This window comes from Enterobacter cloacae complex sp. 2022EL-00788 (assembly GCF_026627565.1).
In the GTDB taxonomy this organism is placed as follows: Bacteria; Pseudomonadota; Gammaproteobacteria; order Enterobacterales; family Enterobacteriaceae; genus Enterobacter; species Enterobacter pasteurii.
The window spans coordinates 224,815-281,213 of record NZ_JAPNMC010000002.1 but is presented as its reverse complement, the minus strand read 5'-3'; the positions used below and the strand labels follow the sequence as shown (position 1 = coordinate 281,213).

Here is a 56,399-nt window from a genome sequence, read left to right as displayed (position 1 = left end):
CCTGACGCGCGGGCTTATCCGATACCGTGCTTTCGCTGAACACCGCCGGGATGCGGTGTTTTTTCACCAGATCGATAACCTTGCGCACCTGCTGGGGCGTGCCCTGCCGATCGGCGTTGATCGGCCAAAGGTAAAGCTCCTTCAGGCCCAGATCGCGCGCCAGATAGGAGAAGGCGCCTTCGCTGGTCACCATCCAGCGCTTGTCTTCGGGGATCTCCGCCACCTGCTTGCGCAGCGGCTCAAGGGTAGCGACGATCTTCTGCTTGTAGGCTTCAGCGTTGCGCTGATAGGTCTGCGCATTCGCCGGATCGTACTTCACCAGCGCGTCGCGGATGTTATCGACGTAAATCAGGGCGTTGTCGGGAGACATCCACGCGTGCGGGTTGGGCTTGCCGTTATAGGGCCCTTCGCTGATCCCCATCGGCGTAATGCCTTTGGTGACAATCACCTCCGGTACGCCGTTCAGGTGCTGATAAAAGCGCTGGAACCACAGCTCCAGGTTCATGCCGTTCGCCAGGATCAGCTGCGCCTTCTGCGCGCGTTTGATATCGCCCGGCGTGGGCTGATACTCGTGAATTTCCGCGCCCGGCTTGGTGATAGAGGTCACTTCCGCGGCGTCACCCGCCACGTTTTTCGCCATATCCGCGATGACGGTAAAGGTGGTGATAACCCGGAACTTTTCGGCCGCCAGCGCGCCGGTGGTGGTCGCGGTCATAAGCAGCGCGCCGAGTAACAGACGCTTCAATCCTTGCCGTGGGTGCATCGCAGAAGTCTCCTGATATGGTTAAATTCAAAGCAAAATTAGCCCGTGCTATAAGGTATAGCACAGGCTATATTTAAATGAAAATGGTTATCATTAAAGTTGTGTCAATGAAGGGTCAGGAGAAATACTGGACGGAAGAGGCCAAACTGCGCCTGAAGGCGCTTCGCTTATCAGGCCCGCGATAAGCTGAATTTGCAGGCCGGGTGAGGCATCGCCGCCGCCCGGCATGAGGGCGACGGCAAATGCCTCTGTACATCACTCAAACATCCGGGAACATCACGCTATTCCCCGGCGCTTCCCGGTGCAGATGGATAAAGTTCAGGTGTCGTTCATACTGGTCCAGAATGTCCGTAATCACCTGCTCCTTGCTGTAGTCCATCAAATCATTCCCCTGGCTGCCTTCCAGCAGGAAGGTCTCCAGCCGGTAGTAGGTCGATTTGCCGCTGCGCGCGCGGTAGGTAAACCCGGGCACGGAATACTGCTGCGGCCAGATCTGATAGACAAAGTTCTGCTCGTCGCCCATGTGCACCAGCAGATCCAGGTGCCCAAGGGTCTCGCCCTCTTCCGGCGGCAGGTTTTTCAGCTCGACGTAGGCACCGCGCAGGCGCAGCTCCTGGGCTACTTCCTCCATCGCCGGGAAGCAGACCGTCTCCATCATCTGGCTGGTATAGCGCGTGCCGGGATAATTCATCAGGCGCGACAGGCGTTTCTTCCAGCTCAGACGGTCCTGGGCGCCCATCGGACGCGGCGCGGTGTCGCGGCTGGCGCTTTCGCGGCGGTAATCTTCCACCTTGAGCGATTTATACAGCCCGGCCATCACGAAGAAGATGACGAAGCTGAACGGCAGCCCCATGATCACCGTGGTGTTCTGCAGCGCCGAGATCCCGTTGGTCATCAGCATGCCGAGCGTCAGCAGGCCGATGGCAACGGACCAGAAGATGCGCAGCCAGTTTGGGGCGTCGCTGTTAATATCCTTCAGCTTCGAGGTGAAGTTGCCCAGCACCAGCGCGCCGGAATCCGCCGAGGTGACGTAGAACAGTAGCCCGGTAATGGTCGCCACGGAGGCACTAAAGGTAAACGCCGGATACTGCGCCAGCAGGCTGTAGAAGCCGCGCTCCGGGTGCACCATCGCTTCCTGCGCGAAGGTCGCATTGCCGTGGATGATCTCGTGCAGCGCGCTGTTGCCGAACACCGACAGCCACAGCAGCGTAAAGGTGAACGGGATAATCAGCGTGCCCATCACGAACTGGCGAATGGTGCGCCCGCGCGAAATACGCGCCAGGAACAGGCCAACAAACGGCGACCACGCCACCCACCACGCCCAGAAGAACAGCGTCCAGTTGTTCATCCACTCCACCGGGCGGTCAAAGGCGAAGCTGTTCAGCGTCATGCCCATAAAGCGGTTCACGTAGTCCCCCACGTTCAGCACTAAGGCATTGAGCAGGAAAGAGGTGTCGCCCATAAACAGCACAAACAGGATCAGCCCAAGCGCCAGCGCCACGTTCAGCTCGGAGAGCACGCGAATGCCTTTATCCACGCCCGACGTCACTGAAATGGTGGCGATAATGACGGAGAGCGCAATCAGCGCCGCCTTTGCCGCCATCGAATCCGGGATATTAAACAGCACGCTCAGCCCGTAGTTGAGCTGCACCACGCCAATCCCGAGCGTGGTGGCGATACCGAAGATGGTGCCGATCACCGCCGCGATATCCACGCTGTGACCAATCGGGCCATTGATCTTTTTACCGAAAATCGGGTACAGGGCGGAGCGAATGGTAAGCGGCAAATTATAACGATAGCTAAAGTATCCGAGCGCCATGCCCATCAGGGCGTACATCGACCAGCCGGTTAAGCCGTAGTGGAACAGCGTCCAGACCATTGCCTGGCGCGCGGCCTCCATCGTCTGCCCTGCCCCTTCCGGCGGCTGCATATACTGCGTGACCGGCTCCGCCACGGAGAAGAACATCAGGTCGATGCCGATACCGGCGGCAAACAGCATCGCCGCCCAGCTCAGCAGGCTGAACTCGGGCTTGGACTGCTCTGGCCCGAGCTTCACCGAGCCGAAGCGCGAGCAGGCTATGCAGACCACGAAGACAATATAGAGCGTCGCCGCCAGAAGGTAGTACCAGCCGAAGGTCTTCGACACCCAGTTCAGGGTGCGGCCAATCCACTCGGCAGAAAAATCGCTAAAGAAGATCGTCGTCAGGGAAAACAACAAAATCAGCCCGGCGGAAGTGTAAAAAACAACCGGATTGATTTTGTCTTTTTCTCTGTCTTGTGAAAGGTCTGTCATCCAGTATCCCCACTGTTTTTGTAACCATTAAAATCCAAAATCGCAACAATTAAGACACATTTTATATTGAACGTCCAATCAAAAACCGCTTTAATGTATTACCAACGCTGATGAATGGAGTGGCAAAAATGCCCAAAGTGGGGATGCAGCCGATCCGGCGCAGGCAGCTAATCGACGCCACGCTGGAAGCAATTAATGAAGTGGGAATGCATGACGCAACCATCGCGCAGATCGCCCGTCGGGCGGGCGTTTCCACGGGGATCATCAGTCATTACTTCAAAGATAAAAACGGCCTGCTGGAAGCGACCATGCGCGACATCACCGGCCAGCTGCGCGATGCGGTTTTAAGCCGCTTACGCGCCCTGCCCAACGGCAGCGCAGAGCAGCGATTACAGGCGATTGTTGGCGGCAATTTTGATGAAACCCAGGTGAGCGGCGCGGCGATGAAGGCCTGGCTGGCCTTCTGGGCGAGCAGCATGCATCAGCCGATGCTCTACCGCCTGCAGCAGGTCAGCAGCCGCCGGCTGCTCTCAAATCTGGTGTACGAATTCCGCCGGGAGCTGCCGCGTGAACAGGCTGAGGAGGCGGGCTACGGGCTGGCCGCCCTCATCGACGGGCTATGGCTGCGCGCGGCGTTAAGCGGCAAACCGCTGGACAAAACCCTGGCGCAATCGCTCACCAGCCACTTTATCAGCCAGCATTTACCGACCGAATAACCGAGGAGAAATTATGTCCCGAATGGCAGAACAGCAGCTTTATATAAATGGTGGTTATGTATCCGCCACCAGCGGTCGCACCTTCGAGACCATTAACCCGGCTAACGGTGAAGTTCTGGCGACCGTGCAGGCCGCCGGGCGCGAAGACGTCGACCGCGCCGTGGAAAGCGCGACGCGCGGGCAAAAAATCTGGGCGGCGATGACCGCCATGGAGCGCTCTCGCATCCTGCGTCGCGCCGTCGATATCCTGCGCGAGCGCAACGACGAGCTGGCAAAGCTTGAAACCCTCGACACCGGTAAAGCGTATTCGGAAACCTCGACCGTTGATATCGTCACCGGCGCGGACGTGCTGGAGTACTACGCAGGGCTGATCCCGGCGCTGGAAGGCAGCCAAATCCCGCTGCGCGACACCTCGTTCGTGTACACCCGCCGCGAGCCGCTGGGCGTGGTGGCGGGCATCGGCGCGTGGAACTACCCGATCCAGATCGCCCTGTGGAAATCCGCGCCGGCGCTGGCGGCGGGCAACGCCATGATCTTCAAGCCGAGCGAGGTCACCCCGCTCACCGCGCTTAAGCTTGCCGAGATCTACACCGAAGCGGGCCTGCCGGACGGCGTGTTTAACGTCCTGCCGGGCGTGGGCGCGGAAACCGGCCAGTTCCTGACCGAACATCCGGGGATTGCCAAAGTTTCCTTCACCGGCGGCGTCGCCAGCGGCAAAAAGGTGATGGCCAACTCGGCGGCCTCGTCCCTGAAAGAGGTAACGATGGAGCTCGGCGGCAAATCCCCGCTGATTGTGTTTGACGACGCGGATCTGGATCTCGCGGCAGACATCGCCATGATGGCCAATTTCTTCAGCTCCGGCCAGGTGTGCACCAACGGCACCCGCGTGTTCGTGCCCGAGAAATATAAGGCCGCGTTTGAGCAGAAAATCGCTGAGCGCATGGGCCGCATCCGCGCGGGCGATCTGTTCGATGAAAACACCAACTTTGGCCCGATGGTCAGCTTCCATCACCGCGACAGCGTGATGCGCTACATCGCCAAAGGCAAAGAGGAAGGCGCGCGCGTGCTTTGCGGCGGCGACGTGCTGAAGGGCGACGGCTTTGACAACGGCGCGTGGGTCGCCCCGACCGTTTTCACCGACTGCACCGACGAGATGACCATCGTGCGCGAAGAGATCTTCGGCCCGGTGATGTCTATCCTCACCTACGCGTCCGATGAAGAAGCCATTCGCCGCGCCAACGACACCGACTACGGCCTGGCGGCGGGCATCGTCACTGCCGATCTGAACCGCGCGCACGGCGCCATTCATCAGCTCGAAGCGGGCATCTGCTGGATCAACACCTGGGGCGAATCCGCCGCGGAGATGCCGGTCGGCGGCTACAAGCACTCCGGCATTGGCCGCGAGAACGGCGTCATGACGCTTCAGAGCTACACCCAGGTGAAGTCCATCCAGGTTGAGATGGGTAAATTCCAGTCCATATTTTAACCGGGAGGTTTATTTGCAATTTGACTACATCATTATCGGGGCCGGCTCCGCCGGCAACGTACTGGCAACACGACTGACTGAAGATCCGAACACCACCGTTCTGCTGCTGGAGGCAGGCGGGCCGGATTATCGCTTTGACTTCCGCACCCAGATGCCCGCCGCGCTGGCGTTCCCGCTTCAGGGCAAGCGCTACAACTGGGCCTATGAAACCGAGCCTGAGCCGCATATGAACAACCGCCGCATGGAGTGCGGACGCGGAAAAGGGCTGGGCGGCTCCTCGCTGATCAACGGCATGTGCTACGTGCGCGGCAACGCGATGGATCTGGACAACTGGGCTAAAGAGCCGGGCCTGGAGCACTGGAGCTACCTCAACTGCCTGCCCTACTACCGCAAGGCAGAGACGCGCGACGTGGGCCCGAACGACTACCACGGGGGCGACGGTCCGGTGAGCGTCACTACCTCTAAACCGGGCGTAAACCCGCTGTTCGAAGCGATGGTGGAAGCGGGCGTGCAGGCGGGTTATCCGCGCACCGACGATCTGAACGGCTACCAGCAGGAAGGCTTCGGCCCGATGGACCGCACGGTCACGCCTCAGGGCCGACGCGCCAGCACCGCGCGCGGCTATCTTGACCAGGCGAAACCGCGCCCGAACCTGACCATCCGCACCCACGCCATGACCGATCGCATTCTTTTTGACGGCAAGCGCGCGGTGGGCGTCGAGTGGCTGGAGGGCGAAAGCACCATCCCGTCCAACGCGACGGCGAAAAAAGAGGTGCTGCTGTGCGCCGGCGCCATTGCCTCTCCGCAGATCCTCCAGCGTTCCGGCGTGGGTAACGCCGAACTGCTTAAGCAGTTTGATATCCCGCTGGTGCATGATTTACCCGGCGTGGGCGAAAACCTGCAGGATCACCTGGAGATGTACCTTCAGTATGAATGTAAAGAGCCGGTCTCCCTCTACCCTGCCCTGCAGTGGTGGAACCAGCCGAAGATTGGCGCGGAGTGGCTGTTTGGCGGCACCGGGGTGGGTGCGAGCAACCACTTCGAAGCGGGCGGGTTTATCCGCAGCCGCGAGGAGTTCGAGTGGCCGAACATTCAGTACCACTTCCTGCCGGTGGCGATTAACTACAACGGCTCAAACGCGGTGAAGGAGCACGGCTTCCAGTGCCACGTCGGCTCCATGCGCTCGCCGAGCCGCGGGCACGTGCGCATCACGTCGCGCGATCCGCACCAGCATCCGGCGATCCTGTTCAACTATATGTCCCACGAGCAGGACTGGCAGGAGTTCCGCGACGCGATCCGCATCACCCGCGAAATCATGCACCAGCCCGCGCTGGACAAGTTCCGCGGTCGCGAAATCAGCCCGGGCATCGACTGCCAGACGGATGAACAGCTGGACGAGTTTGTGCGTAATCACGCCGAAACCGCTTTCCACCCGTGCGGCACCTGCAGGATGGGTTACGACGAGATGGCGGTGGTCGACGGCGAAGGCCGCGTTCACGGGCTGGAGGGACTACGCGTGGTGGATGCGTCGATTATGCCGCAGATTATTACCGGCAACCTGAACGCCACTACCATCATGATTGGTGAGAAGATTGCCGACGCGATCCGCGGGCGCGAGCCGCTGGCGAAGAGTACGGCGGCGTATTATGTGGCGAACGGCGCGCCGGTAAGACGCTGAGTGGTTCACCCTCTCCCCAAAGGGTTGAGGGATCCCCATAAAATAATGCCTGCACGGAGGACCCCCTCTCCCTTGAGGGAGAGGGCTGGGGTGAGGGGGAACATATGGCTGTTGAGGTAATTCCGTTCACTTTATGTTCCTTGCTACTCTGTAACGGCATGACTTGTGAACGTGCCAGGGCGCCGCTGTAAGTTATTCATTTTCCTGAAGCAACATTCATCGCTTCCGGTAAAAAATTACTGGGAACTCCTCAGCCCCAAAGAGAGAGGGGACAGATCTTATCCTTCCGGCATTGCGGAGGAGTGGTGAGAGGAAATTTTCCACGCTTTTCCGTCCCACGCATAGGTGAAGGTATAGCGTGCCGTCACTGACGATTTATCGGCGAAGGTAAAGGTATACGTACCCGTATCAATGGCTTTATTGCAGCCCAGACGAATGGTGCGGGTATCTATTTTGCCGAACGGCTTCTTCTTCAGAAAATCCTGGAAGTAATCCACGCGCTCCTGGTCGGTCAGCCGGACCTGATTCGAAATTGTCGGCAGCAGAACCGCATCACTCAGGTAATTCTCCGCAACCTTATGGGCATCCCCCGTCTGAAGCGAGGCATTCCATTTATCAAAGAGCGCTTCAATTTGCTGATTATCAGCTTTTACGCAGTCGGGCGCGGTCGCGGCAAAAGCAGAAGACGAGGCAAGGCCGAGAAGTACAGTAAGAGAGACTAACTTTTTCATAAACCATTTTCCTTATGTGGTTTTGTTCCTGTGAAGCGCACTATCCCGATTATCCCGCTGCGTGACAATATCCATTACTTATTATTACGATTTTTACAAAATGACGATAAATGGCGGATATTTCTACTGCCGCGTTAACCCGCTTCAATAAAAACACATTAAAAACATGAAGTTAAATTGTAATGCAATATTCATGAGCGCTTACAGGCTGAATTATTTTGTTACCGTTAATTTCAACAAACAACAAATGTTGAAAATACAACTTTTTGTTTAAGCAATATCATTGCCTCCTACTCGCCAGGCGCTATTGAGAGGATCGCACTATGCTGAACAGTAAGTTATGTCTGAACGTCTCCCTTATTATCCTGAGCCTGCTACTCAGCGGCTGCGTAATCGGGGAACATCACTCAACCGAGCACCATCGTTCGGATCATCATCCCTGGCACCATGAATCCTCCCGCGCGCACGGCTGGCATGATTTTCATGGCCATCATGGCCATCACGGACGCCATTAATCCCCCCGGCAGGCACGTACGGTTTCAGGCGGTGTTTTATAATGAATGACTCCCGTACGTGGTTCGTCCTGTAATGAGAATGAAGACAACCGCATGACAACTTTTCGCGTCAGAGACATTTTTATCCTGGGTTTTCTTAACTTCGCGCTGTTTGTCGGGGCGGGTAACATCATTTTCCCCCCCTTAATCGGCTTACAGGCGGGAACCTCAATCTGGTATGCCGCAACGGGATTTTTGATTACGGGTGTCGGATTGCCGGTTCTTACCGCGATTGCCATGGCGAAAGCAGGCGGATCGCTTTCGGCCATCACCAGCCCAACGGGGCGCCTCTGCAGTCTGGCACTGACCGTTACCTGTTATCTCTGTATCGGGCCGATCTTCGCTATTCCACGTACCGCCACCGTCTCGTACGAACTGGCATTGCAGCATTATCATTTGAGTAAAAGCGGGTTGGCCCTGTGGAGCGTTCTCTTCTTCAGCCTGGTGATTCTGGTATCGCTTTCTCCAGGACGCCTTCTCGATACCGTAGGGAAGTTTTTATCCCCCCTGAAAATCATCGCCCTGCTGGTACTGACGTTCACAGCCATACTCGTCCCGGCAGGCGCTCCGATGCCGCCGCAGGGGCTATACGCCACTTCGCCCTTTTCTCAGGGCATCACCAATGGCTATCTGACGATGGATACGCTGGCAGCTCTGGTCTTTGGTTTGGTAATTGTCAGAGCCATCCAGTCCCGAGGCGTCACCTCTCCCGGCCTTATCACCCGATACGCCTTGTATTCCGGGCTGATTGCAGGCGTGGGGCTGATGGTGGTCTATGCAGGCTTGTTCCGTCTTGGGCTGAGCAGCAGCGGGCTGACTGAAGGCGCAACAAATGGAGCCCAGGTGCTCAGCGCCTATGTGCATTACAGCTATGGACCTGCCGGAGACCTGTTTCTGGGCGTGCTGATGACCCTTGCCTGCCTGGTCACGGCTATCGGGCTGACGTCTGCCTGTGGTGCCTGGTTCAGCGATCGCACCCGCTTCAGCTATCGAACCTGTATCTGGTTTTTTTCCATCGCCTCCATGCTGATATCCAATATCGGGCTGACTCAGCTAATCGCCTTATCTGTACCGATTTTGACGGCGATTTATCCGGTATTTATCGTGCTTATTCTGACCTTTTTCTTACGGGCATTATTCCGCTCTGCAAGGCTGGTGATTGTGCCTGCGGCATTTGTCACCTTTCTTTTTGGTCTGGCAGACGCGCTTAACGCCGTGGGGGGACCATTGTGGCTGAACGCGCTGTGCAGCAGGATGCCGCTTCACGGTCAGGGGCTAGCCTGGCTGCTGCCTGCCGCTGGCACACTTTCGTTAACGTTCGTTATTGACCGTATACGGCATAAACAACAAGCCTGTTAACAGGACATTGAGGAATCGAGATGTTTGAAGATAATCAAAAAAAACTCTATATCATTGTTAACCGCACGCAGGATCCGGCACTGCTTCTGAATGCCACCGCCCATCTGGCCGCCGGGATCATGCGAAAGGCGGATGACGTGCTCTTTCATGATTACCCAAACGATGAAAGTCATCTGAATGCTTACCTTAGCCATTATCCGGTTGTCATCCTACAGGCAAAAAACAGCAATCAGCTTAAGACAGCGGCGCTGAAGTGTCAGGAAGCGGGGATAATGCTTAACTTCTTTACCACCACGATGCTGGGTAAGTCCTCTGAAGCCCAGATCCAGGCAACCAAAGCCGCCTCCCTGGAAGAGCTGGAGTTTGTGGCCATTGCGCTTTATGGGGATGCAGAAACAATTGCGCCCATCACAAAAAAATTCTCCGTGTTTCGGCAGGCCTGATACCTTTTCCGCATCATATCTTCTTCCCCCCTCCCCACCGTCACGCTGTGAATCGGCATTTTGCGCACCTGACAGGGTGCGCTGGCTCACACAAAATTAAACATTGAGTTTAAATTACAACTTAATGTTGATAGAATTTTCTTACCCGATTGGATAAACCGGAGTAATGTGAAGCAGGCACCTGAATGAATAGCTACGTTTTTCTTTTATTATCAATAGTATGTGAAGTTATTGCGACAACTGCATTAAAATTATCCGACAGTTTTACTCGTTTATGGCCTTCCCTTATAACCGTGATTTTCTATATTGCGGCGTTCTGGTCGTTAACCATACCGATGAGAACAATACCCACGGGAATTATCTATGCGATATGGTCAGGAGCCGGAATCGTGCTGATTAGCCTTGCGGGATGGATTATATATGGCCAAAAGCTGGATATAGCTGCCGTGGCAGGAATGGCTCTTATTATTGCCGGCGTGGTGGTGATAAATCTGTTTTCGAAAACGGCAGGACACTGAAGAGTTGCTCTATCGCTTCAGATTTCAAGTCACCGGTACAATTTATGATCAAAAATCTTTTAATCTGTTTCGCTGTGTTTCTCGTTCTCCTGCTAACGCTTGAAATTCTTTATATCGAAAAGCGTCATGTTAATTTTTTTCGTGATGGGGTAAGAAACGTTGAGGAAGTGCTGTCTCTCTGGGATGTGCATTAGCCGCGCTACCGCACGGTATTTGAATATTTATCTTCCGACATCAACAACGTGCAGATGAATTTGTGAAAATTTCAACGTTAAGTTTTATTAATGTAAATTAGTGCCGATATATTTGACAGAAGATTTATTAGATGCATATCAGCGTTAGCCCGATGGATAGGCAATAACTATTATGTACTCTTACCGGAGGTAGCTAAACTGCTTTCAAAGAGTATATCATTTGTTAAAAAGGTAAATGAGTGGAAACAACAAAATTATGGATTTCGTTAGGGACTATTGTCAGCCCTATTACTGGAACGTTTTTCACTAAAATAGTTACACAACATAATCATAAATATCTGCTCTGGTATAAGGGCGACTATCTTATCAAACCGGGTGATAAAATTAAGGTTAGTAACAACGGTTTTGTCGTTTCCGGGCAATTGCGCTCGGTGAACATTATCCAGATTGATAAATATAGTCCGACCCTCTGGCGGGTAATGCACAATATGTCCAGCTGCCCCGGGGACAGAGAACCGGAAAATCCTTATTGTACGTCAACAACCCGATGTATTTTCAAGTCTTGCCCTCACGGCAAAACGCGCCATGCCCTGCAAAACCGTTGAAAATACGATCGCCTGAGCCTCTTCCACCAGAGGCTTTATTATAAAATGAATGCTCATCTGCTGACGCAGGGTGCAATTACCCGGCCAAGCTCTTCATTGGTCTGCTTTGACCCCGAGATAAGCGTAATATCCAGAAAGTTGGCCCCTGTGGTATGCGTCATATCAACCTGGGCAATCAGCCGGTTCCCCTCAGAGATATCAAAAAAGTTAGGCGTGTCCCGCTCGGGGAAGATGTACTCCACCTCGTAGCCTTCGGCGCCGAGCGCGCTTCGCATACAGTGATATCGTCCGTCCAGACCGGGATGCGATGAAACGGTAAAAGGTTTATAGGTGGTCGCATCGCCAAAAGGACGCACCAGCTGGCATGCCGTGAGGAGCGTTACGGCCACAATCACAGTTAAAAATTTCATTTTATCCTTTGAGCATTAAGCAGTTACGGTCAATTCAACCGGTTGGTTCGGCATAAAATGTACCCGCACACGCCACCTTTATCAACTTTTTGTTGATAATTAAACACTATCGATATACTTTAACGCTACCAGGACTCTCGCTTGCGGCAAAAGGCCGGGTAAGGAAAGTAGCGAGGATTTAAACAGGACATCTGACCATGCAGAACATACAGGAACAACGATGAAATCAGATTACGCAAAACAGATTGAACTGATTTCCGGGCCGCTGGAAGCGGCAATGGAAGCTCTTGCAGGTACGCTGTCGGCGAACCAGGAGATAGTCCTGCACAACCTCACCACGCCCGATCGGTCCGTAATAAAGATTGTCAACGGGCACGTCAGCGGCAGAAAAGCGGGTGACAATCTTTTATCCGGTCCTGAAAAAGACAAAGGATTTGCCCTGTTGCTTAAAAAAAGCGAGGACAGCACCCCGGTAACGGTAAAAAATTATAAAACCGTCACGGCGTCCGGACGGACCCTCAACAGCGCCTCGACAATTTACTATAGTGAGGAAGGGGTACCGCTGATGGCCTTTTGCATCAATATCGATACCTCGCCTTACGATCAAATGCGCAAGTGCCTCGACGCTATAACGGGCGGCCCACTTCCCGATTCAGACCCGCAGGATATGAACCTGGGGGGCATCATCGAGCAGTCAATCCAGGAAATCATCGATAAACATTCGGTCCCGGGCAAAAAGGTACAGAAAGCGCAGCGGCTTAAAATAGTCGCTGAAATGCACGCTAAAGGCATTTTCAAAATGCGGGGTGGCGTCCAGCACGCGGCGCAGGCCCTGGGCGTGACCCGCTATACGGTTTATAACGATCTTGAGGTGATGGGTGAAAAATAACAGTCCCCGGCGCATCCCGTTTTACCAGGTAGACGCCTTCTCTGACGGCCCCTTTACGGGGAATCCCGCGGCCGTCTGCCTGCTGGACGCCTGGCCGGAGGAGCTTGTTCTCCAGCGCATCGCTACCGAAAACAACCTTTCCGAGACCGCGTTTGTGGTTCCACAGGATGACGGCTTCGCGCTTCGCTGGTTCACCCCCGCGGTAGAGGTGGATCTCTGCGGCCATGCGACGCTTGCCGCCGCGAGCGTTCTCTTTAGCCGTGACGACGCCTGCAACAGCGTGCGTTTCTTCACCCGCAGCGGCGAGCTGACCGTGACCTCGCACGATGGGCAATACACGCTCGATTTCCCCCAGGCGATCCCGTCCCGGATTACCGCCCCGGAAGGGTTGTTTAAGGCGCTTGGGCTGGAGGAAAACGCCGGTGAAACCTGGCTGGCGTCCGATCTTATTGTCGTTATCGACGATGAGGACAGGCTGGATGCCCTGAAGCCGGATTTTTCCGCACTGGAAAAGTTTAACGCGCGCGGTGTGGTGGTCACTGCCGCCTCACGCACCTTCGATTTTCGCTCACGCTGGTTCGGCCCTCAGGTGGGGGTAAATGAAGATCCGGTGACGGGTTCGGCTCACACCTTTCTGGCACCGCTGTGGAGTGAAAAACTCTCGAAGAAGAGGTTACGCGCGCAACAGGGCGGAAGCCGTAAAGGCGAACTGATTTGCCACGTTAAGGATAACGGGCGTATCGAACTCTCGGGCAAAGCGTGCCTGATGATTGAAGGAACCTTTATTCTGTAAGCACACGGATGTGAAGCCTAAACGCGGGTGAAACAGTTCAGTCGAGCGGCTGTTCCGCATTTTTACACCAGTAAACACGCTTATATTTTATTTAACAGTGTGAGATTTATTTAATGACGTTAACGAAAAGCGCTGCTGCCCTGCTGGCTGCAGTATCCATTGAAGTTATCGCCACAACCATATTATCGTTATCAAACAGTTTTCAGCGCCCCGTAGTGGGGTTATCTGCGGTAATAAGCTACGGCGTAAGTTATTATTTTTTATCGATTGCATTACGCCGGATTCATATCGGCGTGGCCTATGCCATCTGGTCAGCGGTCGGTTTATTCAGCATTACCGCTATACAATACCGCTGCTTTGACTATGCGGTGTCCCAGAGGGCATGGGTGGGCCTGGGGATGGTCATCGCGGGAACCATTATTCTGAACCTGGCGATCAAGCAAAACAAATAACACTGCAATTAAAAATGTATATTATTCTGAACTGCCTTTTCTGGCTGATTATTTCCGTCACGATGGAAGTCACCGGCACGCTATTACTCCCGGAGACCAGACATTTTAAAAATATTCCATTAACCATTCACTGCATGGCTTGCTACGCTATTTCTTTTTATTCTCTGTCAATGCTTATGGGATATATTTCACCTGTCGTCGCCTATTCCGTCTGGGCGGGGCTGGGGATTGTGATGATAACCGTGATGAGCGGCATTTTTTATCAATTAAAAAGCAGCATTCTGGAAAAGATCGGGATTGGCTGCATCGTGACCGGGCTGGCGATCGTCGCCTTTTAACAGGAGAAACGGCATGACGACGGAGATGCTTTCACTGCGCGTGGTTCAGCTTCGTGACGCCTACCTTCAGGCAAAACCTTTCGTCTCGGCGCATCGGGCCGTGAGCGTAACCCGGGTTTATAAAGACAATCCGGGAATGAACAACAGCCTGCTCAGGGCGCTGGCCTTTCAGCGTGCCTGTGAGACTGCGCCGCTGCATGTGGCGCAGAATGAGCTTATCGTCAGCCATCCTGCTGGCGGCGCACGCGGGGGAGAAGTTTCGCCAGAAATCAGCTGGCGCTGGCTGGCGGAAGAGCTGGAGACCCTTCCCACGCGGGCGCAGGATCCCTATCAGATTGATGAGGAAACAAAGCGTCTGCTTCGCGAAGAGGTATTCCCCTACTGGCAGGGGCGCTCCCTTGATGAAATGGCGCAAACGCGGCTCAAGACCCACGGGCTGTGGGAGTGGTGTCATGACGACGGCATCTGCGACGTCACGATCAAAACCCAAAACGGCGGCGGCGATTCCTGTCCGGGTTATGACACTATCTTGCTGACCAGAGGGATAAAGGGGATCCGCGAGGAGGCGGCATCGCGGCTTCTCGCGCTCGATCCCGCTACGCCCGAGGGCTGTGATGCCTTCAATTTTTACACCGCCATTCTGCACACCTGCGACGGCGTGGTGACCTATGCCCGGCGTTATGCGCACTTTCTGAATGCGCTTGCGGAAAAGGAAGGCGATCCGCTGCGTCGCGATGAGCTGCTGCATCTGGCCGGGATATGCCGCCGGGTGCCGGAGCAGCCGCCGCAGCATTTCCACGATGCGCTGCAGGCTATCTGGTTCGTACACTCCCTGTTTATGCTGGAAGAGAACCAGACCGGCATATCCCTCGGCCGCGTCGATCAGTACCTCTGGCCGCTGCTGGCGCGCGATCTGAACGACGGCACGCTCAATCTTCAGCAGGCTGAGGAACTCCTCTGCTGCTGGCTGATAAAAATGGCCGAAACCCTGTGGATTTGCAGCGAATCGACGGCAATGTATTTTGCTGGCTACCAGCCGTTTATCAACCTCGTGGTTGGCGGCCAGAAGCGCGAAGGTGGCGATGCGACCAACCCGCTCACGCTGGCGATCATGGATTGTTCAGCGCGTTTAAAAATCTACCAGCCGGGTTTAGCGGTACGTATACATAACCAGTCCCCTCAGCCGTTTTTGCGCAAAGTGGTCGACGTGGTACGCAGCGGCATGGGTTTTCCGGCCTGCCATTTCGACGATGCGCATATCCGGATGATGCTGCACAAAGGGTTTAGCTATGAAGATGCCCGGGACTACTGCCTGATGGGCTGCGTCGAGCCGCAAAAATCAGGGAAAATGTACCAGTGGACGTCGGTAGGCTATACCACCTTTACCGCGGCTATCGAGCTGACTCTGCATAACGGCCAAAACCAAAACGGGAAGCCGTGCGGCCCCGCCACGGGCGACGTGTCCCGGTTCAGTCGTTATGAGGACGTTGAATCCGCGGTTCGGGCCCAGCTCTCCGCTATCGTCAGAAACGCCGCGCAGGCGACGCTTATCGTCCAGAAGCTGCATGCAGAGCATGCCAGAAAACCGCTGATGTCATGCTTTATTGAAGGGTGTATCGCCACAGCAAAGGACGTCACTCAGGGAGGCGCACGCCTCAACGCAGGGCCAGGCCTCATCTGGACCGGGCTTGCCGACTGCGTAAATTCGCTAATGGCCATCAAAACGCTGGTTTTCGACACCGCCCGCTTCACGCTGCGGCAGCTCGTGGAGGCGCTCGACCACAATTTTGTCGGCTATGACGACATACTGACCGCCTGCCAGCGAGCGCCGAAATATGGCAACGATATTCGTGAGGTGGATGAAATCGCCCGCGAGCTGGTGCGTTTTCTCGAGCAGGAGCACCGCCGCTACCGGATGCTGTATGCGCCGTTTGCGTTTGGCACGCTCTCTATTTCAAACAACACCCCGTTCGGGCTTATCACCGGCGCGCTGCCCTCTGGCCGGCTGGCGGGTAAACCACTGGCCGATGGCATCAGCCCGGCCCAGCAAACGGATTACCTCGGCCCGACTGCCATCATCAACTCCGTGAGCCGGATCAACGTCGAGGAGATGGATATTGGCATGGTGCATAACATCAAGCTCATGTACGGGATGCTGGAGACGCCCGAAGGCCAGAACAGCCTGATCCACCTGCTGCGCACGGCGAGCATTCTGGGCAATGCCCAGCTCCAGTTCAGCTACGTGGACGACGAGACGTTGAGAAAGGCGCAAAAGCACCCCGCAGACTATCGCAACCTGATGATCCGGGTGGCGGGCTATAGCGCCTTTTTCGTTGAATTAAGTAAAGAGGTCCAGGATGAGATCATCAGCAGAACCACGCAGCGGCACTTCTGAACAGACGTACGGCTGGATCTCAAACATTCAGCGGTTTTCGTTACATGACGGGCCGGGCATCCGCAGCATTATCTTCTTAAAAGGCTGCCGGATGCGCTGCGCCTGGTGCGCTAACCCGGAAGGGCAAACCACCGGCCGGGATGTTTTCTTCCATGCCGACCGCTGCTTGCATTGTGGCAAATGTGCCGACCTGTGCCCAACGAGGCTGCACGGCATGGACCACAACGTGCATGTTCTTGAACGCGACCGCAGATGCGCGGGCTGTCGGTTATGCGAAGCGCGCTGTCCTGCCGCCGCGCTCAATATTGTCGGCGAGCATGTTAGCGCGGATACCGCCTTTGAAAGGGTCATGGCTGATGAAGTCTGGTTCCGCCAGTCCGGAGGCGGCGTCACGCTCAGCGGCGGCGAGGTGGCGATGCAGCCTGAATTTGCGCGCGTTTTAGTTGAGCGGCTCAAAGCGGAGGACATTCACACCGCAATTGAAACCGCGGGCTACGCTTCCTGGCACGCTATTCATCAGGCAACGTCGGGCTGCGATCTGATCCTGTACGATTTAAAAAGCGCGGAGGATGCGCTGCACGTCCGTTATACCGGCGTCAGCAATAAGACGATTGTGCGCAATCTTGCGCGGCTATTACAGGGCGGGCAACAGATTATTATCCGTATTCCCGTGATCCCCTATTTTAACGATGCCCCGGATCGGGCCGATAAATTACTGTCGCTGATCTCCGCGCTAACTAAGGGAAGAGAAAACTTTCAGGGGGTGGAATTACTCCCCTATCACCGTTTCGGTACGGGTAAATATAAATTACTCAACAGGGAGTACGGCTGGAACACAGGTACGGCTAATGTCGATAATTTCTTATCGATTGCACATCACTATCGCCTGCCGGTAAAGGTGTCGGGTACGCTCGCAGGTTAATGGAGAGAAAATCATGTCTACGAAACCAGATGAAGTCTCTGAAGCGGGCGTTACGCCCCTCGAACGTCGCGTTGTTATCGTGACGCTCCTGTTTATGTTTTTGATATATGCAGCGTTACTGATATCTCCCTGGTTGTGAAGTGAATTTCAGTAACCTTATTCGGCCATTGTGGTCTTTTTAATTACAGGCATTAAGATGAAAAAAGTAGTAGCAGTAATAAGTCTCGCATTTATGACCCTGACGGTTGGAGGGTGCTCCAGCGACTATGTTTTACAAAAGAAAAATGGTGAAATGATTATCACCCACGGAAAACCGGAAGTGGATGAAGACAACGGCTTAATTACTTACGAAGATATCGCGGGCAATGAACATGCCATCAACCGCGATCAAATTAGTCAGATGATCGAGAAATAACGTACAGGGGCAGAGAGGCTACAGTGCCCTCTGCCCTATACCTCTTTCCGCTGACGAAATGCCTCAATCCGCCGGACCTGCCGCCCTTCCCCGTCGAAATTATCCGCCGCCAGCCAGGCACGCAGTTCCGCATCCCTTTGCGGCCACTCGCCGTCGATAATGGAGAGCATATCGCTGTCGCGATTGCGTCCTTTACGCACCAGCTTCTGGCACAGGCGCCCTTCCCAGACAAACCCCAGCCGCTCCGCCGCCCTGCGCGAGGCGACGTTCATCGAATCGCACTTCCACTCCAGCCGACGATATTTATGCTCAAAGGCATTTTTCAGCAGCAGCCATACCGCTTCGGTGCCGATGCGGGAGCCTTTCATCCTGCGCGACCAGGTGACGTGACCGATTTCCACCGAGCCCTGAAAGCGCTCTATCGCCATATAGCAGACCAGCCCTACCGCCTTTTCGGTACGTAAATCCATCACGGCAAAGGGCACCAGATCGTCATCCATCACCTTACCAAGTACCCAGTGCGCGGTGGCTTCTACGCTTTCAGGCCGGGAGCTGGCAAGCCACGTCCAGTCGCTGTCGTCCCCCAGCGCGTAGGCTTCGTATAAATCAGCCGAATGGCGATCCGCATCCAGCGGCTCCAGACGGCAATACTGACCGGCGAGCGGGGTGCGGGTTAAGGCCCTGGCGCATTTCCAGTCCGGGACGATATCGTTAACGGTTTGACCATGTTGATTGATTTCGGGCACGACGGAGACTCCCTGATCCCTGAAAGGTAAGGAGTGAGTTATAGCAGGTTAAAAAGCGGACGAAAAGGAAGAACGTGCGGGCCGGGTAAGGCGTCGTCGCTACCCGGCACAAGGTTACTTCAGCAGTTTTACCGTAGCGTCGATGTCGATTTCATCTTCGGTAAAGATCATCGTCGTGTTCTGGAAGGTGGTGATTGCCAGCTTCTTCACCGTGCGCATTTCGCCCGGTTTTTTCTCGGTTTTCGGCTTGATGCTGTTCATCAGCAGCCCCACCGACAGCACCGCGTTCTCTTTGTCGATTTTGGTATCCACGGGCTCTTCTTCGCTGAACACCACGAAGGATTTGATCGAGGTGAGCTTCACGCGCTCGCCCGCAATATAGAGGTGCTTACTCTCCGGGATCACCTTCACCGCATAGGCGGAAAGGCCTTTGCTGTTGGTGGTGGGCTCGAAGGTCACCGCGGCATCTTTCTTAATCAGCTCGGGGTTGGCGACCTTAATCACATGAAAATAGCGGTTGTCGCCGTTTTCATCTTTGATAAATCCAAAGCCTTTATCCTTAAACCACGTTGTGATTGTACCGTTCATCGCTGTTACCGCCTGTCAGATCTCAAGACTAAAGTTTTGCAGCGCGCAGTGTAATCCACAATGGCTGACGAGACAAAAAAAAGCCCCTGCACGGGGGCAGGGGAAAGTTCATGTCAGAGCTTATCGTTATTTTTTAGTTAAATACCATCCCGCCGTCAATCAGCAGAGACTGGCCGGTCATGTAGTCAGAGTCTGGCCCGGCAAGGTAAGAGACGCAGGCAGCCACGTCTTCCGGTTCTGACAGGCGGCCAAGGGTAATACGTTTGGCAAAGGTTTCGGTCCCGTAGCCGAGCGGTTTACCCGCCGCTTCGGAGACCTGACGGTCGATCTCTGCCCACATCGGCGTTTTAACGATGCCGGGGCAGTAGGCGTTAACGGTGATCCCCAGCGGCGCGAGGTCGCGCGCGGCGGTCTGGGTTAAGCCGCGCACCGCGAACTTGCTGGAGCTGTACACCGCCAGCTCAGGGTTACCGGTGTGGCCCGCCTGGGAGCAGGCGTTGATGATCTTGCCGCCGTGCCCCTCTTTGCGGAACGCGTCGATCGCGGCCTGAATGCCCCAGATCACCCCCTTCACGTTGATGTTGTAGACCTTGTCGACAATTTCCGGGGTGATGGATTCGATCGGCGTAGACGGCGCCACCCCGGCGTTATTGACGATAACGTTGAAGCCGCCCAGCGCGGTGCGGGCTTTCTCGACCGCCGCAAACACCTGGTCGCGGTCAGACACGTCCACCTTCACGGCGACGGCCTTGCCGCCGTTGCGGGTGATTTCATCCGCGACCGCTTTCGCCGTCTCTTCGTTATAATCCGCGATGGCGACTGCAAAGCCGTCCTTCACCAGACGAAGCGCGATCGCTTTCCCAATCCCCTGGCCGGAGCCGGTTACGAGAGCCACTTTTTGCATTTCTCTGTCCTTATATTGATTCACAAAATCTGGCTGAGATGGAGCTGGCCCATCAGCAGCGGGTTATCGCTGTAGTCGACGGGAATGGCCACCACGGCCGGGCCATCGACATCCATTGCCGCGCGCAGCGTCGGCTCGAGCGCAGCCGCGCTCTCCACGGCAAAGCCCTTCGCGCCGAACGCGTCGGCATAGGCCTTGAAGTCAACCGGGCCAAACTCCACGCCGGAAAGACGCTGGTATTTCTTCTCTTCCTGGATTGCCACCATGTTGTAGGCGTTGTCCACCCAGATGATGTGCAGGATATTGGCGTTGAGGCGCACGGCGGTTTCCAGCTCCATGCTTGACTGTAAAAAGCCGCCGTCCCCGGACACCGAGACCACCTTGCGCCCGGGATTTACCAGCCACGCGCCAATGGCCCACGGCAGCGCCACGCCCATGGTCTGCTGGCCGTTGGAGATCATCACCTGACGCGCGCGGAAGCTGTAGAGGTAGCGGGCGATCCAGATGTGGAAGCTGCCCATATCGACGGTGAGCGTTACGTCGTTATTCACGATGTCCTGCATGGCGCGCACGATGCGCAGCGGATGCAGGGCAAACTGGTTGAGCGACGCGCCGCGGCGGTCGAGCAGATCCCGCTGATGCTGGCGATCGACCAGAATTTCCGAGGCGCGCTGGCTCAGCTCAAGCTTGCGATCGATGCGGCTGGCGAGCAGGTTCAGCGTGGCGGCAATATCCCCTACCAGCTCCAGGTCAGGAACATAGTTGCGCTCCTCATAGGCGGGCAGCACGTCAATATGCACCAGGGTGGCATCGCCGCTGTTCCACATGGACGGCTCGTACTCCACCGGGCTGTAGCCGATGCAGATAATCAGATCCGCCAGATGCAGCAGCCGGTCGCCCGCCTGGTTGTTAAAGAGACCGACGCGCCCGGCGAAGCGGGTGAAGTGCTCCTGATTCACCGCCCCGGCAGCCTGATAGGTGCTGGTGACGGGAATACGGCTTTTCTCCAGCAGCGTGTGCAGCGCGGCGCTGTTGGCGGGCTGGCTGGCCATCAGGCCAAGCAAAATGACCGGATTTTTGGCCTTTTCGATAAGCTTCGCCACGTCGTTAATGGCCGACTCCGGTGCCGGGCCCATCAGCGCCGCGGTGCTGGCGGGCAAAATCGCCCCCGTGGTGGGCTGGTCGACAATGTCCTGCGGCAGGCTGACGAACGCCCCGCCCGGTCTGCCCTGCTCGGCGGCGCGAAACGCGTTGGACACCACCTCGGCAATCGCGTCCGGAGAGTTAACCTCCACGGCATACTTCGTCACCGGGCTGAACATGGCGACGGTGTCCATGCTCTGGTGCACCAGCTTCGCCTTATCCGCCCGCTTCACCGCCCCGCCCAGCGCCACCACCGGGTCGCCTTCGCTGTTGGCGGTGGCAATGCCGGTGATCAGGTTTGAACAGCCCGGCCCGGAGGTGACCAGCGCGACCCCGGCCTTGCCGGTTAGCCGCCCTACCGCTGCCGCCATAAACGCCGCGTTCGCCTCGTGGCGCACCGGGATGATTTCAATGGACGAGTCCAGCAGGGAGTCGAAGACCTTGTCGATTTTCGCACCCGGGATCCCGAACACCTGCTTCACGCCCTGCGCTTCCAGCTGGCCGACAACCATATCGGCGCCGTGCGCCCACTGACGTGACTGTTTATCACTGTTCACGGTAGTTCTCCTGTTAGTTTTCGACGGAACGGATCGCTGCATCAAGATTGCTGGGGTGAAGGTTGGCCTGTAAAAACGCGCTGTCGGCGGGCAGGTCAATCATCAGCTTGTGTATTTCACCGAAGGTGAGCACCCCGCTCTCCAGCTGGTAGTCGAGCAGATGTCCCCCGCCCTGGCGGTCGTCGGTAATGAAGTGTTCGTGGTAGCCCGCCACGTTAATGCCCTGCATATGCTGCGGGGTGCGGAACCCGACCAGCACCCCTTCGCGCTGGTTAAAGCGGAACACCGGCTGGTCGTCCAGAACGTCGGTCATCGCGCGGTACGGCGGCGTCTGGCGCGGTACGGTGCGGGTATGGGCGTGGCGGAAGTTGCCGTCGATGCGCAGCGCGCAGAACAGGTTATCGGAGGGGATCTGCTTGTCGATCGCGTCGTGGATCTGCTGGCGGCTGACCGGCGCACTGAAGGTGATACGATACTGCGGCTGGAACCAGGTCATCACCGCGAACGGCGTTTTCTGCTCCGGCTTCGCGGCCCGGGCGCTGCCGTCGGCGCGCAGCTGGTACACCTGGCTGCTGAAGGCAATCATTTCGCCGTCCAGCTCGTTAAACGTGCCGAGCCCAAAATCACCGTGTGCCAGCAGATCGGCGATGGTGGTCTCCCCTTCGTACACGCCGCTTAGCAGGGCGCTCATTAGCGATGTCTGATAGATCACGCTGTCAGGATGCCGGGCAGAGAACCCACGCAGGGTCTCACATAAGCTCGCCTCACAGTCGCATGCGGATGAATGCATCATCATGCTCGTCCTCTTCAACTTTATTTATAAAGGTTAAATAAATGTTGACCCGATTCAGCAGAGAGTTCCAATATAGAATCCATGCTGGTTTGAGACGTTTTAGATATGGAACTTCGTTATCTGCGCTATTTTGTCGCGGTTGCACGCGAGCGACACTTCACCAGGGCGGCCAAAGCGCTGGGTATTTCACAGCCTCCACTGAGCCAGCAGATCAAACGGCTTGAGGAGGAAGTGGGCACGCCGCTGTTCAGACGCCTGACGCGGGGCGTTGAGCTGACCGAGGCGGGAGAAGCCTTCTACGAGGACGCCTGCAAGATCCTGGCGCTGAGCGACGCCGCGCTGGAGAAAGCCCGCGGCATCGCGCGCGGGCTGAACGGCAGCCTGTCGATTGGCATCACCAGCTCCGACGCTTTTCATCCCAAAATTTTCGCGCTGATCCGCCAGTATCAGGTGCAGAACATGGCGGTGCAGGTTCACCAGGTGGAAGCCAATATGTCCTCGCTGACGACGATGCTGGCGGAGGGTGAGCTGGATATCGCCTTCGTGCGCCTGCCGTGCGAGAGCAGCAAGGTGTTCGAGCTAAAAATCCTTGACCGGGAGCCGATGGTGGTGGCGCTGCATCGCGACCATCCGCTGGCGGCGCGCGGCGATCTGGCGCTGGATGAGCTTAAGGATACGCCGGTAGTGCTGTTCCCGCAGGAGGTCGCGCCCGGGCTGTACGACCGCGTTTACGGCAGCTGCGAGCGGGCCGGAATCGATATGCAACATACGCTGCAATCCTCACAGCTCTCCTCTTCCCTGAGCATGGTTTCCGCCGGCGGCGGCTTCGCGCTGGTGCCACAGTCGATGGCGGCCATTTCTCCGCCGAACGTGACCTACCACGCGCTGAGCTCACCGGAGCTTTATACCGATATCGCGCTCTGCTGGCGGCGCTTTGAACGCTCGCGGACGGTGAAGCGGTTTCTTGCGATGATGAGCGAGGGGTGACGGCCGGTTTGGCTGGTGGTTTTTGTAGGCCGGGTAAGGCGTAGCCGCCTCCCGGCAATGCCCTTCTGGAAGCCGCCTCGCAAACCTGCAAGCAACCTTATGTAATTCATGGGCATCGCTTTTCATCCTTTCTTCATGGTCGTAAAGTGCCTGCGTTGCGGCACATCCGTAACCGGGCGTAGGAACCCGTTAGCATAACATGACATTTTTTTGCACAACGAGGATGCTAAATGGCTACTACACCTAACTTTTCTTATGCGCTCTCTGAAGAAAGCGCTGTTCATCACCTCATAAACACTTCAATTTCCGATTTTGCGGATCTTTTCGAGCTGGCTGATACCTGCGCCGCGTATGTCAACGTACTGGTGGAAACTGACGACACAGTGACGTTTACCACGCTCTGTGAGCGATTGCTGGCTGCGCTGAAGCGGCTGCGTGAGTGCTGCGATGATGAACTGCCTTCGTATCTGGTTGAACAGTTGATTGCGGGAGAAAAGATTGCCTCCTGCGTGCCGGACTGCTGGCAGGAGACGACGTTGCAGGTGGATTATGCCGTAGCGTTAACGCTGGCGGTGATGGGTGGGAAACTGCCTGCGAGCGTGGCGAAAGAACTCACCGGACTGCTGCATGATATGGTCTGGCTGTTAGCGGAGTTTGTGAAGGAGCCGTATATTACGGCGCACTGAGGCGGGTGATGTTAGGCCGGGGTTCTGCTGGGTAAAAAGCAGGATTTCGGCCTTACGCAAAATGCAATGTTGTTTGTTGAATGACTGTTGCTGCTAAAAGCGAAAAGCGGAGCATATTTGCGCAGCCAAGGCGCCAGAACGATTTCTTTATAGCCGAGATATGTTGTCATTAATGCCGCCAGCAGACTTTATTAGGGCATTATTTATGTTAATTTCAATTGTCTCTACTACTGCTTAGGTTAAAATATGCATTCAAACTATGAAGTGATTAACACAGTTCCTCTTCCAGAAGATTTTTGCCGTTTACGCATCATCGCCGGGTTAACTCCTCGACCTCTTGAATCGGCAAAACGCGCGCTTCCTGCAAGCTGTTACGGAGTACACATTGTGTGTGCCGGAAATGTTGTAGGGATGGGGCGCATTGTTGGCGATGGTGCCCTGAACTTCGAGATCGTTGATATTGCTGTTGACCCGGAGCATCAGGGAAAAGGCTTGGGACGAGAAATAATGCAAAACTTAATGTTATGGTTTAAACAGCATGTGTCAGCTGGTGCCTATATTACCCTGATAGCCGATGTTCCCGCGCTATATGAAAAATTTGGCTTTAAGAACGTTCGGCCTGAAAGCGAAGGCATGGCTCTGATCTGGGGATTATAGAAGTAATCCCGTTCTCTTTATTATACGCACGGCACTTAATAGCTATGTCCGCACATGGCACAAGGCGGACATATCTTTCACAGTCACCTAATAAAGTGTTCGCACTCATTAAATGAGCACCGTCATCACGATCATATGAAAACTGCATTCTATCAATGTTTCGATACTGTCAACTCATCCGTCGCGTCAAGATTACGAGGATGCTCTGGGGTTGGTGGCGTATCTGATTGAGCATGACCCAGATAACCCGCTGGTAGAGATGCTCACTGCGAAAATCGATGAATACGAAAACGAGTTTTCGGAGTTTGCAGAATTTAACGCGCGAGTAGCCAGCATTCCGTCAGGCGTTGCGTTATTGCGAACGCTGATGGATCAGTACCAACTCACACAGAGCGATTTCTAAAATGAGATAGGCAAGAAGTCTCTGGTGAGTCGAATGCTCAACGGACAGCGCACGTTAACGCTGGATCATATGCGCGCGCTGGCGAAGCGTTTTGGCGTGTCGGTGAGTGCATTTGTGGGGAATTTATTAGGATGTAATTTTCTGTGCAGCATCATTTTAAGGATAAATTGATCTTATCTGGGATCGGTATATTCATGCTTTGTTTATGCGTCTATTCACTATGTCATTCACATAATGTTCAATCGAAATATTGTGCTCCCGATTAATCTGAGTAATGAATGCGCTAAGATGCTCTTGCGATGCAAAAAGGGTAGTGGCAATGAGGTTATCAAAATCGTTCTGAGAAAATCGTTTATATCCCTTCAACGTCGAGCGTTGGAGCAAAGTGTGTGCGGTCACTTCCAGAATGGCTCGTCGGTAATGATCGGACAGCAGGACATCAAGATCTGTCTGACGAATATAAAACTCGAAATGAAAGCTGACAAATCCCGATTCGACAGGTAGTGAATAAATTAGTTTATCACCTAATTGCTCGACGTAAGGTTCATATCCTTCTCCCATTACTCGCGTAGTCTGCATATAACCTCTCTACTTTCATGTATTAGATTCATTCCACTTGAATAAATATACAGCATTACTCTTTAAAATCTTGCTTAAAATAACTGTAAGAATCACAGAGCACATCACCTAGCTAAAAATAACATTTTCGCCGTACTGGTTTACTTTGAAAGAAAATAATTACCCATAAAAATAATTATAAAACGCATTGAAATTTTCATTACCGATAAGTGGTACAATCCTTTCCCGCAGCTCATCAATGAAATTACCTTTTACTTCGTCATTATCATCTGCTATGTCAAAGATATCGTAGTGACCATATACCAAATCAATAAGCTCCGCTAAAGAAAATATGAATTCAGAGAGACTATCAGCTATCTTAAATGGCTCAATAACATCATAACTTGCATAAACATAGGAACTCCCTTCAACGATAACCGCAATTATAGGTTTACCTCCGCCTAAATCATTACCAATAACAAGATAATTATCTGGTAAGTATTCGTAACCACTTTGAGCCTTCAAGAGTTCACTGACTGAGTGAAGTTTAATTGGCGTGAAGCCTGTTTCAATCTTTAACTTTTCAGGATTATAATTTTCATATAAAAATCCCAACTCTGTCGAACGAGGTAAGTTGGACGGGAAGGTTTTATCCAAGTCATTGACTGCATTGAAACTCCCGGGCAGCGAGTATTTATTACATATAGCAATGAGTTTTTTTAATGCTTTTTCAATCTCATTCACCATTGTCTCATACGCATCCATAAAAATAGCCTTCAGTCATAACCCATTAACTTAGCATAATATTTCCAGAATGCATTATCTTCTGACAAGCTAAGTAAATCAATTTTTAATTAATCTCTCGCTCTTAAAAACAAAGCTCTATGAAGTTATCGTTCTCAAGATAAAAATTTAAACCTGATATGAAATCTTCTACAGATGGTTTTTCTCTTTGGATAGAGATATTATGTAATACATCTATAAATTGTTCTCCATAGAAAAAAGCTCTAGCGAATTTCCGACAACAAAATCAGGGTATACTTCCTCATCGTCATCACTAATGACAGGATAGCTTTCCAAATAACAAACAAGATCTACTTTTGCAGATAACTCATATTCTTTTGTATACACACAAAAATTATCTAATGTATTCCCACCCATAATTTTATATATTAAGTCATCTAAACCATACGCTTTTCTGTATTCTAACCGACTCATACGCACAATCCTTGAGGCTTATCTTTCATACTTTGCAAAGCAAGTAGTTAATGATAAGTTCATATATTCCACTGAACTGTAATTTAAATGATTTTTATAATCCGGGAAATTATCCCCCGGACCATTTTGACTAATTGAAATCTTACTCCTATTAATAAATAGGATCAGCAAAGTCTATTCCTTTTACGTCATTCTTAGAAAGGAACTCTTTAAATTCATTTGAAATAATTATGCAAGATTTATACTCACTACATCTTGCCATACTAAAATCTTCAATAACATTTTCTTTGAAGACTACTTTACTAAACTTCCTTGGACCATTAGGTAAATAACTTAATATAGGTTGGCTTTCAGAAGCCTCCATATCGATGCATGAAACCTCTCTTAGTATATTAATTATTTTATACCCTTGATATTTTTTTTCATTTACAGATACAGTTGCATCAATAAGTTGAACATCAGTCCGAAAAACATCGTGACAAGAAATTAGCGATGCTAGTCTGGGTGATATGAATATAGGCCCATCACTATAATAGAAATCATATGTAAGCAGTGCCTTCTCACTCACCTTAGATTTTAATGTAAATAAATACCCCTCGTTAGTCTCAATTGATTTACATTGGGAAAAAGCACTTCCAGATATATCAGAGTGCTGGTATTCAAACCAATAACTATTGGGGTAATCAGAAGCAATTCGTAGCTCATACATACTTAGCACCTCGCTTTTCTAACCGAGTTTTTGTTAAGAATAGTTTTACCACCGCGTAAATCGGCACGTTCATTTTTTATGATTTCACTAACAGCCTGTTTATACTCTGATTGTTTCCAGCCGTTTTCCTTCCCGTATTCATATATAGCATCCATCTGGTCACCTATATTTTTTGTATAAACAGGGTGAGACCCACTATGGATTGTTCTTGTCGGATGGTAATCAGCTGACTTAGGTAAATAAATAACATTTTTAATATCATGGATATTAAAATCAGCCGCTTTTATTAATTCATGACCTTTTAACTGTTGTGGAATAATATGATGCTTTTGGAAACCAGTAATACTCGGCATCGTGTTATAGGTCAGCAATCCAAGCGGATCAATCCACCCCAACGGATTCGGCGCATACTGATAAAGATTCCACCCGCCGTTCAACCCAATCGGATCCTGCACAATAAACCGCCCGACCTGCGGGTCGTAATAGCGGAACAGGTTATAGTGCAGTCCCGTTTCCCCGTCAGCGTACTGCCCGGCATAGCGAAGCGGCTGGTGCGCCATTGCCGTGCGGTTCACAAGCCGTGAGAACCCTTCGCTCTGATGGCGCACCTCGCCAAAGCTGCCGTACTGGCCGCTCCAGCGCACCGCGCCGCGCTCGTCGGTCACCTCCAGCGGCGCGCCGTTCAGGTCGGTACTGAACCAGTAAATCTCACCGCTGCTCTGGTCACGAAGGTGATCCACACGCGCCAGCGGGCTCCAGGCCTCATTCGGGTCGTAGATATAGGTGCTGCACGTCCCGGTATCCTGCTGCTCCTGCAGCAGGCGATAGCCCTGCCACAGGAAGCGGGTGTTGGTGGTGCCGTGCGCGGTGGTGACGGTTTTGCGCGTGCGGCGGCCCAGCGCGTCGTAGTGGTAGCGCGCCTCAAAGCGCCCTTCCGGCCCGGTTCCCCGGGCGGATACCAGCCGGTTCTCGGCGTCATACGCATAATGCTGCTCGTACAGCCCGATGCGGCGGCTGACCAGGTTGCCCCAGGAGTCGTATTTCATGAACAGCGCCTGCCAGTGCTGCAGGCGGTTATCCGTGACCGGCGCGGCATCGTCACTGGCGGCGAGGTTATCCGCCGCGTCATAGCTGAACTGCGCGCGGCTGTAGCCCTGTCGCGCCTCGTAATGCTTCAGCAGACGACCTTCCGCGTCGTAGCCGTAGTCCACCTCTCCGCGCAGGGTGTCGCTGACCCCGGAAAGCTCGCCGCGTGCGGTGTAGCGGTACAGGCGTTCCAGTAGCGCCTGCTCCGGCAGGGTCACGTCCGTGCTCAGTTCGCTGCGCTGCAGGGTGCGTCTGCCGAGGCTGTCATACTGACGAAGCTGCTCGCGCGCGCCCTGGGTGCGGCGCACCTCGCGATGCAGGCGATCCCGGGTGAACTCGGTCACCAGCTGCTGCCCGAAGCGGATGGCGCTGACGTGGCCGGAGCCGTAATGCAGCCAGGCCAGCTTTTGCCCGCCGGGCAGCGTCAGGCCGGTCAGGTTGCTCAGGGCATCCCATTCGTAGCCCACCGCGCCGTTAATGCCGGACTCGCTCAGCACGCGCCCGGCGTCGTCGTGGCGGTAAGCGATCTCATCGCTTTCAATACCCAGGGCAACGCCTTCGGCCGTCGGCGTGCGGCGGATGCGGGTGATCTGGCCGCTCGGGTCGCGGAAATAATGGTACTCCGCGTGGCGCTGGGTACGCCCAATCAGCAGCCCGCTGTCGTCATAGCGGAACTGCTGGACGCGACGGGCAATGCCGCCGTCGGCGGCAGGCCGGCCGTTTTCTTCGAGCGCGCAGAGGAACCCTCGCGCGTCCCACTGCATATGGCGCACGGTCTCGTCCGGGCGCGTTTCGCTGAGCGGGCGGCCCACGGCGTCGTAGGTGAAGCGGTATTCCGCCCCGTTGCCGTTATCGAGCCGCAGCAGGTTGCCGCGCGGGTCGTAGCGCCACTGGCGCACGCGGCCGATACGGTCGGTGAGGCTGACAGGGAGGCCGAGCGCGTTATAGGCCCAGCTCACCTCGCTTTCCAGCGGGTCGCGCCAGCCCGTGAGCTGGCCGCGTTCGTTCCACACCAGCGACTCGCGGCTGCCGTCCGGGTGGATCACGGCGCTGAGCAGCCCGGCACGGCTCCACTCCCGGCGCGTGATATTCCCTTCCGCATCCTCGCTTTCAACCAGCTGCCCGAAGCGGTCGTAGGTGAAGCGGGTCACGCTGCCGGAGCAGTCGGTGCGCTGCGTCAGCAGGCCCTGGTGGTTCCAGACCAGACGCACCACGCCGCCGGTGGCGTCGGTGATGCTCTCCGGCAGGTTTTCTTCATCGTCGGGATAGCCATACGCGGTGGTGCTACCGACCGGATCCGTTTCCGACAGCAGGCGACCACGAAGGTCGTACATGGCCTGCGATGAGGTGCCGTCCGGGTACACCGTGCGGGTGATGCGGTCGGTCAGGCGATGCCAGTGATACTCCGTGCGGCGGCCCGCCGGGTCCGTCTCGCTGGTCATGCGGCCGTACTTGTCCCACGAGCTGCGGCGCATCGCGCCGCCCGGCAGAATAACGTCGCAGAGCTCGCCGTCGCGGTAGACAAACGTCGTCTGGCGTCCGTCGTAATCCGTGAAGCGCGCGACGTTATCGTCGTCGTCCACCAGCCAGTGCGCCTGCGCGCCGTCTTCCCGGGTCGCGCGGCGGGTGCCGTTATCAAAATCGTATTCGAACGCCAGCCGTTCGCCGCCGCTGTGGCGGAAGCCGACCACGCGCGGCAGGCCGTCTATCTCCTGCCAGCGGTATTCGCTCAGCAGGCCGTTGGCGTCCTCGTGGGCGCTCATCAGCCCGTCCTGCCAGCTGAAGCGTCGGCGCACGCTACCGCCCCGGCCGGTCACGGAGACCAGCTGGCGCTGTTCATCATAAGCGTAACTGACCAGGCAGATCTCGTCATCCAGCCAGGCACCGGCGAGCCTGTCACGGTCGTAGCGGCAGACCACGCGCTGGCCCGCGCTGTCGGTCAGGGCATGCAGGGTATTATCCGCATTCCACTCGAAGAGAATATCGTTGCCGCAGGGTTCGGAGATGCGCTGGAGCAGCGACGGGGCATCATCCCGCAGCGGCGCATAGTGCCAGCGCTCGCCGCTGACGTCATACACCGACCAGCTGTCGTCCTGGTGATGTTCAAGCCAGTTTTTTTCGCTCTCGCAGTAGGTGCGCGTCCCTTTCGGCACCCTCGGGAAGGCAACGTAATCGCCGGACGGCGCGCGCCACACCAGACCGTCCTGATAAGGCTCCAGGCGGCTTTCCCAGAACAGGCTCCAGCCGCGGCCCAGCACGCTGTCGCCGGGGTTGCCGCTGCGCCAGTAGCGCTGCCAGCGCACCGGCAGGCGCGAAGGCAGGACGAAGTCCAGCTCATCATCCCCGCTGAGAAACTTCTGTCCGCTGACGATATCCACCGGGCGGGCGATGATACCCGCGGCCGCCACGCCGGTCATCAGCGTACCGGCGCGGCAGGCGATGCGGGCCAGCTTATTGATGCCGGGGATTTTGCCCAGCAGCTTAGAGAGCGCCCCGACTTTGCCGGCCGCTCCGCCCCAGCCGCCGAGCAGGCCGGCGAATAGCAGGGTAAGATCGGAGACCTTATACAGCCACTCGGGCACTTCAGACTGAATGGGAAGGGTTTGCTGCGGATCGCCGCCGATAATGACGTTGTCCGAACCGGTCATCACCTTCGCGTCGCAGGTGGTGCGATCCCCGATGCGGGACGCAGGCTGGCTGTTAATGGATACTCGCTTAGAGCCTTCGGCCATCTGCTGCGAGCCGTCGTCAGAACAGTCGACGGTGCTGTCAGTGGCAAGCGCGGCGGGTTTACCGTTGATAAACACGTTGGGCGAGCCGGAGGTGATGACGCCTTTCTTCGTCATGCTGGACGCCCCGGCGTCGGCTATGCTGTCCCGGGCGGCGGTCGCCAGCTCCCCGGTGTAATAGCCCACGGCGAGGCTCGCGCCAACGAGCAGGACGCCCACGCCAAGACAGGAGGCGCCGAGACCCGCAATAAACATGGCCCCCGCCAGAATGCCCCCGGCGGCGGCAATCAGGCCACCGACAATCGTTCCGGCAATCATCCCGGCCAGCGCACCGGAGTGCCCGATATCATCATCAACGCGTGCAGCTTCAAACATAACGACTATCCCTGATGTTAATCGTGGAGGCGAAAGCTCCTGAGAAGATCGCCCAGCAGCGCGCCGTCAGCATCGCTCAGCGCACGTGCGCAGGTCATGGTGAAAACCAGAACGTTATCGCCATCGACGTTAAAAACGGCCTGCTGCTGCCAGATGCGCTTCGCGTCGCGCAGGTAGCTGGCGTGGACGATTTCGCCCTGTGAAAGGCCGTCGCCGAGCATTGCAGCACTGCGTTCACCCTGCTTCCAGCCCTTGAGATGTTTTCCCATCAGGGCGAGCTGGCGATCGATATACGCGGCAAGCGCTTCGCCGGGGTTGAGGGTATCGCGGGAAATGTTGAACGCGGGCGCATCCCCGGCAGGCAGCGCGAAAACGTTGACGGTACGATCCTGATAGCCATCAGGGAGGCTGATAAGCCCTTCATTTATATGGTACTTCGGAGATGATTCTGACATTGAGCGGGTCCCACCACATTTTTCAGAAGCAGCAAGTTTCTCATATGTGTTTGATACTGACTATCCCCCTGAAAAGAGAGAGCCGCGTCCGTTGTCTATACTCAACACACAACAGACAATGGAGTGCGCCATGCCCTTACCTGATTTCAAATCCTCTGAACCCTACACGCTCGGCATCGAGCTTGAGCTTCAGGTCGTCAACCCGCCGGGCTACGACCTGAGTCAGGACTCCTCCGCGCTGATCGCCGCCGTCAAAGACGACATTAAAGGCGGCGAGGTCAAACACGACATCACCGAAAGCATGCTCGAAATCGCCACCGGCGTGTGCCAGAACATCGACCAGGCGGCGGCGCAGCTCTCGGGGATGCAGCAGAGCATCCTGCGCGCGGCGTCCGAGCAGCATATTCAGATCTGCGGCGGCGGAACCCACCCGTTCCAGAAGTGGCAGCGTCAGGAGGTGTGTGACGATGAGCGCTATAACGTCACGCTGGAGCGCTTTGGCTATCTGATTTTACAGGCGACGGTGTTCGGCCAGCACGTGCACGTGGGGTGCCGAAACGGGGACGACGCCATTTATCTGCTGCACGGCCTGTCGCGCTTCGTGCCGCACTTTATCGCCCTCGCCGCGTCCTCCCCCTACATGCAGGGCACGGACACGAAGTTCTCCTCGTCGCGTCTTAACATCTTCTCCGGGTTCCCGGACAACGGCCAGATGCCGTGGGTCAACAGCTGGCAGGAGTTCGAGGGACTTTTCCGCCGCCTCAGCTCCACCAGCATGATCGACAGCATTAAGGATCTGCACTGGGACATCCGCCCCAGCCCGCACTTCGGCACCGTGGAGGTGCGGGTGATGGATACTCCGCTGACGCTCGGTCACGCCATTAATATCGCCGGGCTGATCCAGGCCACCTCGCACTGGCTGCTGACCGCGCGGCCGTATAAGCATCAGGAGCGGGATTTTCTGCTGTACCGCTTTAACCGTTTTCAGGCGTGCCGCTACGGGCTGGAGGGGATCCTGACGGACGTGCATACCGGCGAGCATAAAACCGTCGCGGAAGACATTGCGTGGCTGCTGGAGCAGGTTGCGCCGTCGGCCGAGAAGCTCGGCGCAACGAGCGCGATTAAGGAAATTGCCCTGCTGTTAAAGCAGGGCAAGAGCGAGGCGCAGCGCATGCGCGACTTTATCGCCGACGGCGGCTCGCTTATTTCTCTGGTTCAGAAGCACAGCGAGCTATGGGCGACGAGTCCGTAAGGGCGTGCCCCCACTCGCGCAGGCGCTGGAACAGCACGAACAGCGCGGGGATGAAGAGGATCCCCACCACGGTCGCCACCAGCATGCCGCTGAACACCGTGGTGCCGATGATGCGGCGGCTCTGGGCACCGGCTCCGGTTGCCAGCATCATCGGCAGGACGCCGATAATGAACGACACGGCGGTCATCATCACCGCGCGAAAGCGGCGCGACGCCCCTTCCCGCGCGGCATCAACGATCGCCATCCCGTCCATTCGCCGCGCGCGGGCAAACTCCACGATAAGGATCGCGTTCTTGGCGGCAAGGGCTATCAGCAGCACCAGGCCAATCTGCACGTACACGTCATTGGCGTAGCCGGCGATCCACAGCCAGACCAGCGCCCCGCCGATGGCGAACAGCACCGAGAGCATCACGCTCGCCGGGAGCGTCCAGCTCTCGTACTGGGCGACGAGGAACAGCCACGCCATCACCACCGCCGCCAGCACGATCCATATCGCCTGATTGCCGGTCTGCTGCTCCTGATATGACATGCCGCTCCAGGCATAGTCATAACCCGCGGGCAGGCTCTGCGCCAGAATCTCGCCCATCGCCGCCATCGCGGTGCTGCTGCTCACCCCTTGTACTGCCGAGCCGCTCACCGATACCGACGGGAACTGGTTGTACTGCTGGATAAAGGGCGCGCCAACGGTCGGCGTGATGGTGACGAGGTTGCTCAGGCGCACCCGCTCGCCGCTGTTGCCGCGCACGAACAGCTCGCTGATTTGCTCCGCGCGCTCGCGCCACTGCATCTCGTTTTGCATCACCACGTGGTAGACGCGGTTGTTGACGCTGAAATCCCCGGCGCGCGTGCCGCCAAAGGCGGTTTGCAGGCTGCTGAAGATGCGGGACACCGGCACGTCGAGGCGGGCCGCGCGCTCGCGGTCAACGGTCAGCGTCAGCTGCGGCACGTTGCTGCTCCAGGTGGTGAAGACGCGGCTCAGCTGCGGGTGCTGGTTGGCTTTCGCTAGCACCTCACGCGTCACGCGCTCCAGCTCCGCCGGGCTCTGCCCCGCCTGCGCCTGTATGCGCAGGTCGAAGCCGGAGGCGTTGCCCAGCCCCGGCAGCGTCGGCGGCGCAAAGGTCATGATGGTCGCTTCCGGCAGGGCCAGCAGCTGGCGCTGAAGGGTGCCCATCACCTCGTCCAGCGGCGGACGCTCGCTCCAGTCCTTCAGCATGATGGAGATAAACCCGCCGTTGGAGGCGCTGGTGCCGTTGAGGATGTTAAACCCGGACACCTGAATCACGTCTTCAACCGCCGGATTTTTGGCGATCAGCTCGCGCGCGGTGGTCATCACCGCCTCGGTACGCTCCAGCGACGCCGCTTCCGGCAGCTGGACGCTGGCGAAGAAGTAGCCCTGGTCCTCCTGCGGCAGGAAGCCTTTTGGCATCGACGTAAAGCTGAACGCCACCACGGCCGCCGCGCCTGCGGTGGCCAGCAGCGCCAGCCACGGGCGCTGGTTGAACATCGTTACGATGCGGGTGTAGGCGCCGCGCGTCGCGTCCAGCCCCCGGTTGAACCCGCGGAAAATCGCCGCAGGCTTCGCCGGGCGCGGGCGCAGCAGCATGGCGCACAGGGCTGGCGTCAGGGTCAGCGCCACGAGGCTTGAAAGCGTCACGGCGGTGGAGAGCGTTACCGCAAACTGGCGGTACAGCTCGCCGACGATCCCCGGCAGCAGCGCCACCGGCACAAACACCGCCAGCAGCACCAGCGTCGTGGCAATCACCGGCCCGGCAATCTGGCGCAGCGCCAGGGCGGTGGCCGCCGTGCGGCTCTGCCCTTCCGCCATCAGCGTTTCGACGCTCTCCACCACCACGATGGCATCATCCACCACCATGGTCAGCGCCAGAATAATGGCAAACAGGCTGAGGGTGTTGGCGGAGTAGCCCAGCGTGTAAAGCACCGCAAAGGTGCCCACCAGCGACACCGGAATGGCGAGGGCGACAATCAGCGTTGCCCGCCAGCTCTGCAGGAACAGAGACACCACAACGACCACTGCCAGCATCGTCAGCGCCAGGGAGACGCCGATCTCTTTGATGGTGGCGGCGACAAAGGTGGTGGTGTCGAACTTCACCTCATACGCCAGGTCGTCCGGGAAGCGCGTCGAGAGGCGCTCCAGCTCCGCGCGCACCGCGTCGGCGACGCGCAGGGCGTTGGCGGACGGGGTCGGATAGATGCCGAGGTAGGCGGAGTCATTCCCGTTCAGCTGCGCGCCGGAGCTGTAGCTTCGCGAGCCGAGCTCGATGGTGGCGATATCCTTCAGGCGCACCAGCTGGCCCATCTCCCCCGCACGGATAATGATGTCGGCAAACTCTTCGGCCTGGTTCAGTCGCCCCAGCCCGTTGATGGTCAGGGTCTGCTGCTGGCCGTTGAACACCGGCGGCGTGCCGACCTGGCCCGCCGCGCCCTGCACGTTCTGCTCGCGCAGCGCCTGCGCCACGTCATCGGTCGTGACGTTCAGGGCGTTCATGCGGTCCGGGCGCAGCCAGATGCGCATGCTGTAGTCGCGCGCGCCAAACATCTGTACCTGCCCGACGCCCGGCAGACGCGACAGCGCCTCGCGCACCTGGGTGCTGGCGTAGTTGCTGACGAACAGCGGCGTGTGGGTGTTGTTCGGTGAGTAAAGACTTACCCCCATCATCAGGTTGGTGGCACGCTTGCGTACCTGCACGCCGTTTTGCTGCGCCTCGGCGGGCAGCTGCGCCAGGGCCTGCGCCACGCGGTTTTGTACGTCGATGGCGGCGAGATCCGGATCGGTACCCGCCGCGAAGGTGATGTTCAGGCTGTAAGTGCCTTCATCAGCGCTGGTGGACTCCATGTAAAGCATGTGGTCCACGCCGTTAAGCTGGGTCTCCAGCGGCGTAGCGATGGCCTCCGCCACGTCAGCCGAGCTGGCCCCCGGCCAGCTGGCAGAGACGTTGACCACCGGCGGCGTGATCTGCGGGTACTGCTCCACCGGAATAATTTTCAGCGCGATGGCCCCCAGCAGGGTGATGACCAGCGCAATCACCATCGCGAAGCGCGGGCGTTTGATGAAAAACGTCAGCATGATGGCTCCTTAATTCAGTATCTGGACGGCAGCGCCGGGCTGCACGCGCTGCGCGCCGTCAGCAATCGCTCGCTCACCGGGCTTCACGCCGGAGGCGATCTGAACCTGCTGGCCAATCTGCCCGGCAATTTTCAGCGGACGCATTTCGGCTTTGCCGTCGGCGTTAACCACCCAGGCAAAGAACCCGTCGCCGTTCTGCTGGACCGCGGCGGCTGGCAGGGTCAGCACGGGCTGTTTGCTGACGGGTCGCAGAAACACATTCGCATTGCCGCCGGGCAGCAGCTGATGGCGCGGGTTGGCGAACTCGGCGCGCAGCATCACGCTGGCGGTGCGCGGGTCGATGCGGTTATCCACCGACGTCAGCTCGCCGCTGATGCGCTCGCCGTTGCTGTCAATAATGGCCTGCCAGGCCTGTTTCATGGCGCCGATATCCGCATGCTGTCCGGCTTTGGTGGCAAACGCGCCCTCTTCCAGCGCAAAGGCGATGCGGATGGGATCGAGCTGAACTACCTCCACCAGCACGCCGCTTGCGGGGTTGACCAGGCTACCGACGTGGAAGCTGCTGTGCCCCACGCGGCCGTCAATCGGTGAGGTGATGCGCGTGTAGTTAAGGGTGACGTTGCGGGTCTCCAGCCGGGCTTTCGCCTGCTCGAGGGCGGCGCTGGCAACGTCGCGCTGCATGCGGGCGTTGTCCACGTCGTGGCGGCTGATGGCGTTGCTGCTGCCCAGGCTTTCAAAGCGGGAAAGCTGCTGCTGCGCCTGACGCAGCGTGGCTTCGGCGCTTCTTACCTCAGCCTGCGCCAGACGCACGGCGGCGCGCGGCTCGGCGTCGTCCAGCTCAAACAGCACGTCGCCTTTTTTGACGTACTGCCCGTCGCGGAAGTTGATTTTGGTTATCACGCCTTCCGTTCGCGCGCGCAGCTCAACGGTGTGGATGGCTTCGATGCGCCCTGGGATCTGGCGCCCGGCGGCGTGTTCGATCTGCTCCACGGTGGCAACGCGAACGGGGATGGCGGCGGCAAAGGCGGGCTGCAGGGTAGCGGCGAGGAGTGCGAACAGGAGCGGGAGTTTCATGGGAGTACCTCAGTATTTTCCCCTCACCCTAACCCTCTCCCCAAAGGGGAGAGGGGACGTAAACACCCTCTCCCCTTTGGGGAGAGGGCAGGGTGAGGGGGTAAGGTTTTAGTTATGCAGCCTTACGGAACCTGCGGGTGAGTCGCTTCTCGATTTCGACGACGAAGAACATCACGCCCGCTACCGCAAGCGTCACGAACCAGTAGCGCAGCGGCAGCGCTTCGGTGCCGAACAGCATCTGCATAAACGGCAGGTAGATAATGGCCGCCTGGAGCAGGAACAGTACGCCCGTTACCAGCCAGATCCCTTTGTTCGCCAGCAGGCCGCGGTTCAGGGAGAACCCTTCGGTGTTGCGGCAGTTAATCATGTACACCCACTGGGCGCAGACCAGCATCTGCAGCAGCACGGTGCGGATGAACTCCGCGCTGTGGCCGCGCGGGGCCAGCCAGGCTTCGAGCGCAAAGGCGGCGATGGCGATCATGGTGCCGACGAAGGCCACGCGCCAGACGGCGTAGGCGTCCATCACGTGCTGCCCGGTCTGGCGCGGCGGGCGGCGCATAATGTTGCGCTCGGCGGCTTCAAACGCCAGGCCGAAGGAGAGCGTGGCGGAGGTCGCCATGTTCATCCACAGGATCAGCACCGGCGTCAGCGGAATGATGTTCCCCGCCAGCAGCGCAATCACAATCAGCAGCCCCTGCGCCAGGTTGGTCGGCATGATGAACAGAATGGTTTTCTTCAGGTTGTCGTAAACGCGACGCCCCTCTTTCACCGCGCTGGCGATGGTGGCGAAGTTATCGTCCGTCAGGACCATGTCCGCCGCCTCTTTGGTCACTTCGGTGCCTTTGATGCCCATCGCGATGCCCACGTCGGCCTGACGCAGCGCCGGGGCATCGTTCACGCCGTCGCCGGTCATGCCGACGATTTCACCTTTCTCCTGCAGCGCTTTCACCAGGCGCAGCTTATGCTCCGGGCTGGTTCGGGCGAAGATGTCATACTTCACCGCCGCGTCCGCCAGCTCGGCGTCGTCCATTTTTTCCAGCTGATAGCCGGTCACCGCCTGCTCGCTGTTGGTGATCCCCAGCATCTGGCCGATGCTCATCGCCGTCTGCGGGTGATCCCCGGTGATCATCTTCACGCGGATCCCCGCCTGCTGGCAGGCGCCGATTGCGTCAATCGCTTCCGGGCGCGGCGGATCCATCATCCCGGCGATGCCGAGGAAGATCAGGCCGTGGCTCAGGTCGTCGTGCGTCAGCGCCTGCTCGCCGTTTGCCGGCCTGAACGCTGCCGCCACCATGCGCAGCCCCTGACGCGCGTAGCGCTCCATCTCGGCTTCCCAGTAGCCCAGGCTGAAGGCTTCCGCACCGTTACGGGTCAGCTGCTGCGCGCACAGGGCGAAAATCACGTCCGGCGCGCCGGTGATTAAAATCTGCTCCTCACCGCCAATCTGGTAGTGGGTGCTCATGTACTTGTACTGCGAGTCGAACGGGATCTTGTTAACCAGCGTGGTCATGACCGGCGCCAGGCGGGCTTTCGCCGCCAGCACCTTCAGCGCGCCCTCGGTAGGCCCACCGGTGATGCCCCACAGACCGCGCTCGTCCTGAATCAGCTGGCTGTCGTTACACAGGTCAACGGTGCGCAGGTACTGCTCCAGCACGGTGCCCGGCTGGATCTGCACCGGCTCGTCGCTGCCTTCCAGGTAGATATTGCCCACCGGCTCGTAGCTGTTGCCGTCCACGCGGTAGCAGGCGTCAGCGGTGATGATGGCTTTGACCGTCATCTCGTTCATGGTCAGGGTGCCGGTTTTGTCCGAGCAGACCACGGTCATCGCGCCCAGGGTCTCGACCGTCGGCAGCTTGCGGATGATGGCCCGCTTGCGCGCCATCGCCTGTACGCCCAGGGAGAGGATGATGGAGATGATCGCCGGCAGACCTTCCGGTACGGAGGCCACCGCCAGGCTGATCAGAGAGAGCAGCAGCTCGCCCATCGGGATCTCGCGGAACGCCAGGCTGAAGATAAACAGCGCGGCCATCATCGCCAGAATAATGGCGAAGATCGCCTTGCCCAGCTTGTCCATCTGCACCAGCAGCGGCGTGCGGTGTTTTTCAATGCCCGCCATCATCTGGTTGATGTGGCCGAGTTCCGTCTCCTGCCCGGTGGCAATCACCACGCCGACGCCACCGCCCGCGCTTACCGTCGTGCCGGAGAAAACCAGGTTCGTGCGGTCGCCCAGCGGTAATTCGCCGCTCAGCGGATTGGTGTGTTTGTCCACGACCGTGGATTCACCGGTCAGAATCGCCTCTTCAACGCGTAAATTATGCGCTTCAATTAAACGCATATCCGCCGGAATACGATCCCCCGCGCGTAAAACAATAATATCGCCCGGGACGATTTCCGTCGTCGGTATCGTTTCATGGTTGCCGTTGCGAATAACGCGCGCTTCGCTGGAGAGCATATTGCGAATACTCTTCAGTGATTTTTCCGCGTTGCTTTCCTGAATGTGGCCAATTAAGGCATTGATGACCGCCACGCCAAGAATGACCAGCGTATCGACCCAGTGCCCCATTACCGCCGTTAAAACGGCAGCCGCCAGCAGAACATAAATCAGCACGTCGTTAAAATGCGCGAGAAAACGCAGCCAGCCCGGCTTGCCTTTTTTCTCCGGCAGCGCGTTAGGGCCATGTTTTTGCAAACGCGCCTGCGCGTCTGCCCGGTCCAGGCCGCTGGCCTGGCTACGGGTGTGAGCAAGTACCTGCTCGACGGACTGCTGGTACGCCTGCCCGCCTGCGGGTGGCATATTCTGTGAGAGATTTTTTTTGGTCATGGTATTTTTCCTTCAATATCCGGTGGACGGAAGCCGGAATTCCTTTCTGGCTTTAATTAATTCATTTTTAAGTCTTGCGGGTTAAATTGATCTACCGCAATATAATGACTACCAGGTTATTCAAAACTGATTAAAATTATTTCGACGCGCTGATTTTTACAAAATATTTCTAAACCAACATTAAACGAGGAGGAAGCATGTTTGGTATTTATCGCGGACGGCGCCTGGCGTTATACATTGTCGCAGCCATTGTTATTGCCACGTTAATTGGCTATAGCACCTATAGCTTTGTAAAATTATTTTCGTAAGGAAGACGTTTATTTACATAACGCGATATTAATTTAATCGCCCCGGGAATAATATTCTTTTCTGGTTATTTATTCGCAGAATAACGGTGGCCTTTGACTCAATTTTGCCCGCCGGGATTATATTGCTTTACGTTTCAGGATGCCGGACAATGACATTTTTAACTGACGATTAACATTACGATGAAACATCCGTTAGAATCGCTGCTTACCGCGGGAGGCATCTTATTGCTGGCCCTGCTCTCCTGCCTGCTGTTACCTGCCCCTTCGCTTGGGCTGGTGCTGGCACAAAAGCTGGTTCAGACCTTTCACATGGTCGATCTGAATCAGCTTTACACCATCCTGTTTTGCCTGTGGTTTTTAGCGCTCGGCGCCATCGAGTTCTTTATCCTGCGTTTCGTCTGGCGCCGCTGGTTTTCACTGGCGTCGTAAGCCGGTGAAATCGCGCATCCCGTGGATCAGCGCTTCACACCAGGCCGCATAGTCGTGCCCGCTGGACCACGGATGGAAGCTGACGCGGTAGCCTTTCTCCCGCAGAATCTGTTCAAAATCCAGGGTGGTACGATAAATGCCGCCGCCCGGCCCCGCGGTTTCAAACTTCCCGGCCTGAAGCCAGAAGCGTACCGGATAGTGCGGCGACTGCTGGTACTGACGCGTAAGCCAGCCGGGCGCTTCGCCCTTCGGCGCCCACCAGTAAGAGCCGGAAAGGCTCAGCACGTTGCCAAACAGGCGCGGGTAGCGCAGCGCCACCCATGACGACGCAATGCCCCCGTAGCTTGACCCCGCCAGCACCGTTTTCTGCCGCTGCATCGCAATGCCCTGCCCGCGTAGCCACGGCAGCAGCTCGTGCGCCATAAAATCAGCGAAATCCGGGTTCGGCGGCAGCTCCTTGCCGCGTCGGGCATGATCGAGGCTGTCGATAAACACCACGTTAATCGCCGGCAGGCGATGGCGGGCAATCAGACCATCCAGCACGTTGGCAAAATGATACTCGTCCTGATAAATCTGTCCGTCGAAGAGGATTAACGTCCAGCGTGCGGGCTGTGCGCCGCGCGGTTTGTAGATCGTCACTTCGCGAGAATTGCCGAGGATGGTGCTGCTCAGCATCTGGCGGCTCAGCGTCCCGTGCACCAGCGGCTGTGCCGTAGCCTGGACGGAGCAATAGCGCGCCGGGCTGAGATCGAGCAGGGATGAGCGATTCCAGCGATCGGACTTCTGTTCCCCAAAGGCGTTCGGATTAAGCGGATCGGCCTGCGCGCTCACCAGGATCGCGCGGCGCTGGTCGCGAGGGGAGCCCTCAACGATAGGCACATCGGGCGCAAGCTTGTACTGCATCACCGTGTCGGCGGGCACCACGTAGCTGCGGAACCAGACGTCGCTGTTGCCCAGTCTGAACAGCGGATCGTGATCCCCCGCCGGAGAGCCGAGAATAAAGACGTTATTCCGCGCGCCGCGCCACAGGAAGGTCACACGCCTGTGGCTCGCGTCCACCGGCTCCACCATCGGCGTTCCCTCCCGGACTTGCGTCTGCCAGAACGCGTCGGTACTGCCACCGGCAGCTACCGTTTTTGCCAGCGCCCGAAGCGTCGGGCTGTCCGGCTCCAGCATCTGCACGCGCGGTAACGCGGAGGTCTCTTTCATGCGCCACTGAAAACGCCACGGCTTGCCCGCTTCGCCGCGCAGCAGCAGTGAGGTGCTCTGCTTCACCGGCAGGGCAAAAAGCAGCGTGTGTTCACCATCGGCAGGACCGCTTTCGACCAGCGTACGGATGCGGCGGTTTTGCTCGTCCAGCAGGCGTGCATCCGTCACGCCGTTCAGCGTGGCGGAAACGTAATTTTCACCCAGCTCGGGCAGCAAAAAGCAGACTTCTCCGCTGGCGTCAAACCTTCCCTGAACGTCTCCCAGCAGGGACGACTGTTCGCACGTTGCCGCCACGGCGGGCAGCGCGCCGATCCCCATCAGCAACCCACTCCATACCCTTTTCATTAATGCTTGTTCCAGAACGAAATTTGGCACTAACGCTAATGCAAATGTTAATGATTTGCAATATCACCAAATTATTGCAGTCGTAGGACGTTTAGGAGAGAGACGGTGAATTATCGCTGCCAGGAAGGGTTTGTCCCCTCACCCTAACCCTCTCCCCTTTGGAGAGAGGGCCGGGGTGAGGGGGAAGGTCTTTCAGTGCGCCCGACTATGATTCTCTTTGCGGTACGCGCCGGGCGGCTGGTGGAAGGTGCGGGTGAAGATGCGCGTAAACGTCTGCTGCGAGTCAAAGCCGTAGCGCAGGCAGATGTCGTATACGCGTTCGTCTGATTCACGCAGATCGCGCGCCGCCAGCAGCAGCTTGCGTTCGCGGATGTAGCGCCCCAGACTTTCGCCTTTGTACTGCATAAACAGCCGCTGCAAATGCCATTTTGAGTAACCCGCGTGGCGGGCAATCTCCTCGATGCGTAACGGCTGGTGTAGATTGTCATCGATCCATTCGACAATGGTTTCAATGACCTGAGCGGAAATCGTCATACTGCTCTCCCCCTCTGCTTCTCGCTTGAACATTATTCCCACCACTCGCGAAATTCTTGCGTGGTATCACTCACCCGAACGGGCTCGCCCAGCTCCGGCGTCAGCAGCCGGTAGTTTTTATCCTTACTGGCTTTCGCCAGCTGGATCAGCGGATCGTTCCAGGTGTGCTTCGCCAGCACGAAACGTCCGTTATGCCCTGGCACGACCGCTTTGGCATTCAGATCCGCCGAGGCCTGCGCGGTTTCTTCCGGATGCATGTGGATGTACTTCCAGTCCTGGTCGTACTGGCCGTTTTCCATGATGGCAAGGTCCACCCCGCCGAACAGCTCGCCGATGGCTTTGAAGTGCGGGCCATAGCCCGAGTCACCGCTGTAGTAGATCTTCTGCGTCGGGGTGACAAACATAAAGCTGCCCCACAGGGTCTGGTCACGCTTAATGCCGCGCCCGGAGAAGTGGCGCGCCGGCAGCACGTGCACCGTCAGGTCATCGGTAATGTGCACCGACTGGTTCCAGTCGCGCTCGCTGACGATCGCCGGATCCATACCCCAGTAGCGCAGATGCGATCCCACGCCCAGCGGCATTACCGCGCGCTTTACCTTCGGCAGTAACGCCCGGATGGTGGCGTAATCCAGATGGTCGTAGTGATCGTGAGAGATAATCAGCAGGTCAATTTCGGGCATGCTCTGCGCGCTCCACGGATACTCCCCCGCAAAGGCTTTATTGAGGAAGGAAAACGGCGCGGCGTAGTTACCCAGAACCGGATCGATCAGGATGCGTTGCCCCGCCAGCTGCATATACCAGGACGAGTGGCCGAGCCACACCAGCGTGTCCTGCTCAGGCGGCAGGCTCGCGAGATCGGTTTTCACCAGCGGCAGCGGCTGCGCGGGACGGGCGTTTTCGGTTTTACGGGTCAGGAACTGCCACCACGCCACCAGCATATTTTGTTGCCCGGTAAAGCCCGGCGTAGGGAGCGTGTTGTGGAATTTCCCGTCGCGATACTGCGGGGAGGCTTCCACTTCGGTAAGCTGCGCACCCTGCGGTGGCTGGCCAAATCCGGCATTCAGAACAAACGGTAAACTGGCAGCTGAAGCAATAATCATGACTAACACCACGCAGATGAATAGAGGCTTTTTCATGTCCTGACCCGCCAACGCGCCCCGTCCGGTGGATTGCGCAGGTGACACTTGATTATGAGTGAGTAAGCACTCATTATAGATAGGATGCTTACGTCGTCAAGAAGGTTTTCGATCTTTGACATTCCGCGTTGCAGCATGGCAAAGCACGTGTTTCAATCAGGGTTTTTACAATTGACGGGAGGAAAAATTTAGTGGCACGTCCGAAGAGTGAAGATAAAAAACAGGCCTTACTGGAAGCAGCAACCGCTGCATTTGCGCAGTCAGGTATTGCCGCCTCAACGGCGTTAATCGCCCGTAACGCGGGCGTCGCTGAAGGTACGCTGTTTCGCTACTTTGCTACCAAAGACGATCTGCTGAATGCCCTCTACCTGCACCTGAAGCAGGATCTTTGCCAGACCATGCTGGCGAATCTCGATCGCACCATCACCCTGCCGAAAGAGCACACCCGTAACATCTGGAACAGCTACGTGGACTGGGGCATTCGTAACCCCGTGGCGCATGCGGCCATCCGCCAGATCGGCGTCAGTGAAAAGCTGAATGCCGAAACGGAGCAGGCGGTGAAAGACATGTTCCCGGAGCTACACGAGCTGTGTCGTCGTTCGGTCCGCCCGGTGTTTATGTCTGACGAGTTCCGCACCTTTGGTGATGCCATTTTCTTATCGCTGGCGGAAACCACCATGGAGTTTGCCACCCGCGATCCGTCCCGTGCCCTTGATTTTAAAGCGCTGGGCTTTGAGGCCATGTGGCGCGGGCTTGCCCAGGAAGATAACGATGGACGGTAAATCCCTGCAGGAGCACGCAAAACGCGTGGCGCTGGAGATGCCTTTTACCGAACACTGCTGGCCGTTTGGCCCCGAGTACGACGTGTTTAAGGTTGGCGGCAAGATTTTTATGCTGATGGCTACCGTCCGCGGACGGCCTCACGTCAGCCTCAAATCAGATCCGGAAAAATCACTGTTAAATCAGCAGATCTACCGCGGCGTTGAGCCCGGTTACCATCTGAATAAAAAGCACTGGATCTCCGTTTTCGGCACCGACGACATCACCCCCGAACTGGTCACCGACCTGATTGCGGACTCGTGGAATCTGGTCGTCGACAAACTGCCGAAAAAAGACCAGAAGTGGCTACGCCCGGCCTGATTGTTCGTCTGAAACGAACAGGTTAAGCGCTCGAATCGCACTTATCTTTTCCCGCTTCGCGCGGTAATCTGCATGCCTTTCACGCCCGCCAGCGGGCGAATGTTAATACCAGGAGTTGTTATGGATATCATTTCTGTCGCCCTGAAACGCCACTCTACCAAGGCGTTCGATCCGGCTAAAAAACTGACAGCTGAAGAAGCGGAAAACATCAAAACGCTGCTGCAATACAGCCCATCCAGCACGAATTCCCAGCCGTGGCACTTTATTGTTGCCAGCACTGAGGAAGGTAAAGCGCGCGTGGCAAAATCTGCGGCGGGAACCTATGTGTTTAACGAACGCAAAATCATGGATGCCTCTCACGTGGTGGTGTTCTGCGCGAAAACCGCGATGGACGACGCCTGGCTTGAGCGCGTGGTCGATCAGGAAGAGGCCGACGGTCGTTTTAACACCCCAGAAGCGAAAGCCGCGAACCATAAAGGCCGCTGCTATTTTGCCGACATGCACCGCGTCGATCTGAAAGATGACGACCAGTGGATGGCGAAGCAGGTTTACCTGAACGTCGGTAACTTCCTGCTGGGCGTGGCCGCGATGGGCCTGGACGCGGTGCCGATTGAAGGCTTCGATGCCGCAATCCTCGACGAAGAGTTCGGCCTGAAGGAGAAAGGCTTCACCAGCCTGGTGGTGGTGCCGGTTGGGCATCACAGCGTGGAGGATTTCAACGCCACGCTGCCGAAGTCTCGCCTGCCGCTGAGCACGATTGTGACGGAGTGCTGATTCTGACGGGCCGCTGCGTGCGGCCCGTTACGTTTTACTGATGACCAGCCTGCGATGCGGATGCACATCGCGATCGCTACCCCAGGCAAAGGCAATCCAGCGCTCTTCCAGCTCCGCGTAAGAATTCACGGGCGTTAACCTCCACTCTTCTCCCACCGTACCGTCTGCTACGCTAATGCTATAGTTCATGGTGAACGCCCAGTCGATCATGCGCAGCCAGAACCGCTGCCCGTCTCCCGTTTGCTCGCTATCCGAAACAACAATGTCGTATTCGCTTAACAGCCACTGGAAAAATAATTGCGGTAATCCGCTTATCACGCGTTGGTGGACGGCGCGTGGCGTACGCCACACCATCACCTGCGTAGCAGCACCGTGGGGAAAGGTAATTTCTTCATGAAACTCAAGCTTGACGGCATAGGCCGTATACGGCTTACCGTCGTCGGTAGTCACGAGACGGTATTCATCCCCATAACGGGATTTTAAGAGCCGGTAGCCGACAGGCAGCAAAAACCCCGGCAGATGAAAATCCACCGTGCCCCGCGCCAGAAACGCTTCGGTATGTTCGACGTTTCGGGAGATAAGGCCGAGTTTTTGGCTGAAGTCAGCGGAATCAATCATCAGTGGCGACATGGGTTGTTTCTCATCGCGTGAGTATAGACGACTTAACACCTCATCGAAATGATGTTGATTCAGTCGGTTGGTTTAATTTAAACCTTACCTTACATCAGGCTCATCGGCTTAGCCGAATCCGCGTCATTTCCCTGAAAGCGTCTCGCAAAAAATTATTTCGCCCGCGCCTCCAGCCACGCCATCGCCCTCTCCCCCGCCTCGTCCACCGGTAAATAGACCAGCAGCCGCGAGCCGTTTCGCGGCGCGGAGTACCAGTACATCTGCTGCAGCGTAAAATCTCCCAGCTCGGGATGGGTAAACAGCTTGAGCTGGTTCTCCACGCCGCGCACGTCGTTGCGCTGGTGCCACAGGGCTTTAAACTCCTCAGACACCGCAAAGAAGCGCGCCAGCTTCGTTTCCCAGAGCGGGTCGCCACGGTGCTCGGCCATCGCCGCGCGGAAGTAGGAGACAAAAACCGGCAGCACGTCGTCGCGCTTGCCGAGCCGCGCGCGCCATGCCGGATGGGTGAGGAACAGGTAAATACAGTTGCGGTCTTCCGGGGGGATGTCATTGAAATCAACGCCCATCAGGTGCCCGAAGCTGTCGTTCCACGCCACGATATCGAAATTCGGTTTCTGGATGCTGGCAGGCTTCGGCATCAGGGTATCGAGCAGGCGGCGCGTGCCTTCGCTGATGCCCTCGCAGCAGACCGCCTGCGGGGCCTCGCCCGGCGGCAAACCGGCAAGCACGAAAAGATGTCGGGCTTCTGTTGGGGTGCATTGCAGCGCTTTCGCCACGGCGGCCATCACCGCGCCCGACGGGTTGACGTCACGGCCCTGCTCCAGCCAGGTGTACCAGGTCACGCCGACGTCAGCGAGCATCGCCACCTCCTCACGGCGCAGCCCCGGCGTACGGCGGCGTCCGCTGCGCGGCAGGCCGAGGCGCTGGGGATCGAGGCTCTCGCGCCGGGCGCGCAGAAAAGCGCCCAGCTGCTTGCGGGTGTCATCCTGGAGAGAGACGACGGGTTCAGACATCAGCGCCATAAATGCTCCTGCATGGTAGTGGCAATACCAGTATAAGCAAGAACTGGTACCCGTTTATCAGATGGTTGATGCTACGACTCTACGCTGTTTGACGCAATGGAGTCACCATGAATACGTCAGTTGTTTCACCGGGTCGCGCAGGCCTGATATTGCTTTTAACCGGCCAGATGCTGCCGCTGATTGATACCTCGATAACGAACGTCGCGCTGGACGCCATCACGCGCTCCTTACGCGCCACCGCCACCGAGCTGGAGCTGATTGTCGCGCTTTACGGGGTGGCCTTTGCCGTCTGTCTGGCGCCCGGCAGCAGGCTGGGGGATAACCTTGGCCGCCGTCGCCTGTTTATGTGGGGCGTGGCGAGCTTTGGCCTGGCCTCGCTGCTGTGCGGCATGGCGGGCAACATTGAACAGCTGCTGGCCGCGCGCATTGTTCAGGGCGCTGGCGCGGCGCTGATAATGCCGCAAATTCTGGCCACGCTGCACGTGACGCTCAAAGGCACCGCGCATGCCAAAGCCATCAGCCTCTTCGGCGGCATCGGCGGGATTGCGTTTATAGTTGGCCAGATGGGCGGCGGCTGGCTGGTATCGGCGGATATCGCCGGGCTGGGCTGGCGCAACGCCTTCTTTATAAACGTACCGATTTGCCTGGCGGTGCTGGCGCTGAGCCGTCGCTACGTGCCGGAAACCCGTCGCGAAACGCCGTCGCGCATCGACTGGACCGGCACCGTCCTGCTGGCGCTTATTCTCTGCTGCCTGCTGTTCCCGATGGCGCTCGGCCCGCAGCAGCACTGGTCGTGGCCGCTGAAGGCCGCGCTGACAGCGATTATCCCGCTGGGATACCTGATGGTGCTGAACGCGCGTAAAAAAGAGCGTGATGACCAACATCCGCTGATCCCGCCGCGCCTGCTTCAGCTTCCCAGCATTCGTTTTGGCGTATTAATTGCGATGCTCTTTTTCAGCGTCTGGTCCGGGTTTATGTTCTGCATGGCGCTGACCATGCAGAGCGGCCTGGAGATGGCGCCGTGGCAGTCCGGGAACAGCTTTATCGCGCTGGGGGTGACCTATTTTATTTCCGCCTGGTTCGCCCCACGCCTGATTATCCGCTACAGCACCAGCGCCATCCTGCTGAGCGGGTTGGCCGTTCAGATAGTCGGACTGCTGGCGCTGATGGCCACGTTCCGCTACTGGGGAATGCAAAATACCGCGCTGACGCTGGCTCCCGCCACCGGGCTGGTGGGTTACGGGCAGGCGCTGATCGTGAACAGCTTCTACCGCATCGGGATGCGCGATATCCAGCCTGACGACGCGGGGGCCGCGAGCGCGATTTTAAGCACGCTGCAGCAGGCCGCGCTGGGGCTTGGCCCGGCCATTTTCGGCGCGATTTTGCTGCACGGGCTGCATAATCATCACGGCGATTATACCCAGGCCATTAACGTCTTTCTTATGGCGGAGACCGGCCTGATGGCGATGCTGGCGCTGGTGACGCTGTGCATGCGCCATCGCCTGCGCCTGCCGGCAGTGAAGGCCTGCCAGGCGGCCAAATAAGCCGTCGAATTTGCATAATAGATCCGCAGCCGCCATTATGGGGCTGCATCAATACAGGAGACGTTATGCAGGAATTAATTGCTCAGGTTGAAGAGTTAGGGATTGAAATTAATCACACCACCTCTTTAGTGATTATCTTTGGTATTATTTTTCTTACTGCCCTTATCGTTCATTTTATTCTGCACAAAGTGGTGCTTCGCGCCTTCGAGAAACGCGCGCGGGCCAGCAGCCATTTATGGCTGCAGATCATTACCCAGAACAAGCTATTTCACCGTCTGGCGTTTACCCTTCAGGGGATAATCGTCAACGTTCAGGCGGTTCTGTGGCTGCAAAAAGGCAGCGAAGCGGCGGAAATGCTCACCACCTGCGCGAAACTGTGGGTGATGGTATATGCCCTGCTCTCCTTCTTCTCGCTGCTGGACGTGATTTTTAACCTGTCGCAGAAAATGGCCACCGCGTCACAGCTGCCGCTGAAGGGGATATTCCAGGGCATCAAGCTGGTGAGCGCCATTCTGGTGGGGATCTTAATTATCTCCCTGCTGATCGGCCAGTCTCCCGCCATTCTGATAAGCGGCCTGGGCGCCATGGCAGCCGTTCTGATGCTGGTCTTTAAGGATCCGATTCTCGGTCTGGTTGCCGGGATCCAGCTCTCCGCCAACGACATGCTCAAGCTCGGCGACTGGCTGGAGATGCCGAAATACGGTGCCAACGGCACGGTGACGGACATCGGCCTGACCACCGTGAAGGTGCGCAACTTCGATAACACCATCACCACCATCCCGACGTGGGCGCTGGTCTCCGACGCGTTCATCAACTGGAGCGGCATGTCCGCCTCCGGCGGCCGCCGCATCAAGCGCAGCCTGAATATCGACACCACCAGCATTCACTTCCTCGACGAGCAGGAGCAGCAGAAGCTGATTCAGGCGAAGCTGCTGAAGCCCTATCTGGCCGCGCGCCATGAGGAAATTAACCTGTGGAATCAGCAGAACGGCGAAGGGAAATCGGTATTAAACCTGCGCAAGATGACTAATATCGGCACCTTCCGCGCCTACCTGAACGAATATCTGCGTAACCATCCGCGCATTCGCAAAGATATGACGCTGATGGTGCGCCAGCTGGCGCCGGATGCCAACGGCCTGCCGATTGAAATATATGCCTTCACCAACACGGTCATCTGGGCGGAATATGAAGATATTCAGGCCGACATTTTCGACCATATATTCGCGGTGGTGGATGAGTTTGGCCTGCGCATTCACCAGTCGCCAACCGGGAACGATATTCGCTCCCTGGCGGGGGTCATCGCTAAATAATCAGGCGCTGGCGCGGGAAATAAAGTGCCAGCCCATCATCACCCTTTCCGTGGGCGCATCCGGGTTGTCGATCTTATTCAAGAGCAGATTGACCGCCTTGCGCCCGATATCCCGCGAGGGCTGCTCGATGGTGGTGAGTGAAATCATCTCCGCCAGCTCGGTGCCGTCAAAACCAACAACTGCGATATCCTCGGGCACCCGCAGACCTGCCTGCTGAATGGCGCGCAGCGCGCCCGCCGCCAGCGTATCGGAAACGGCAAATACCGCATCCGGTGGATTTTCCTTCAGCAGATTTTGCATTGCCGCCATGCCCGCGCCGGAGCTGAGCTCGCTGGCGTACTCCACCGCCTGATAGTCGAGATCCCGCAGGTGAATGACGCTTTTATAGCCGCGCTCGCGCAGGCGCGCATACTTATAGCTGAGGTCGTGGTTGATCAGGGCGATACGTTTGCGCCCGCCGTCGGCAAGCTGGCTCACGACGTGCTGGGAGGCATCGACGTCGTTAATCCCCACGCAGGAAACCGCCCCCGCATCCGCGTATTCCGCGCACTGCACCCACGGCGCGCTGCCGATGAGGGCCGCCAGTTCAGGCAGCTTCGAGAAGGCGTCCATGGTGATAATGCCGTCGACGATTTTGCCGGACAGCAGGCTCAGGCCCGAGCGGGAGCGCTCAATATCCGAGCCGGAGTTGCAGAGCAGGATCCGGTAGCCGTTCTTCTCCGCCTCGGCTTCGATCCCCTTAACCACCTCGGCACAGAACGGGTTGGCAATGTTCGAGACCATCACCAGGATCATATAGCTGCGGGCGGTGCGCAGCTGACGCGCCAGCAGATTGGGCTGGTAGTTACTCTCCCTGATCGCCTGCATAACGCGCTCGCGGTTTTTCGCCTTCACCGTATCGCTGTTATTCAGCACGCGGGAGACCGTCGCCACGGATACCCCGGCCAGCTGAGCGATTTTCTGAATTGACATAGCGACGATACACCCTGCGGTTAGCGTTTAGTGCAGGCTATCATAAATTTGTTGCCCGGCGAACCGGGCAACGCGTCATTGTTCAACGCGCACCCAGCGCTGCTGCTGATGGCTTTTCACAATGGCATCAATGATATACATCACGTTTGCGCCGTCATGGAAGGTTGCGAACTGCGGCGCCTCCGGCATCGCGCCCGCCTGTACCGCCCGGTAGAACTGCGCCATCATATTTTTGAAGGCATCCGGCCAGCCTTCAATGTGCCCGCCGGGGAAGTGGGCGCTGTCGGCCACATCGCGGTTCATCAGCCCCGGATCGTCGCTCAGCGCCTGGTTGGCCTGCGCGCGATGGCCGATCCACAGCCGCTGGGGGATTTCCTGATCCCACGCGACGGACCGCTCGCTGCCGTTTACCTCAAACGTCAGGCGGTTTTTCCGCCCGGCGCTCACCTGCGAGACGCTAAAGCTGCCCTTGCTGCCGTCGTCAAAGCGGAACAGCACCGAACCAAAATCTTCGGTGGTAACCGGTTTGTCTTCATACTCCGCCCGCTCGTCGTGGGAGAAGGTCTGGTTTCCCCCCACGCTGGCCTTACGCGTCGGCCAGACGATGGAGAGATCGGCCATTACCTCTGTAATACGCCTGCCGGTCACGAACTGCACCGTATCGCACCAGTGGGAGCCGATATCCGCCACCGCCCGCGAGGTGCCGCCGAGGGCAGCATCCACCCGCCAGTTGTAGTCGGTTTCCAGCAGCATCCAGTCCTGCAAATAGCTGCCGTGCGAGGCAAACAGCCGCCCGACGCTGCCCGCGCGCATCATGCTCGCCGCCTGGCGCACCATCGCAAACTGGCGATAGACGAAGCTCACGCCGTGCACCACGCCCGCCTGCTCCGCCAGGGCCACCAGCTCGCGCGCCTCTTCCGGGGTCATGCACAGCGGTTTTTCGGAAAATACGTGCTTGCCCGCGCGCAGGATCTTACGGTTGATCTCCGCGTGCAGGTGGTTCGGCGTGCAGTTGTGCACCACGTGCAGATCGGGGTACGCGAGCAGCTCCTCCACGCTGCCGCAGGCGTGCGGCACGTTAAGCTGGCGCGCTTTCTCCTGCGCCCGGGCAAACGATCCGTCGCAGAGCGCCACCACCTGCACAAACCCGAGGCGCCTGAGCGCCTCGATATGCGCCGGGCCGATAAACCCGCTGCCGATAATGCCGACGTTAATCATCGTTGCCCCCTGCGGCAAAATCATCAAACGCGCGTCCGGAAACGGGAATAATGTGGCGGCGGATAAACTCGCTGCCCTCCCTCGCGCCGGTATCGCCATCCTTCAGGCAGCACTCCCACTCCAGCACCGCCCAGCCGTCGTAGTCGTACTGGGTCAGCTTGCTGAAGATGCCCCGGAAGTCGATCTGCCCGTCGCCGAGCGACCGGAAGCGCCCGGCGCGGCCGATCCACGGCTGATAGCCGCCGTAAGCGCCGCTGCGCCCGCTGGGGCGAAACTCGGCGTCCTTAACGTGAAACGCTTTAATACGCTTATGGTAGATGTCGATGAAGGTCAGATAATCCATCTGCTGCAGCAGCATATGGCTCGGGTCGTAGATGATGTTGCAGCGCGGATGGTTATCCACCAGGGCAAGAAAACGCTCGAAGGTCACGCCGTCGTGCAGATCTTCCCCCGGATGCAGCTCAAAGCAGACGTCAACGCCCTGCTCGTCGAAGGCGTCCAGAATCGGCCGCCAGCGGTTAGCCAGTTCCTGAAACGCTTCCTGAAAACGCTGCTCGTTATGCGGCGGCCAGGGGTAGAAAAACGGCCACGCCAGCGAGCCGGAGAAGGTCGCATGGGCCTTCAGGCCTAGCCGGGCGGACGCCACCGCCGCCTGCATCAGCTTTTCCGTTGCCCACGCCCGGCGCGCCGCATCGTCACCGCGCACGGACGCGGGGGCGAAGTGGTCAAACGCGTCGCTGTAAACCGGGTTCACCGCCACGAGCTGCCCCTCCAGATGGGTCGACAGCTCGCTGATGACCAGCCCGTGAGCGGCCAGCCTGGCGGTAACTTCGTCGCAGTAGGCCTGGCTCTCTGCGGCTTTCTCGACATCAAAAATGTGCGGATGATTGCAGGGGATCTGCACCGCCCGGTAGCCCTTCGCCGCGGCCCATCCGGCCAGCCCGTCGAGCGTGTTGAACGGCGCTTTCTCACCAATAAACTGCGACAGAAAAATACCCGGTCCCTTAATCGTTTTCATACCACCTCCAGAACGTTACGCCTTGTCATCGTCATACCTAAACGTGAGAAGGAAAATCAGCGCGATCGCCGCGGCAGCCACCGCCGGGATCCACCAGAATGTCACCCACGCCTGCGGCACGGCCTGCCCGGCCACCAGGCGGTTATAGAGCGCGCCGGAAATCTGCGAGCCGAGCAGCATGCCGATGCCGTAGGTAAACATTACGATCATGCTCTGGGCCTGACCTTTAACCTTTTCACCGGCGACCCGGTCGGTATAGATAAAGCCGACGACAAAGAAGAAATCGTAGCAGACGCCGTGCAGCAGAATGCCGAGATAGAGCAGGATGCGCCCCTCCTCGCTGACGCCCAGCGCGAACATGGCATAACGCACGAACCACGCCAGCATGCCAATCAGCAGCATCACCTTCACGCCCAGGCGGCGGAACAGCAGCGGGATAACCAGCATGAAGAAGATTTCGGACATCTGCCCGAAGGACATGGCGGTGCTGACGTCGGCAATACCCGCATCCGCCAGATACGAGGCGGTATAGGCGTAGTAGGTTCCCAGCGGGACGGAGATCAGCATCGCGCACACGGAGAAGACGAAAAAGTGGCGGGTTTTGAGCAGCGCGAAGGCATCCGCGCAGAAGAGATCCCGCACCCTGACCGGCAGGCCTTTCGCCGGAGCCGGCGTGTGCGGCAGCGTCAGGCTGTAGAGAGCCAGCAGCACGGAGCTTGCCGCCGCCACCTGGAAGATGGTGACGCTGGACGCCACGCCGGTGACGCCGATAAAAATGCCCGCCACGATCCAGCCGATGGTGCCGAACACGCGCACCACCGGGAAGGTTTTATCCACGTTCGCCAGGCTGTGGAAGGCGATATTGTTGGTCAGCGCCAGCGTCGGCATGTAGCAGAGCGTGTAGCCAAACAGCAGGCCAATCAGCAGGGCGCCGTTTTCGGCAATCAGCGCTCCCGGCACGAACCACAGGATTGCCGCGCCCGCCAGGTGCATCACCGCCATGACCTTCTGCGAGGCGAAGAAGCGATCCACCAGCATCCCGAGCACGAACGGCGAAAGAATGGAGGCGATTGGCCCGGCGGAGAACGCATCGCCAATCAGCAAAGACATATTGTGCCGGGTCATTACCAGGCCGAGCGTGACCGACCAGCTACCCCAGATGAAGAATTGCAGAAACATCATCAGCGACAGACGCGGCACCAGCAGCCGGTGTTGCGTTATCGCCTTTTCACCCCTTTCAGTTGACACCATGATGAGCCCCACCCTCAAAAAGTAATCGATTACAAAACGGTTCACGTAAAAAGTAATCGATTACAAAATAAAGATCCTGCGGATCGTCGAAGATTTGGGAGGGGGGTCACGATAAAGGTGGAGCGGTACATTAAGGGCCCGGCAGGCGCAGTGCCGGCGGGCGTGAAGGCAGGTGCGGCCGGGGTGCGGTCTGGTGCCCTCACCCCGACCCTCTCCCACAGGGAGAGGGGGCAAACATTAAAAACGGCAACCAGGTTGCCGTTTTGCTTTTACCTTCGAGAGAGCTTAAACGCGATAAACAGGAACGCTACCCACACCGGCAGCAGCATCGCTGACAGACGCATCTCATCCATGGTGCACATCAGCACCAGAATCAGCGCCAGGAACGCGATACAGATATAGTTCCCCGCCGGATAGAGCAGCGCTTTAAACTGCGTCACGCGGCCCTTGCGGCGCATGGCGGCACGAAAGCGCAGGTGCGCCAGGCAGATCATGATCCAGTTCAGCAGCAGCGTGGCGACAACCAGCGCCATCAGCAGACCAAAGGCCTGTTTCGGCAGCAGGTAGTTGATCAGCACCACCAGCGAGGTGATAGCGCCGGAAAGGAACAGCGAATTGACCGGCACGCCGCGACGGCTGACGCGGGTGAGGAATTTCGGCGCATTCCCCTGCACCGAAAGGCCAAACAGCATGCGGCTGTTGGAGTACACCCCGCTGTTATACACCGACAGCGACGCCACCAGGATAACGAAGTTTAGCGCCGACGCCACCACGTTGCT

55 protein-coding genes and 1 pseudogene (2 of these 56 only partly in view) are annotated in these 56,399 nt (G+C 57.3%); 27 read left to right on the top strand and 29 right to left on the bottom strand.

The features are described from left to right. Positions 1 to 763: the 5' portion of a metal ABC transporter substrate-binding protein gene (locus tag OWK27_RS03940; RefSeq protein ID WP_176610939.1), read on the bottom strand. Its footprint begins 149 nt before the window's first position; only the first 763 of its 912 coding nucleotides appear in the window; its start codon is at positions 761 to 763; the stop codon falls past the left edge of the window. Between the two features lie 259 nt (positions 764 to 1,022). Continuing rightward, on the bottom strand, positions 1,023 to 3,056 hold the full coding sequence (gene betT / locus OWK27_RS03935; RefSeq protein ID WP_252004858.1) for a choline BCCT transporter BetT: 2,034 nt from the start codon (positions 3,054 to 3,056) through the stop codon (positions 1,023 to 1,025). 128 nt (positions 3,057 to 3,184) lie between these two features. On the opposite strand from betT, the gene betI reads away from it, so the two are divergent. The 3 genes from betI to betA are packed head-to-tail and all read left to right on the top strand — an operon-like array spanning position 3,185 to position 6,936. Continuing rightward, positions 3,185 to 3,772 carry a transcriptional regulator BetI gene (gene betI / locus OWK27_RS03930; protein WP_023334836.1) on the top strand — a complete coding sequence of 196 codons (588 nt, stop codon included), beginning with the start codon at positions 3,185 to 3,187 and terminating at the stop codon, positions 3,770 to 3,772. A 13-nt stretch (positions 3,773 to 3,785) separates the two neighbouring features. Continuing rightward, positions 3,786 to 5,258, top strand: coding sequence for a betaine-aldehyde dehydrogenase (gene betB, locus OWK27_RS03925; RefSeq protein ID WP_267589871.1), 1,473 nt, complete (start codon positions 3,786 to 3,788; stop codon positions 5,256 to 5,258). 13 nt (positions 5,259 to 5,271) lie between these two features. Next, positions 5,272 to 6,936 carry a choline dehydrogenase gene (gene betA, locus OWK27_RS03920; protein ID WP_252004860.1) on the top strand — a complete coding sequence of 555 codons (1,665 nt, stop codon included), beginning with the start codon at positions 5,272 to 5,274 and terminating at the stop codon, positions 6,934 to 6,936. A gap of 278 nt (positions 6,937 to 7,214) precedes the next feature. On the opposite strand, the gene OWK27_RS03915 is transcribed toward betA, so the two are convergent. Further along, positions 7,215 to 7,667 (bottom strand): SgcJ/EcaC family oxidoreductase, encoded by a 453-nt coding sequence (locus tag OWK27_RS03915; protein ID WP_148419323.1) that lies wholly within the window; start codon positions 7,665 to 7,667, stop codon positions 7,215 to 7,217. A gap of 323 nt (positions 7,668 to 7,990) precedes the next feature. Between OWK27_RS03915 and OWK27_RS03910 the strand changes: the two genes are divergently transcribed. The 5 genes from OWK27_RS03910 to OWK27_RS03890 all read left to right on the top strand — a co-directional run bounded on the left by OWK27_RS03910 (position 7,991) and on the right by OWK27_RS03890 (position 11,340). After that, positions 7,991 to 8,182, top strand: coding sequence for a hypothetical protein (locus tag OWK27_RS03910; RefSeq protein WP_148419325.1), 192 nt, complete (start codon positions 7,991 to 7,993; stop codon positions 8,180 to 8,182). A 93-nt stretch (positions 8,183 to 8,275) separates the two neighbouring features. Then, positions 8,276 to 9,580, top strand: coding sequence for a branched-chain amino acid transport system II carrier protein (brnQ, locus tag OWK27_RS03905; protein ID WP_252004861.1), 1,305 nt, complete (start codon positions 8,276 to 8,278; stop codon positions 9,578 to 9,580). 20 nt (positions 9,581 to 9,600) lie between these two features. Further along, positions 9,601 to 10,023 carry a DUF2000 domain-containing protein gene (locus OWK27_RS03900; RefSeq protein WP_252004862.1) on the top strand — a complete coding sequence of 141 codons (423 nt, stop codon included), beginning with the start codon at positions 9,601 to 9,603 and terminating at the stop codon, positions 10,021 to 10,023. Between the two features lie 185 nt (positions 10,024 to 10,208). Further along, the gene (locus tag OWK27_RS03895; RefSeq protein ID WP_252004863.1) at positions 10,209 to 10,541 is read left to right on the top strand and encodes an SMR family transporter; all 333 of its coding nucleotides are present in this window, start codon (positions 10,209 to 10,211) and stop codon (positions 10,539 to 10,541) included. A 433-nt stretch (positions 10,542 to 10,974) separates the two neighbouring features. Further along, positions 10,975 to 11,340, top strand: coding sequence for a hypothetical protein (locus OWK27_RS03890; protein ID WP_148419333.1), 366 nt, complete (start codon positions 10,975 to 10,977; stop codon positions 11,338 to 11,340). Positions 11,341 to 11,393: 53 nt separating this feature from the next. On the opposite strand, the gene OWK27_RS03885 is transcribed toward OWK27_RS03890, so the two are convergent. Continuing rightward, positions 11,394 to 11,750, bottom strand: coding sequence for a hypothetical protein (locus OWK27_RS03885; RefSeq protein WP_252004864.1), 357 nt, complete (start codon positions 11,748 to 11,750; stop codon positions 11,394 to 11,396). A 220-nt stretch (positions 11,751 to 11,970) separates the two neighbouring features. Here OWK27_RS03885 and OWK27_RS03880 point away from each other — a divergent pair, with 220 nt between their 5' ends. The 8 genes from OWK27_RS03880 (at position 11,971) to OWK27_RS03845 (ending at position 17,954) form a co-directional block, all read left to right on the top strand. Continuing rightward, positions 11,971 to 12,639 carry a helix-turn-helix transcriptional regulator gene (locus OWK27_RS03880; protein ID WP_148419337.1) on the top strand — a complete coding sequence of 223 codons (669 nt, stop codon included), beginning with the start codon at positions 11,971 to 11,973 and terminating at the stop codon, positions 12,637 to 12,639. Then, a complete protein-coding gene (locus OWK27_RS03875; protein WP_267589870.1) occupies positions 12,629 to 13,432 on the top strand; it encodes a PhzF family phenazine biosynthesis protein in 804 nt (267 codons plus the stop codon). Before OWK27_RS03880 ends, OWK27_RS03875 begins: the two co-directional genes overlap by 11 nt. 113 nt (positions 13,433 to 13,545) lie before the next feature. Next, entirely contained in the window at positions 13,546 to 13,884 is a 339-nt protein-coding gene (locus tag OWK27_RS03870; RefSeq protein ID WP_267589869.1) for a DMT family transporter, read from the top strand. A gap of 14 nt (positions 13,885 to 13,898) precedes the next feature. After that, a complete protein-coding gene (locus tag OWK27_RS03865; protein ID WP_148419341.1) occupies positions 13,899 to 14,222 on the top strand; it encodes a DMT family transporter in 324 nt (107 codons plus the stop codon). A gap of 13 nt (positions 14,223 to 14,235) precedes the next feature. Beyond that, positions 14,236 to 16,617, top strand: a complete 2,382-nt coding sequence (cutC, locus tag OWK27_RS03860; RefSeq protein ID WP_267589868.1) for a choline trimethylamine-lyase — start codon at positions 14,236 to 14,238, stop codon at positions 16,615 to 16,617. Further along, the gene (locus OWK27_RS03855; protein WP_148419343.1) at positions 16,580 to 17,539 is read left to right on the top strand and encodes a glycyl-radical enzyme activating protein; all 960 of its coding nucleotides are present in this window, start codon (positions 16,580 to 16,582) and stop codon (positions 17,537 to 17,539) included. The genes cutC and OWK27_RS03855 overlap by 38 nt, the downstream gene beginning before the upstream one ends. Positions 17,540 to 17,552: 13 nt before the next feature. Continuing rightward, on the top strand, positions 17,553 to 17,678 hold the full coding sequence (locus OWK27_RS03850) for a hypothetical protein (RefSeq protein ID WP_256122498.1): 126 nt from the start codon (positions 17,553 to 17,555) through the stop codon (positions 17,676 to 17,678). Positions 17,679 to 17,735: 57 nt separating this feature from the next. Next, on the top strand, positions 17,736 to 17,954 hold the full coding sequence (locus tag OWK27_RS03845; RefSeq protein WP_252004867.1) for a YgdI/YgdR family lipoprotein: 219 nt from the start codon (positions 17,736 to 17,738) through the stop codon (positions 17,952 to 17,954). A gap of 35 nt (positions 17,955 to 17,989) precedes the next feature. Here the strand turns inward: OWK27_RS03845 and OWK27_RS03840 are convergent, their stop codons facing one another. The 5 genes from OWK27_RS03840 to budA form a co-directional block, all read right to left on the bottom strand. Continuing rightward, positions 17,990 to 18,700, bottom strand: a complete 711-nt coding sequence (locus OWK27_RS03840; protein WP_267589867.1) for a GNAT family N-acetyltransferase — start codon at positions 18,698 to 18,700, stop codon at positions 17,990 to 17,992. Positions 18,701 to 18,814: 114 nt separating this feature from the next. Next, positions 18,815 to 19,288 (bottom strand): cold-shock protein, encoded by a 474-nt coding sequence (locus tag OWK27_RS03835; protein ID WP_252004868.1) that lies wholly within the window; start codon positions 19,286 to 19,288, stop codon positions 18,815 to 18,817. A gap of 133 nt (positions 19,289 to 19,421) precedes the next feature. After that, positions 19,422 to 20,192, bottom strand: a complete 771-nt coding sequence (locus tag OWK27_RS03830; protein WP_022647359.1) for a (S)-acetoin forming diacetyl reductase — start codon at positions 20,190 to 20,192, stop codon at positions 19,422 to 19,424. A 20-nt stretch (positions 20,193 to 20,212) separates the two neighbouring features. Further along, positions 20,213 to 21,934, bottom strand: coding sequence for an acetolactate synthase AlsS (gene alsS / locus OWK27_RS03825; RefSeq protein ID WP_267589866.1), 1,722 nt, complete (start codon positions 21,932 to 21,934; stop codon positions 20,213 to 20,215). Beyond that, positions 21,906 to 22,685, bottom strand: a complete 780-nt coding sequence (gene budA / locus OWK27_RS03820) for an acetolactate decarboxylase (protein WP_193356035.1) — start codon at positions 22,683 to 22,685, stop codon at positions 21,906 to 21,908. Before budA ends, alsS begins: the two co-directional genes overlap by 29 nt. A 105-nt stretch (positions 22,686 to 22,790) precedes the next feature. Here budA and OWK27_RS03815 point away from each other — a divergent pair, with 105 nt between their 5' ends. The 4 genes and pseudogenes from OWK27_RS03815 (at position 22,791) to OWK27_RS03800 (ending at position 25,589) form a co-directional block, all read left to right on the top strand. Further along, on the top strand, positions 22,791 to 23,672 hold the full coding sequence (locus OWK27_RS03815; protein WP_252004869.1) for a LysR family transcriptional regulator: 882 nt from the start codon (positions 22,791 to 22,793) through the stop codon (positions 23,670 to 23,672). Between the two features lie 230 nt (positions 23,673 to 23,902). Beyond that, positions 23,903 to 24,358 carry a hypothetical protein gene (locus OWK27_RS03810; RefSeq protein WP_252004870.1) on the top strand — a complete coding sequence of 152 codons (456 nt, stop codon included), beginning with the start codon at positions 23,903 to 23,905 and terminating at the stop codon, positions 24,356 to 24,358. Positions 24,359 to 24,604: 246 nt separating this feature from the next. Then, entirely contained in the window at positions 24,605 to 25,015 is a 411-nt protein-coding gene (locus tag OWK27_RS03805; RefSeq protein WP_176610967.1) for a GNAT family N-acetyltransferase, read from the top strand. A 142-nt stretch (positions 25,016 to 25,157) separates the two neighbouring features. Further along, a pseudogene (locus tag OWK27_RS03800) lies at positions 25,158 to 25,589 on the top strand (helix-turn-helix domain-containing protein). Between the two features lie 21 nt (positions 25,590 to 25,610). On the opposite strand, the gene OWK27_RS03795 reads toward OWK27_RS03800, so the two are convergent. From OWK27_RS03795 to OWK27_RS03770, 7 genes are all read right to left on the bottom strand, one after another. After that, positions 25,611 to 25,997, bottom strand: coding sequence for a hypothetical protein (locus OWK27_RS03795; protein WP_176610968.1), 387 nt, complete (start codon positions 25,995 to 25,997; stop codon positions 25,611 to 25,613). 159 nt (positions 25,998 to 26,156) lie between these two features. Further along, the gene (locus OWK27_RS03790; RefSeq protein WP_252004871.1) at positions 26,157 to 26,741 is read right to left on the bottom strand and encodes a hypothetical protein; all 585 of its coding nucleotides are present in this window, start codon (positions 26,739 to 26,741) and stop codon (positions 26,157 to 26,159) included. 103 nt (positions 26,742 to 26,844) lie between these two features. Continuing rightward, on the bottom strand, positions 26,845 to 26,934 hold the full coding sequence (locus tag OWK27_RS24350) for a hypothetical protein (protein ID WP_420712933.1): 90 nt from the start codon (positions 26,932 to 26,934) through the stop codon (positions 26,845 to 26,847). A gap of 20 nt (positions 26,935 to 26,954) precedes the next feature. Beyond that, positions 26,955 to 27,194, bottom strand: coding sequence for a hypothetical protein (locus tag OWK27_RS03785; RefSeq protein ID WP_252004872.1), 240 nt, complete (start codon positions 27,192 to 27,194; stop codon positions 26,955 to 26,957). A 151-nt stretch (positions 27,195 to 27,345) separates the two neighbouring features. After that, positions 27,346 to 27,903, bottom strand: a complete 558-nt coding sequence (locus tag OWK27_RS03780; protein ID WP_176610971.1) for an imm11 family protein — start codon at positions 27,901 to 27,903, stop codon at positions 27,346 to 27,348. 2 nt (positions 27,904 to 27,905) lie between these two features. Then, entirely contained in the window at positions 27,906 to 32,093 is a 4,188-nt protein-coding gene (locus tag OWK27_RS03775) for an RHS repeat-associated core domain-containing protein (RefSeq protein WP_252004873.1), read from the bottom strand. Between the two features lie 17 nt (positions 32,094 to 32,110). Beyond that, complete coding sequence (locus OWK27_RS03770; RefSeq protein ID WP_252004874.1) at positions 32,111 to 32,548, bottom strand: DcrB-related protein; 438 nt, start codon at positions 32,546 to 32,548, stop codon at positions 32,111 to 32,113. Between the two features lie 130 nt (positions 32,549 to 32,678). Here OWK27_RS03770 and OWK27_RS03765 point away from each other — a divergent pair, with 130 nt between their 5' ends. Continuing rightward, positions 32,679 to 33,800 (top strand): YbdK family carboxylate-amine ligase, encoded by a 1,122-nt coding sequence (locus OWK27_RS03765; protein ID WP_148419355.1) that lies wholly within the window; start codon positions 32,679 to 32,681, stop codon positions 33,798 to 33,800. Here OWK27_RS03765 and OWK27_RS03760 read toward each other — a convergent pair. The 3 genes from OWK27_RS03760 to OWK27_RS03750 form a co-directional block, all read right to left on the bottom strand. Beyond that, positions 33,751 to 36,885, bottom strand: a complete 3,135-nt coding sequence (locus tag OWK27_RS03760; protein ID WP_252004875.1) for an efflux RND transporter permease subunit — start codon at positions 36,883 to 36,885, stop codon at positions 33,751 to 33,753. The two genes, OWK27_RS03765 and OWK27_RS03760, sit on opposite strands and share 50 nt — an antisense overlap. A gap of 9 nt (positions 36,886 to 36,894) precedes the next feature. After that, a complete protein-coding gene (locus OWK27_RS03755) occupies positions 36,895 to 37,959 on the bottom strand; it encodes an efflux RND transporter periplasmic adaptor subunit (RefSeq protein ID WP_252004876.1) in 1,065 nt (354 codons plus the stop codon). Between the two features lie 112 nt (positions 37,960 to 38,071). Then, positions 38,072 to 40,780: a cation-transporting P-type ATPase gene (locus tag OWK27_RS03750; protein ID WP_193355961.1), complete on the bottom strand. Its 2,709-nt coding sequence runs from the start codon at positions 40,778 to 40,780 to the stop codon at positions 38,072 to 38,074. A gap of 488 nt (positions 40,781 to 41,268) precedes the next feature. Between OWK27_RS03750 and OWK27_RS03745 the strand changes: the two genes are divergently transcribed. Then, positions 41,269 to 41,517, top strand: coding sequence for a DUF1158 domain-containing protein (locus tag OWK27_RS03745; RefSeq protein WP_176610978.1), 249 nt, complete (start codon positions 41,269 to 41,271; stop codon positions 41,515 to 41,517). Here the strand turns inward: OWK27_RS03745 and OWK27_RS03740 are convergent. The 3 genes from OWK27_RS03740 to OWK27_RS03730 form a co-directional block, all read right to left on the bottom strand. Next, a complete protein-coding gene (locus OWK27_RS03740; protein WP_252004877.1) occupies positions 41,503 to 43,071 on the bottom strand; it encodes an alpha/beta hydrolase-fold protein in 1,569 nt (522 codons plus the stop codon). The genes OWK27_RS03745 and OWK27_RS03740 overlap by 15 nt on opposite strands. A 192-nt stretch (positions 43,072 to 43,263) precedes the next feature. Further along, on the bottom strand, positions 43,264 to 43,605 hold the full coding sequence (locus tag OWK27_RS03735) for a RamA family antibiotic efflux transcriptional regulator (protein WP_148419361.1): 342 nt from the start codon (positions 43,603 to 43,605) through the stop codon (positions 43,264 to 43,266). Between the two features lie 32 nt (positions 43,606 to 43,637). Next, entirely contained in the window at positions 43,638 to 44,741 is a 1,104-nt protein-coding gene (locus tag OWK27_RS03730) for an MBL fold metallo-hydrolase (RefSeq protein WP_267589865.1), read from the bottom strand. A 191-nt stretch (positions 44,742 to 44,932) separates the two neighbouring features. On the opposite strand from OWK27_RS03730, the gene OWK27_RS03725 reads away from it, so the two are divergent. The 3 genes from OWK27_RS03725 to nfsB all read left to right on the top strand — a co-directional run bounded on the left by OWK27_RS03725 (position 44,933) and on the right by nfsB (position 46,655). Continuing rightward, on the top strand, positions 44,933 to 45,523 hold the full coding sequence (locus tag OWK27_RS03725; RefSeq protein WP_242173310.1) for a TetR/AcrR family transcriptional regulator: 591 nt from the start codon (positions 44,933 to 44,935) through the stop codon (positions 45,521 to 45,523). Continuing rightward, a complete protein-coding gene (locus OWK27_RS03720) occupies positions 45,513 to 45,881 on the top strand; it encodes an MmcQ/YjbR family DNA-binding protein (RefSeq protein WP_242173313.1) in 369 nt (122 codons plus the stop codon). The genes OWK27_RS03725 and OWK27_RS03720 overlap by 11 nt, the downstream gene beginning before the upstream one ends. A 120-nt stretch (positions 45,882 to 46,001) precedes the next feature. After that, complete coding sequence (gene nfsB, locus OWK27_RS03715) at positions 46,002 to 46,655, top strand: oxygen-insensitive NAD(P)H nitroreductase (RefSeq protein WP_193355957.1); 654 nt, start codon at positions 46,002 to 46,004, stop codon at positions 46,653 to 46,655. A 27-nt stretch (positions 46,656 to 46,682) separates the two neighbouring features. Here the strand turns inward: nfsB and OWK27_RS03710 are convergent, their stop codons facing one another. Together OWK27_RS03710 and OWK27_RS03705 are read right to left on the bottom strand one after the other, a co-directional pair. Beyond that, complete coding sequence (locus OWK27_RS03710; protein WP_267589864.1) at positions 46,683 to 47,285, bottom strand: hypothetical protein; 603 nt, start codon at positions 47,283 to 47,285, stop codon at positions 46,683 to 46,685. A gap of 152 nt (positions 47,286 to 47,437) precedes the next feature. Next, positions 47,438 to 48,307, bottom strand: a complete 870-nt coding sequence (locus OWK27_RS03705) for a helix-turn-helix transcriptional regulator (protein WP_267589863.1) — start codon at positions 48,305 to 48,307, stop codon at positions 47,438 to 47,440. 107 nt (positions 48,308 to 48,414) lie between these two features. On the opposite strand from OWK27_RS03705, the gene OWK27_RS03700 reads away from it, so the two are divergent. Together OWK27_RS03700 and OWK27_RS03695 are read left to right on the top strand one after the other, a co-directional pair. Then, positions 48,415 to 49,851 carry an MFS transporter gene (locus tag OWK27_RS03700; protein ID WP_267589862.1) on the top strand — a complete coding sequence of 479 codons (1,437 nt, stop codon included), beginning with the start codon at positions 48,415 to 48,417 and terminating at the stop codon, positions 49,849 to 49,851. 65 nt (positions 49,852 to 49,916) lie between these two features. Continuing rightward, on the top strand, positions 49,917 to 51,161 hold the full coding sequence (locus OWK27_RS03695; RefSeq protein WP_267589861.1) for a mechanosensitive ion channel family protein: 1,245 nt from the start codon (positions 49,917 to 49,919) through the stop codon (positions 51,159 to 51,161). Here the strand turns inward: OWK27_RS03695 and OWK27_RS03690 are convergent, their stop codons facing one another. The 5 genes from OWK27_RS03690 to pheP form a co-directional block, all read right to left on the bottom strand. Further along, positions 51,162 to 52,133, bottom strand: a complete 972-nt coding sequence (locus OWK27_RS03690) for a LacI family DNA-binding transcriptional regulator (protein WP_267589860.1) — start codon at positions 52,131 to 52,133, stop codon at positions 51,162 to 51,164. Between the two features lie 75 nt (positions 52,134 to 52,208). After that, positions 52,209 to 53,351: a Gfo/Idh/MocA family protein gene (locus OWK27_RS03685; RefSeq protein ID WP_267589941.1), complete on the bottom strand. Its 1,143-nt coding sequence runs from the start codon at positions 53,349 to 53,351 to the stop codon at positions 52,209 to 52,211. Then, on the bottom strand, positions 53,344 to 54,369 hold the full coding sequence (locus OWK27_RS03680) for a sugar phosphate isomerase/epimerase family protein (RefSeq protein ID WP_267589859.1): 1,026 nt from the start codon (positions 54,367 to 54,369) through the stop codon (positions 53,344 to 53,346). The genes OWK27_RS03685 and OWK27_RS03680 overlap by 8 nt, the downstream gene beginning before the upstream one ends. A 15-nt stretch (positions 54,370 to 54,384) precedes the next feature. Then, positions 54,385 to 55,620: an MFS transporter gene (locus tag OWK27_RS03675; protein ID WP_176610989.1), complete on the bottom strand. Its 1,236-nt coding sequence runs from the start codon at positions 55,618 to 55,620 to the stop codon at positions 54,385 to 54,387. A gap of 269 nt (positions 55,621 to 55,889) precedes the next feature. After that, positions 55,890 to 56,399, bottom strand: the final stretch of a protein-coding gene (pheP, locus tag OWK27_RS03670; protein WP_267589858.1) for a phenylalanine transporter. 876 nt of this gene lie beyond the right edge of the window; 510 of the gene's 1,386 nt are visible here — the last part of the coding sequence; its start codon lies beyond the right edge, outside the window; it ends in the stop codon at positions 55,890 to 55,892.

Excerpts from the sequence above, each read along its gene's own strand:
- betT (WP_252004858.1), bottom strand. The coding sequence starts at position 3,056 with ATGACAGACCTTTCACAAGACAGAGAAAAAGACAAAATCAATCCGGTT.
- betI (WP_023334836.1), top strand. The coding sequence starts at position 3,185 with ATGCCCAAAGTGGGGATGCAGCCGATCCGGCGCAGGCAGCTAATCGAC.
- betB (WP_267589871.1), top strand. The coding sequence starts at position 3,786 with ATGTCCCGAATGGCAGAACAGCAGCTTTATATAAATGGTGGTTATGTA.
- OWK27_RS03915 (WP_148419323.1), bottom strand. The coding sequence starts at position 7,667 with ATGAAAAAGTTAGTCTCTCTTACTGTACTTCTCGGCCTTGCCTCGTCT.
- OWK27_RS03910 (WP_148419325.1), top strand. The coding sequence starts at position 7,991 with ATGCTGAACAGTAAGTTATGTCTGAACGTCTCCCTTATTATCCTGAGC.
- brnQ (WP_252004861.1), top strand. The coding sequence starts at position 8,276 with ATGACAACTTTTCGCGTCAGAGACATTTTTATCCTGGGTTTTCTTAAC.
- OWK27_RS03900 (WP_252004862.1), top strand. The coding sequence starts at position 9,601 with ATGTTTGAAGATAATCAAAAAAAACTCTATATCATTGTTAACCGCACG.
- OWK27_RS03895 (WP_252004863.1), top strand. The coding sequence starts at position 10,209 with ATGAATAGCTACGTTTTTCTTTTATTATCAATAGTATGTGAAGTTATT.
- OWK27_RS03885 (WP_252004864.1), bottom strand. The coding sequence starts at position 11,750 with ATGAAATTTTTAACTGTGATTGTGGCCGTAACGCTCCTCACGGCATGC.
- OWK27_RS03880 (WP_148419337.1), top strand. The coding sequence starts at position 11,971 with ATGAAATCAGATTACGCAAAACAGATTGAACTGATTTCCGGGCCGCTG.
- OWK27_RS03870 (WP_267589869.1), top strand. The coding sequence starts at position 13,546 with ATGACGTTAACGAAAAGCGCTGCTGCCCTGCTGGCTGCAGTATCCATT.
- OWK27_RS03865 (WP_148419341.1), top strand. The coding sequence starts at position 13,899 with ATGTATATTATTCTGAACTGCCTTTTCTGGCTGATTATTTCCGTCACG.
- cutC (WP_267589868.1), top strand. The coding sequence starts at position 14,236 with ATGACGACGGAGATGCTTTCACTGCGCGTGGTTCAGCTTCGTGACGCC.
- OWK27_RS03855 (WP_148419343.1), top strand. The coding sequence starts at position 16,580 with ATGAGATCATCAGCAGAACCACGCAGCGGCACTTCTGAACAGACGTAC.
- OWK27_RS03850 (WP_256122498.1), top strand. The coding sequence starts at position 17,553 with ATGTCTACGAAACCAGATGAAGTCTCTGAAGCGGGCGTTACGCCCCTC.
- OWK27_RS03845 (WP_252004867.1), top strand. The coding sequence starts at position 17,736 with ATGAAAAAAGTAGTAGCAGTAATAAGTCTCGCATTTATGACCCTGACG.
- OWK27_RS03835 (WP_252004868.1), bottom strand. The coding sequence starts at position 19,288 with ATGAACGGTACAATCACAACGTGGTTTAAGGATAAAGGCTTTGGATTT.
- OWK27_RS03830 (WP_022647359.1), bottom strand. The coding sequence starts at position 20,192 with ATGCAAAAAGTGGCTCTCGTAACCGGCTCCGGCCAGGGGATTGGGAAA.
- alsS (WP_267589866.1), bottom strand. The coding sequence starts at position 21,934 with ATGCAGCGATCCGTTCCGTCGAAAACTAACAGGAGAACTACCGTGAAC.
- budA (WP_193356035.1), bottom strand. The coding sequence starts at position 22,685 with ATGATGCATTCATCCGCATGCGACTGTGAGGCGAGCTTATGTGAGACC.
- OWK27_RS03815 (WP_252004869.1), top strand. The coding sequence starts at position 22,791 with ATGGAACTTCGTTATCTGCGCTATTTTGTCGCGGTTGCACGCGAGCGA.
- OWK27_RS03810 (WP_252004870.1), top strand. The coding sequence starts at position 23,903 with ATGGCTACTACACCTAACTTTTCTTATGCGCTCTCTGAAGAAAGCGCT.
- OWK27_RS03805 (WP_176610967.1), top strand. The coding sequence starts at position 24,605 with ATGCATTCAAACTATGAAGTGATTAACACAGTTCCTCTTCCAGAAGAT.
- OWK27_RS03795 (WP_176610968.1), bottom strand. The coding sequence starts at position 25,997 with ATGCAGACTACGCGAGTAATGGGAGAAGGATATGAACCTTACGTCGAG.
- OWK27_RS03790 (WP_252004871.1), bottom strand. The coding sequence starts at position 26,741 with ATGGATGCGTATGAGACAATGGTGAATGAGATTGAAAAAGCATTAAAA.
- OWK27_RS03785 (WP_252004872.1), bottom strand. The coding sequence starts at position 27,194 with ATGAGTCGGTTAGAATACAGAAAAGCGTATGGTTTAGATGACTTAATA.
- OWK27_RS03780 (WP_176610971.1), bottom strand. The coding sequence starts at position 27,903 with ATGTATGAGCTACGAATTGCTTCTGATTACCCCAATAGTTATTGGTTT.
- OWK27_RS03775 (WP_252004873.1), bottom strand. The coding sequence starts at position 32,093 with ATGTTTGAAGCTGCACGCGTTGATGATGATATCGGGCACTCCGGTGCG.
- OWK27_RS03770 (WP_252004874.1), bottom strand. The coding sequence starts at position 32,548 with ATGTCAGAATCATCTCCGAAGTACCATATAAATGAAGGGCTTATCAGC.
- OWK27_RS03765 (WP_148419355.1), top strand. The coding sequence starts at position 32,679 with ATGCCCTTACCTGATTTCAAATCCTCTGAACCCTACACGCTCGGCATC.
- OWK27_RS03760 (WP_252004875.1), bottom strand. The coding sequence starts at position 36,885 with ATGCTGACGTTTTTCATCAAACGCCCGCGCTTCGCGATGGTGATTGCG.
- OWK27_RS03755 (WP_252004876.1), bottom strand. The coding sequence starts at position 37,959 with ATGAAACTCCCGCTCCTGTTCGCACTCCTCGCCGCTACCCTGCAGCCC.
- OWK27_RS03750 (WP_193355961.1), bottom strand. The coding sequence starts at position 40,780 with ATGACCAAAAAAAATCTCTCACAGAATATGCCACCCGCAGGCGGGCAG.
- OWK27_RS03745 (WP_176610978.1), top strand. The coding sequence starts at position 41,269 with ATGAAACATCCGTTAGAATCGCTGCTTACCGCGGGAGGCATCTTATTG.
- OWK27_RS03740 (WP_252004877.1), bottom strand. The coding sequence starts at position 43,071 with ATGAAAAGGGTATGGAGTGGGTTGCTGATGGGGATCGGCGCGCTGCCC.
- OWK27_RS03735 (WP_148419361.1), bottom strand. The coding sequence starts at position 43,605 with ATGACGATTTCCGCTCAGGTCATTGAAACCATTGTCGAATGGATCGAT.
- OWK27_RS03730 (WP_267589865.1), bottom strand. The coding sequence starts at position 44,741 with ATGAAAAAGCCTCTATTCATCTGCGTGGTGTTAGTCATGATTATTGCT.
- OWK27_RS03720 (WP_242173313.1), top strand. The coding sequence starts at position 45,513 with ATGGACGGTAAATCCCTGCAGGAGCACGCAAAACGCGTGGCGCTGGAG.
- nfsB (WP_193355957.1), top strand. The coding sequence starts at position 46,002 with ATGGATATCATTTCTGTCGCCCTGAAACGCCACTCTACCAAGGCGTTC.
- OWK27_RS03710 (WP_267589864.1), bottom strand. The coding sequence starts at position 47,285 with ATGTCGCCACTGATGATTGATTCCGCTGACTTCAGCCAAAAACTCGGC.
- OWK27_RS03705 (WP_267589863.1), bottom strand. The coding sequence starts at position 48,307 with ATGGCGCTGATGTCTGAACCCGTCGTCTCTCTCCAGGATGACACCCGC.
- OWK27_RS03700 (WP_267589862.1), top strand. The coding sequence starts at position 48,415 with ATGAATACGTCAGTTGTTTCACCGGGTCGCGCAGGCCTGATATTGCTT.
- OWK27_RS03695 (WP_267589861.1), top strand. The coding sequence starts at position 49,917 with ATGCAGGAATTAATTGCTCAGGTTGAAGAGTTAGGGATTGAAATTAAT.
- OWK27_RS03690 (WP_267589860.1), bottom strand. The coding sequence starts at position 52,133 with ATGTCAATTCAGAAAATCGCTCAGCTGGCCGGGGTATCCGTGGCGACG.
- OWK27_RS03685 (WP_267589941.1), bottom strand. The coding sequence starts at position 53,351 with ATGATTAACGTCGGCATTATCGGCAGCGGGTTTATCGGCCCGGCGCAT.
- OWK27_RS03680 (WP_267589859.1), bottom strand. The coding sequence starts at position 54,369 with ATGAAAACGATTAAGGGACCGGGTATTTTTCTGTCGCAGTTTATTGGT.
- OWK27_RS03675 (WP_176610989.1), bottom strand. The coding sequence starts at position 55,620 with ATGGTGTCAACTGAAAGGGGTGAAAAGGCGATAACGCAACACCGGCTG.